This window comes from Bauldia sp., assembly GCF_020442045.1.
Lineage (GTDB): Bacteria > Pseudomonadota > Alphaproteobacteria > Rhizobiales > Kaistiaceae > Bauldia.
In genome coordinates, this window is the sequence record NZ_JAGRLA010000086.1 from 1 (window position 1) to 51,684 (window position 51,684).

Here is a 51,684-nt window from a genome sequence, read left to right on the forward strand (position 1 = left end):
ACTCTCCCAGCGGGAGCGCTTGGAGGATATATGCCGCTTCATGGAGTATGTTTTAGAAAAGAAAAAAATAGAAATTGCGATACCAACAAATAGACTTACCGTTATTGTGACAATCGACGGCGTACCTCGACCACTGTCGAGTCTGGGCACAGGCGTCGAACAGTCTCTGATGATTGGCCTTGCGTCATTCAGTTTTTCCAAAAAGTTCGTCCTAATCGACGAATTGGAACTTCATTTTCACCCTAGAGCACAAAAGCGAATAATTTCCTATCTGAACGAAGTCGACGATACGCACTTTATAGTCGCCACCCACTCGGCGGCTTGTTTAGACGCCGTCGAAAGCGATATCCTTAAAATATCCGAACACGAGGGCGAGAGTGTTGCTTCGAATGTACAAACAAATGGTGAACGCTATCGGGCGGTGCGGGATCTCGGACATTCTCCGAGTGAATTGATTCAAACAAGGTATGCAATTTGGGTTGAGGGTCCATCGGATCGCATTTATTTGAATCATTGGATTAAGATGATCGACTCGGGCTTGAAGGAAGGAATAGATTATTCGATCTTATTTTATGGCGGCAGAATCTTGAGCCATCATGGCTTTGATGATGTCGAGAATGACTTGGTGAAAGCCGTATCCTTCTCTCGAGATTTTGCTGTGTTAATCGATAGTGATCGGGACGCCCCAAAAGGGCGGCTGGGCAAAACAAAACGTCGTGTGGAAGAGGAGATAGTTAACGCCGGCGGATTTTGTTGGATCACACAAGGCAGGGAAATCGAGAATTACATACCGGAGTCTCTTCTGACACAGTTGTCTTGTAGGTTCGCTGGGACTTCCAAGAAATGGACGCGGTATCAACGAATTCTTGAGTCCAAAAAGACGGATAAAGTCGAGTACGCGAGGGTAGCCTGCGAGGGGGAATGGACTGAATGGACGTTGGACCTGAAAACTCAAGTCAATAAGCTTGTTCGCTTTATTCGAGCAGCCCGATAGATAGCCGCTCTTGCGGTTGAGGAAGCACGTAGTCAGACTGGCGAAGCCTAATCCTCCGACTTATCGATAAGGGGGCCAATCCGCCCGCCGCTATTTCCAAACGCTCAATAGCGCGTAGGGCGGATTAGCGGAGCGTAATCCGCCGCTAACCGGCAATCGGGCCAATCCGGCTTCCGCTATTTTCGACGGCCAATGGCGGGTTACGCCTTCGGCTAACCCGCCCTACTTCCCCTCGACCGCCTCGGCCCAGCTCGTCGCGCCGCTCCTGCCGTCGAGAAACGGCAGCGTCGTATGGGCCAGCGCCGGCGCGGCGAACATCTCGTAGTGGGTGAGGTCGGGCAGGATCGCCAGGCGGTTCTGCGCCATGTTCTCGCGCATCCAGCCGGCGTCGCGGAGGCCGCCGCCGAGCAGGTGGTAGAATTCCACGATATGCTCCGGCCGGATCATGTCGCTGTCGCCGTAGACCAGCATCACCGGCATCTTCAGCGTCTTCACGTCGTCGGCCCAGTCGTAGGGCTGGCGCATGTAGGCGCCCATGGCGTCGAGCAGCCTCGGGAAATCCTCCGGATGCGGCGCCACCGCGATGTACGACTTGTACATCGGCGTCTCCTTCATCATCTCGGCCATGCCGGCGCCGACCGCCGCCTGCTGGGGCAGCATCTCCGGAAAGAACCCGTCCTGCGCGAAAGGCGCCGACACGATCGCCAGCCGCCGGACCGTGTCGGGGTGCTGCACCGCCAGCCGCAGGGCGACGCCGCCGCCGAGCGAATAGCCGAGCACATCCACCTCGCCGTAGCCGAGCGCATCGAGGATGGTCGCCATGTCGTCGCCCATGTCGATCAGGCTGATCGGCCGGTTGCCGAGCTCGGTGCGGCCGTGGCCCTGAAGATCGACGGCGATCACCTGGCGATGGCCGGTGAAGATCGGCATGAGCAACTGGAACATGTCGATCGAACCGAGCCCGCCATGGAGCAGGAGCAGCGGCTCGCCCTGCCCGCGGATCTCGTAATAGTAGCTGATGCCGCCGGCCTCGACATGGCCGGACCTGTCGGGGGCTGTCGCGGCCGGCGTCGGGGTCTGCGTCTCCGTCTTTCCTTCTTCGGCTTGCGTCAGGGCCGGGGCGGCAAGCATTGCCGCGGTCAGGACGATGGCGGTCAGGGCGCTTCGGATCATTCTCGGTCTCCTTCGTCTGCCGGCGTGCGGACTGCCGGGCCTGTGATATCCTCACGACGCGCGACCGGCCGCGCATTCGACAGGGCATGCGGAAAAAAACCGTTGCGCCGCGAAGCAGGGCCGCACACCAAGCATTGACCATCGGCCGCCCTCCGGGTTGCAAGCCGCGGACGAAACGGCCGATAGTCGGGTCTCGCGATTGCCTCGTTCCGTCGATTTTTCCCGCGATGCCGTCGCCCGGACTTGGAGAGACCGATGTACCGAGCCGCCGCGATCGCCGTCTCCCTCGTCGCCACCGTGGCGACAGCCCGCGCCGCCGACAATACGCCCCTCGACACCGCCGCCGGCGGCGATCGCTACGTCTTCTCGATGAGCGCGGCGTCGGGCACGTTCTCGGGCGAGACGCTGACCCTGAAGACCGTGCCCGTCGTGGTCTATTTCGCCGAGCGCCCGCAACGGACCTCCGGCCAGATGGACCTGAAGGCGTTTGTCGACCTGTGGAGCAAGGGGGCCGACAGCTTCAAGGACGATCCGCCGAATGCCGAACTCTCCATCTATCGCGCCGGCGGCAACACCCATTCGGTCCTGATCGTCGAGTCGCCGACGGTCGAGGGCGATGCCATCTCCTTCAACGTCGTCATTCTCGACGACGCGATCCCCAGGCTGTTCAAGAACGCGACGCTGTTCATCGACGGACTGGGAATGATAGAGCCGTCGGGCCAGAACTGACCCGCGCGGTTCACTGACAGAGGTCGTCGACATGAAGCCGGTTTCATTGCTCTTCACGGCCATTGGCGTGAGCGCCGCCTGCCTCGTCCTTCCGGCCCCCGGCGCGCTGGCGGCCGAGATGTCGCTCGCCGATGCCTATGCGGTGATCGCGACGAAGCCCAAGGTCGACCTCACCCACAGCTTCGGGGTCGACACCCCGGTCTGGGAGGGCTTCGGCCAGGCGACGATGTCGGCGGCTTCCGATCCGGTCACCCACCGGCCCTACACGATCGCTGAGGACGGCTTCCGCACCATCTTCTATTCGCTGGTCGGCCAGTACGGGACGCATGTCGATCCGCCGGCGCATTTCGATCCCGACGGGACCACCATGGACAACATCCCGCTCGACCAGATGATCCTGCCGCTCGTCGTGCTCGACGACACGAAGTACCTCGCGGACGATCCCGCCCACGCCTTTTCGGTCGCCGACCTGGCGGCCTGGGAGAAGGAGCACGGGCCGGTGCCGGCCGGGGCCTTCGCGGCGCTTCGTACCGACATGTACAAGGACTGGGACACGAACCCGGAGCGGTTCAAGCGCCATCCCTTCCCGGCCTGGTCGCTCGACGTCATCAAGCTCCTGTTCGAGGAGCGCCACGTGACCGCGATCGGACACGAGGCCCTCGACACCGACATCACCGACACGATGGAGTCGGAGACCTGGCTTCTCAGGAACGGCCACTACCAGATCGAGGTGATGGCCAATCTCGATCAAGTGCCGGAGACCGGCGCGGTCATCGTCGTCACCTGGCCGAAGGTCGAGAATGGTTTCGGCTTCCCGGCGCGGGCCTTCGCCATCCTGCCCTGAGCCTTGCCCGCCCATTGAACAACCCTGCCGAACCATGGAGTATCCGGGTGGCCGCCTCCTCCCGGCCCTGACCACACGCCCGATCGTCCCCGACCGAATAACCGGACCTCTCTCCCCATGCCACCATCGACCATCCTCGTGATCTCCAAACCGGGGGCCGGCTTCCTCCGCCTCCTCGACCGGCTCCCCCCGGAGGCCGAGTGCGTTGTCGGCATCCGGCCGGAGGATTTCGCGGGCCGCGCGACCGAGGCCGGCGTCCTGCTCAACTGCATGGAGCCGCTCGAGATCTTCCGCGAGGTCTTCCTCATGGCGCCGAACCTCAAGTGGGTGCACTCGATGTCGGCCGGCGTCGAGAATTCCCTCTTCCCCGAGCTGATCGAGAGCCCGGTGCCGCTCACCAATGGGCGCGGCGTGTTCAGCCGATCGCTCGGCGAATTCGCCATCCTCGGCGCGCTGTTCTTCGCCAAGAAGGTCGGCGACATGCGGGCCCAGCAGGTCGCGCATCGCTGGGGCGACATGGAGGTCGAGGAACTCCACGGCAAGACCATGGGGATCGTCAGCTACGGCAGCATCGGCCAGGCAACGGCGGCACTCGCCAACGCCTTCGGCATGACGGTCTGGGCCCATCGCCGCCGCCCCGAGCTCTGCGCCGGGGATCCGCTGGTCGCGCGCGCCTTCGGGCCGGACGGCCTTCGCGACCTGCTTGCCGGGTCGGATTATGTCGTGGTCTGCTCCCCGTTGACACCCGAGACCCGGGGCTTCCTCGGCAAGGCCGAGATCGCCGCCATGAAACCTTCCGCGGTCTTCATCAATGTCGGTCGCGGCGCGGTGGTCGACGAGGCGGCGCTGGCCGAAGCGCTCGCGGAAAAACGGATTCGCGGTGCCGCCCTCGACGTCTTCGCAACCGAGCCGCTTCCAGCCGAAAGCCCGCTCTGGGATCTCGACAACGTCCTCGTCTCGCCGCACAGCGCCGACCACACGCCGGGCTGGATCGACGCGGCGATGCTGAAATTCGTCGAGAATTTCGAGCGCTACGCCGCCGGCGAGCCGTTGCTCAACCTGGTCGACAAGCGGGCCGGCTACTGAGCGCCAGTGCCGAATCACGCCTGCTTTGCGCAACCTCTGCGAGAATGATAGATTCCCCTACCTCGCAGACAGCGAATGGGGGCAGATGATGCGTGGATACGCCATGTCGTCGGAGCGGCCGCTTCCGTCCCGCAAGGGTGACGATACGCCCGTCGAAGAAACGCTCCGGACAGCTATCGAGAAGGCGACCGGGGTCAGCGCGGCCATCAAGAGCATCCAGCTCTACTACATCCGCCAGACCAACGGCGACGTCGACGGCCACAAGGTCGTCTACTACTTCGAGCCCGAGTTCATCTACGCGATCGACATCGGAAAGCCGAGACTGGCGCTGGTGACGCTTCCCTATCAGGTGCCGACGATCAAGGAAGGCTGGGACTACCGGACGATCGGGCGCGGCGACGGCGAATTCCCGGAATTCAGCGAAGCGGCCGTCTTCAGCGGTGCCGGCTACAAGGAGGTCGATATCCTTTATGGCGCGGCGCCGGGCGAGCTGCTGATCGGCGCCGAGGAAGGCGTGTCCGAGGACAAGCTCAGGGCCGCGCTCGCCGGCTATGTCACCGATCTCACCAACGAAGGCATCTACTACCGCTGCAAGGTGAAGCCATTCGACGAACCGGCCGTCGCCGCGGCGATCATGGCGGAAGTCGACGCCGTCCGTTACGCGGAACTGAACGGGCAGATCCGCGACGTCAGCGGCCCGTGGTGGGTCGACCGGGTCTTATAGGCGTCGGCGATCTCGGAGCTGACCCGCCTGTCGGGCCGACCGGCGGGTCAGAGATGCCCCATCATTCGCAGCAGCCGTTCGGCGGCGAAGATCAGGCCGAAGACGACGACGATGATTCCGGCCCATTTCTTGGCCGACTGGCCGCGCGGCGGCCTGGCCGGCTTGTCGCGCCGGGTGGCCATCCAGTCGTCGACATCCTGCCGCTCGACCCAGCTCCGCGCCGCGGCGAGCTTGTCCTTGTGCCAGCGCCGCAGCACAAGCTCGTTGCGCACCCGGGCAATCCCCAGCTTGCGGAATTCGTCGCGGTATCTGTCGGCGGATGGATCGGTCACGGCGCGGACACTACACCCGGCCTCGCCCGTCCGGCGAGGGCCAAAGGGTCGCGGATTGCGATGTCAGGACACCGGGCCGTGGTCCGGCGGCGTTCGGTCGGCGACGACGGACCCGTGGGCGCGCGCAGGCCCCTGGCGAAGCGGCCCGCCTCAGCGGCCGCCGCGGCCGCCCGCGCCCATGACGCGCTTCTTCGGCGCCGGGAGAAGGCCTTCGCGCTGGGCCTGCTTGCGGACCAGCTTGCGGGCCCGGCGGATCGCCTCGCCCTTTTCGCGCGCCCGCTTTTCGGACGGCTTTTCGTAGAATCGCTTCCGCTTCAGCTCGCGAAAAACGCCCTCGCGCTGCATCTTCTTCTTGAGGACCTTCATCGCCTGGTCGACATTGTTGTCGCGCACGAATATCTGCAACAGACGTTCCTTTCGGTCGGCCGCGCCTGGCGGCCAGTGATTGATTTGACCTCTTGATGCCCGGTTTGCCGCAGGTACAGCAAACCGCCGCGGAGTGGCTTTCTGGCCGCCGCCCCGCTTCGGACACCGTTTTCTGGCGCCGTATGTAACCGGATCGCGGTGATTTTGCCAGTACCGGCCGAAGAAAATTTGGGGCCCGTACCGGCGCGCACTATATGTTTTGTCGCGTGACTGGAACGCGGCGGAACGGACCTCCGCCCGCCCACGTGCCATCAGCCTGATCGAAAGGAATCGGACCATGCATGCCGATGACGATCGAAAGAACGAGAGAGACCCCTCCCCGCCCGCCGGCAAGCGCCCCGACGAGGAAGTCGTTCCGCCGCCACCGGTCCGGCCCGCGGGTCCGGATTCGATGCGCGATCCACCGAAGGAATGGGACGAGGTCGACGAGGATTCCGACGAATCCTTCCCGGCCAGCGACCCTTCGGCGAAGTATTGATCCGAACCGCCCGGTAAGCGGCGGTTAACCGAGAACCGACTTCAGCCGGCCATTCGGGCCGCCGTTGGCGGCTTGGCAACTTCCGGCGGCTAGCCTCCGCCACGATATCCGACAGGAGGAAGGGCCAATGTTGCTGCGTTCCCTTTTCGTCGCCGCGATCCTGGCGCTTGGCGTCGCCCCCGAGACCGCGCAGGCGTGGTCGAGCAATACCAGGACGAACCTGATCATCCGCAACGGTCCCGGCACCGGCTACGGGCGGCTGACCGTCATTCCGGCCGGCGACACGGTCGAGGTCTATCGCTGCGCCGGCTGGTGCGAGGTCTATTACAAGGGCCATCGCGGCTGGGTGTTCGGCGAATATCTCGGTTACGCGCCGCTGACCCAGACCCTGAACGTATCGCCTGTCGGCACCCGCCACGGCACCAGGCTGAAACCGGTCTATGTCCCGCCGCAGGCCGCCTATCTCGCCTCCGCCCCGATCCGCTCGCCGAGCGAGGAGCGGGTCGACTGGTATGCCGGGCGCGCCATGTATTTCAACGGCCGGTATGTCGACAGGCCCGACGTCTTCTTCGTCTACGGCCGGTAGGACCGGACCGGGCGGACCGCGATGAGGCTCCTGGCCCCCTTGCTCTTCGCCCTGGCGGCCGGCCCGATGGCCGCCGCCGCGGCCGACGGCCCGGAAGGCATCGGCTTCGCGCAGGCCGAGGAAGGCACCTGGTGGTGCCGAGGCGGCGACGCCGGTGAGACCCTCGCCTGCGCGCGATCCAAATGCACCGACGAGTCGGGCGGTCAGGAATGCTTCCCGACGCGCTGGTGCTTCCCGGCCGGCTGGTCGGGGCTGATGGTCGCCTGGCTGCCGGAATTCCATTCAACCCACGTTGTCTGCGGCATGCCGGGCGAGGCGGCGACGCGGGCGGCACTCAGGGCGATCTGCGAAAATACGCCCGAATTCACCCGTTGCGACCTGATGCGCCTCATCGATCCGGAGGGGACCGAGCAGGAGATCGACGAATCGATCGAGCCGCGTCGGCCGACCGAGTGATCGGTCGATACAAGCTTCCGGAATCCCGGCGGCGGTGTGACAAAGGTCACAATGGCCGATCCTCCAAAGCCCGCAAACACTTGGTTTAACGGGAAACTTGTCGGTGAAGGCGAGCGGTTTCCGGCCTTGCCCTTGCCACTAACTCCGGCGAATATGCCGGCCGATCGGCGCCCGGTGGCATTTCTGGACTGGCGCCTGCCTTTTGTCCCCCCAAGGAGGTGTCAATGTCCCTCAAACTGTCTTCCCTCGCCCTCGGTGGCGCCGCGCTCTGCTTCGCGCTTGGCGCGACCCAGGCTTTCGCGGCCGATGCGACGGCCATCGCCGATGCCCTCGTTGCCGCCATGCAGTCGGGCGACAACACGACCGCCAAATATGAAGGCGCCACCGCGATCGGCGACGACGTGACGGTCACCGGCTTTACCGCCACCAACCCGAATGGCGGCGTCATCACCATCCCGACCATCACCATCGCCAATGCCCAGCCGCGCGATCCGGGCGGCTTCACCGCCAGCGCCATGACCTTCGACAACGGCAAGGTCGTCGACAGCGACACCAACGTCACCTGGCAGATGGGCTCGCTCAAGGACGCAACCGTCCCGTCGCCCGCCGAGATCAAGGCCAAGGCCCATATCCGTCCCTTCAGCGAAGTCACGCTCACCGGGTTGTCGATTTTGGGCAGCGACATGCCCGCCGCGCTCGACATCGGATCGCTCGGCGTCGCCATCGACATCGACGACAAGGGCAATCCGCGCGACTTCGACATGAAGGTCGCGTCGATCAGCATTCCCCCGGAGGTCTTCGCCGCGGACCCGCAGCAGAAGGCGATCCTTGACGAACTCGGCTATACCGACGGCTTCACGGTCAACCTCAATGTCGCCGGCGCCTATGAGACCGAAGGCGATGTCCTGACGCTGCGCGGATTCACGCTTGATACCGTCGACGTTGGCAAGCTGGCGATCGCCGGCAAGTTCAACGGCGTCTCGCTCGGCGACATCATGCAGGGCAAGGATCCCGGTGACGCCGGCAAGGACGGCGCCCTTGAGAACCTGAGCATCCGCTTCGACAATGCCGGTGTCGTCGAGCGTGTCCTCGACATGCAGGCCAAGATGATGGGCGTCCAGCGCCAGGATGTCGTCACCCAGTTCGCCGGTGCCCTGCCGTTCATGCTGAACTTCATCGGCAATCCGGCCTTCCAGGACAAGGTGGCCAAGGCCGGCGCAGCGTTCCTCAACGACCCCAAGTCGATCTCCATCACCGTGTCGCCGGCGCAGCCGGTCAAGTTCGTGGAGATCATGGGCACCGCCAACCAGGCGCCGCAGACCCTTCCCGACATGCTTGCGGTCGACGTGGTTGCCAATAACTGATGCTGACGCGGTCCCGGTCTCCGAAGGAGGCCGGGACCTTTCTGCCAAGGGGGTGCCGCTACCCCTTCAGAGAGTGATTCGATGATGTCGCGATACCGCCTCGCCCTTGCCGGGGCTCTTCTGCTTCTTCCCCAGATCGCGGTCGCGGAGGAACCGGTCGAGACCGCGCTGCGCGAAAAGGTGGCGGCCATCGATGCCCTGCCCGACTGGTCGGCCAGCTACGGCTGGCTGAACTACGATCCGTCGACCGACACGGCGACCCTGATCGATTTCGTCGCCCGCACCGAGACCCTCGGCACCGAAATCTCGATCGCCAAGCTGACGGTCGACGGCTATTCGGCGTCGCCCGACGGCAGCTTCACGGTCAAGTCGGTGCTCGCCGACGGGGGCGTGGTGAAGCTTGGCTTCGCCACCATCGAAATCGGCGACCTCGGCATCGAAAACCTCTTCGTCCCGTTGATGGATGAGGTGGCCTTCGTGCCGAGCAAGCCCCTCACCTCGATGGTCAAGCTCTACGGCGAAGCCCTCAAGGCGCGGTTCGATCGCGCCCGCGTCGGCTCGGTCGCCGTGGTCGAGACGCTCGACGGCGTCGAGACCCGCATCACCTACGACCACCTTCGCCTCGACGGTTTCGGGGACGGCAAGCTGGCGTCGATGCGCGCCGGCCCGATCCGCATGGAATCCCCGTCCCCCCAGGGCCTGGTCAACACCACGATCGGCAGTATCGAGGGCAGCGACATGGACCTCGCCGCCTTTGTCCGGGTCTACGATCCCGATCTCTACGCGGGTGGCGTCGGCGACATGGTCTGGCACCAGGGTATCGGTGTCGCTTCCTACAACGACGTCGAAATGGACATGACCGGTATCCGGCTGCTGATCGACAGCGTCGTCGTCGAGGATACCCGTGTCCGCCAGCCGCCGGTCCCCTTCGGTTTCTTCCTCGATTCGGTGATGGTCGCGCCGGACATGCCGGATGCGCTGGCGCAACAGCTCGCGCTCCGGCACCTGCCCGGCCTCCTCGGCTCGTGGTCATTCGGGCGGATCGGCGTCAACGGCTTCACCATCGATGCCACCGGCATCGACCGGTTCTCTTTCGACCATTTCTCGCTGACCGACGCTTCGGTCGACGGCCTCGGGGAAATCGCGATCGAAGGGCTCGAGGCCGCGATCCGCGGCCAGTTCGCGATGCGACTCGGCCGTTTCGCGATCGGCGACATGCCCTTCGGCGGAATCGATGGCCTGACGCGGCTGGTCGAGACGATCGGCAGGGGCCAGGATCCCGACCCCGAATCCTTCGCCCCAAAGGTCGGAAGCGTCGAGCTCGCGGGTCTCGAAGTCCAGACCCCGGACATCGACCGGATGAGCCTCGACCGGTTCTCCGTCGTGTCGTCGGACTATGTCGGCTACATCCCGTCCCGAACGAGGGCCGAGCTGGCCGGGCTCAAGATGCCCACCTCGGCCGTCGAAGACCGCCAGGCGCGCCAGCTCCTCGAGCGCTTCGGCTACGAGGAGCTTGATTTCAACCTCTTCGCCGACACCGAATGGGACCCGAACAGCGACGTATTAACCGTCAAGGATCTCAGCTTCGGCCTCAAGCAGGTCGGCAATGTCGCGCTTCATTTCGCTCTCGGCGGCCTGCCGATCGCCGCGTTTTCCGACGAAAAGGCGCTCGAGCAGGCCCTGCCGAACCTGACCCTTCTCAATGGCGAGGTGACCTTCACCGACGAGACCATCGTCGGCAACGCGCTGGTGCTCGCCGGAGAGCAGCTTGGCATGTCCGTGCCGCTCGAGATGTTTCGCAAGCAGTTTGCCGGCGCGATACCCTTCCTGATGTCGATCGCCACGGCCAGCGATCCGGCACTGGCGGCGCTGGTCCGGCAGTCCGGCCTGATGAAGGACCTGACGCCCGCGGTGGTCGAGCTGGTCGCGGCACCCGGCGGCTCGATCACCTTCACCGTCGACCCGCCGTCGCCCGTGAAGGTGATGAGCATTCCGGACGTGGTTTCGAAGACGCCGGAGAAGCTCGTCGATCTCCTCGGCCTCACCATCACCGGCAAGGCAGGCGAGCCGCCGGCTCCGCCGCCCGGACCTGAACCGGCAAACCCGGCTCCCGCCCCGGCACCGGGGGTCGAGGAAACGCCGGCGCCCGAGTCTCCGCCACCCGGCGCCTCGGAGCCTCCGGCGGCGACGCAGCAGCCGCCCAACTGATCGGGTGGAGACCGGCCGCCTGCCCTATTCGGGCAGGTTGAGCCGGATATGCAATTCGCCGAGCTGGCGGGCGCCAACCTCGGACGGCGCCCGCATCATCAGGTCCTCCGCCCGCTGGTTCATCGGGAAGAGCGTGACCTCGCGCAGGTTCTCCTCGCCGCAGAGCAGCATGACGATGCGGTCGATTCCCGGCGCGATGCCGCCATGCGGCGGCGCTCCATACTGAAGCGCGTTCAGCATCCCGCCGAACTTGTCGGTCAGCACCGACTCGTCGTGACCGGCGATGGCGAAGGCCTTCCTCATGATCTCCGGCTTGTGGTTCCGGATCGCGCCCGAGGAAAGCTCGATGCCGTTGCAGACGATGTCATACTGGATCGCCTTGATCGACAGGATGGTGTCGGTGTCGGACGGATCGAGCGCGAGGAAGGCCTCGTGGTCATAGTTCGGCATCGAGAAAGGATTGTGCGAGAACTCGACCTGCTTGAGGTCGTCATTCCACTCGTACATCGGAAAGTCGACGATCCAGCAGAAGGCGAAGGCATTCTCGTCGATCAGCTTGAGCTCCCGGCCGATCCGCTGCCGTGCCGTGCCGGCGAAGACATGGTGCTTGGCCGGATGGCCGCAGACGAAGAAGACCGCGTCGTTGTCGCCGAGGCGCAGCCTGTCGCGGATCGCCTCGGTCCGCTCCGGGCCGATATTCTTGGCGATCGGGCCGGCGCCCTCGCCGTCGTCGCGGAAGAAGATATAGCCGAGCCCCGGCTGGCCCTCTCCTTGCGCCCAGGAATTCATCCGGTCGCAGAAGGCCCGGCTGCCGCCGGTCGGCGCGGGGATCGCCCAGACCTCGACCGTCGGATCGGCGGCGATCTGGCTGGCGAAGACCTTGAATCCGGAATCGCGGAAATGCTCGGTGACGTCCGCCATTTCGATCGGGTTGCGGAGATCGGGCTTGTCCGAGCCGTATTTGGCGATCGCCTCGGCATAGGGGATGCGCGGAAAGCTCCCGCTGACCGTCCGCCCCTCGGCGAATTCGACGAAGAGGTCGCGCATCACCGGCTCGACCGCGTTGAAGACGTCCTCCTGCTCGACGAAGCTCATCTCGATATCGAGCTGGTAGAATTCGCCCGGCGAGCGGTCGGCGCGCGCATCCTCGTCCCGGAAACAGGGCGCGATCTGGAAGTAGCGGTCGAAGCCCGCGATCATGGTCAGCTGCTTGAACTGCTGGGGTGCCTGGGGCAGCGCGTAGAACTTGCCCGGATGGAGGCGAGACGGCACGAGGAAGTCGCGCGCGCCTTCCGGAGACGAGGCGGTCAGGATCGGTGTCTGGAACTCGAAGAAGCCCGCGTCGCGCATCCGGCGGCGGATCGATGAGATGATCTCCGACCGCTTCATGATGTTCTGGTGGAGCTTTTCGCGCCGGAGGTCGAGGAAGCGGTATTTGAGCCGCGTCTCCTCGGGATATTCCTGGTCGCCGAAGACCGGCAGCGGCAGCTCGCCCGCCTGTGACAGGACCTCGATCTCGCGGATGAAGACCTCGACCTCGCCGGTCGGCAGGTTGGGATTGATCGTCTCGGCGGTGCGCGCCTTCACCTCGCCGTCGATGCGGATCACCCATTCCGCGCGTACCATCTCGGCGAGCTTGAAGGCGGCGGAGTCAGGATCGGCGACGCATTGCGTCAGGCCATAGTGGTCCCTGAGGTCGATGAACAGCAGCCCGCCATGGTCGCGCACCCGGTGCACCCAGCCCGACACACGGACGGTTTCGCCGACATTGGCGGTGCGGAGATCGCCGCAGGTATGGGTCCGATAGCGGTGCATGGGGGTCCGTCGGTTTTGTTGAGAGAGACAGGCGGCCCGGCATTGCCGGCCGGCGCGAGAAAACGCATGCGCGCCCCGCGTTTGTCAAGCGTCGCACGACGAGGGAGGACACCCGCCGGCGGTTCGCCACCCGGTTCCAATGCCCCGCGACACGGAGACCGGGCGGAATCCCGTGACGAGGTCCTCACCGGCGACCTTGCCAACCGAATTCGGACCGACGGACATCGATATCGGAATCCCTAGCTATTCCTGATAGATCGCGCCGACAGCTCATGTCGTTTCTTGCCGACCGGCGAATTTGTCCCGGAATTGGTCGAAAGCACCGCGCGATTGGCGACAATCCCGGTCCGCTGGGTTATAGGAGTTCCATGTCAATCATCACCAAAACCGCCGATCTGGCGGCAGTCTGCAAGCGTTTGGCCAGGTTCGACTTCGTCACCGTCGACACCGAATTCATGCGGGAAACGACCTATTGGCCGAAACTCTGCGTCATCCAGATGGCGAGCCCCGAAGAAGCGGTCATCATTGACGCGCTGTCGCCGGATCTCGACCTTCTGCCATTCTTCGAGCTGATGAAGAATGAGGAAGTGATCAAAGTCTTTCATGCCGCGCGACAGGACATCGAGATCGTCTTCCACCTCGGCGGCCTGGTGCCTCACCCGGTCTTCGATACCCAGGTGGCGGCCATGGTCTGCGGCTTCGGCGATTCGATCAGCTACGACCAGCTCGTCCAGCGGGTGACCGGCGCCAGGCTGGACAAGTCCTCGCGGTTCACCGACTGGAGCCGGCGCCCGTTGACCGCGCGGCAGCAGGAATACGCCCTCGCCGACGTCACCCATCTCCGCGACGTGTTCAAGTCGCTTGCCGCGCGGCTTGAAAAGCAGGGCCGGACCGAATGGGTTCGGGAGGAAATGGAAATCCTGACCTCGCCGACAACCTACCAGATGGATCCGGGATCAGCCTGGAAACGGCTGAAGATGCGGGTAAGGAAGCCGATCGAGCTGGCGGTCCTGCAGGAGGTGGCGGCCTGGCGGGAACGGGAAGCCCAGTCGCGCGACGTACCCCGCGGCCGCGTCATCAAGGACGACGCCATCTACGAGATCGCCCAGCAACAGCCGGCTACCGCCGCGGCCCTCGGCCAGTTGCGGACAATTCCGAAAGGCTTCGAGCGATCGCGCGCGGCGGAGGACATTCTTGCCGCGGTCGACCGCGCCATGGCGACCCCGAAGGATGCCCTGCCCCGCGTGCCGAAGGCACGGCCGGCGACCAACGGCAGTGGCGCGGCGGTCGACCTGCTCAAGGTCCTGCTCAAGATGACCAGCGAGAACCACGGCGTCGCCGCCAAGGTCATCGCCACCGTCGACGATCTCGAGGCGATCGCATCCGACGACCAGGCCGACGTCCCGGCATTGCAGGGCTGGCGGCGGGAACTGTTCGGCGACAAGGCGCTCAAGCTCAAACGGGGCGACATGGCCCTGGCCGTCAGGCGCAACCAGGTCATCGCGATCGACGAATCGGGCGGCAACCGGGGCTCGCCGCGCTAGCCGACGGGGACCGCCCATGTCGCTACGCCTCATCCTGGCGATCTTCCCCGACCCGCTGGCCGAGCGGATTCGATCGGCGGCCGAGGGCTGCGAGCCGATCGACCTCAAGATCGAGGAAGGCGGCGACGACGGACTGCACACCGCCGAGATCGTCGTCTCGGCCGACAATTCGCAGAAGGTGCTCGATGCCCTGCAATCCTCGCTCGAAGGCGAGGACGGGTGGCGGATCAACGTGCTGCCGGTCGAGGCAACGTTGCCGCGCCTGTCGGAGGAGGAGGTCAAGCGGCAGGAGTCGAACCGATCGACTGCCGCGCGCGAGGAGCTCTACGAGGATGTCGCAAGCGGAGCGCGCGTCGACGAGAACTACATCGTCCTGACGTTGATTTCCGCGGTGGTCGCCGCCATCGGCCTCAACGAGGACAACGTCGCCGTGATCATCGGCGCCATGGTGATCGCGCCCCTGCTCGGCCCGAATCTCGCATTTTCGCTTGGCGCCGCCCTCGGCGATCTCACCCTGATGCGCCGGGCCGCCGTAACCTCGATCACCGGCGTCGCGATCACGCTTGCCCTGTCCGTGCTGGTCGGCCTCGTGGTGCCGGCGAACATGGAGAGCGCGGAACTGCTGAGGCGGACGCATGTCTGGTACGGCGACGTCGTCCTCGCTTTCGCCTCCGGCGTCGCCGCCTCCCTGTCGATCACCTCGCGGCTGGCGAGCACGCTGGTCGGCGTCATGGTCGCCGTTGCGCTGATGCCTCCGGCGGTCGCGGCCGGCTTCCTTGCCGGCGGCGGCAACTTCGCCAGTGCCTTCAGCGCCCTGATCCTGCTCGCCACCAACGTCGTCTGCCTCAACCTCAGCAGTCAGCTCGTCTTCATCTGGAAGGGCATACGGCCGCGGCGGTGGCTTGAGCGGCGTGCCGCGAAGAATGCCGTCCGCACCAATCTGGTCGTGCTGGGCGTCCTCGTGATCGTGCTGATAGCGATCATCTACGTGTGGACGCGCCTGTTTGAATAGGCTCGGCGGGCGGCCTGGTCCGCCTCATCTTGTCTCGCCCGGATGCTGGGGGTTGCCAGCGGACAAATCATACGACAATTTGTCCCTATCAATCGGAACCGGACCGACCCGATTCAAAAAGACGTTCCGAGAAAAGACGTTCCGAGAAGACGCTTACCAACCGGAGGAAACGAAAATGTCTGGAGATTTCGAGCTCGATTCGCAATCACGGCGCGAGTTTTTCAAGAAAGCCGGCGGTTCGGCCGCCGCCCTCGCCGCGCTTGCCGGCATGGGCGTGTCGCCCGCCATGGCCGAAGCCATGGTCGTCGGCATGTCCGAAAAGCCGCTGAAGGCGGCATTTTCCAACGCCGGCCTGCAAGCAACCTGGTGTGCCCAGGGCAAGGCCGCGGCCGAGTATTGGGGCAAGCTCTTCAACGTCGAGGTCACCTGGTTCGACGGTCAGCTTGACGCCGTGAAGCAGCGCGCCGCCATCGACAACATGGCCTCGCAGGACTGGGACTTCGTCGCCATCCAGGCCTTCGGCATCGGTACCCTTACCGCCCCGGTCAACAAGATGATCGAAAAGGGCATCCCGGTGATCGACCTCGACACGCTGATCGCGCCGCTCGACACGATCAACGTCCACACCTTCCTCGCCCCGGACAACGAGTTCATGGGTGCCTCGATGACCCAGGCTCTGGTCACCGCGATGGGCGGCAAGGGCACCATGGTCATGACCCAGGGCGCCCTCGGACATACCGGTGCGCAGGGCCGTGCCAAGGGCTTCGAGTCGGTGGTCAGCCAGTATCCGGACATCGAGGTCCTCGACACCCAGCCGGCCGACTGGGACGTATCCAAGGTCGCCCGCATCTGGGAGACGCTGCTCACCAAGTATCCGGTGATCAACGGCGCCTTCTTCCACAATGACGACATGGCGCTCGCCGCCTATGAGGTCATGAAGCGTCACAACCGGACCGAGACGCTGATCGGCGGCGTCGACGCCATGCCCCCGGCGATCGAGGCGGTGCTCGACGGCCGCATGCTCGGCACCGTCCGCAACCCGTCCTGCCGTATCCACGGCGGCGCGATCGTGGCCGGCGTGTCGGCGGTTGCCGGCGAGAAGACCGGCGACGGCATCCCGAAGAACATCGTCACCGACGGTCCGGTCGTCACCAAGGCGAATGGCGAAGGCATGCTGTGGATGGAAAGCCACTACCTCATCTAGGATATCCTCGGCATTTGAAGTCGTACGATGACTGAAAGCAGCGACACACCGCTGCTCGAAATGATCGACATCTCGAAGTCGTTTGGCGGCGTCCAGGCGCTTCGGGGTGTCGATTTTTCACTTCGGGCGGGCGAGATCCACGGCCTTGTCGGCGAGAATGGTGCCGGCAAATCGACGTTGATGAAAATCATCGCCGGCGTGCACCACGACTTCCAGGGCACGATGAAGCTCGACGGCAAGCCCGTCCGTTTCCGGTCCGCGCGCGATGCCCTCGACGCCGGCGTCGGCATGGTCCATCAGGAACTGAGCATCGTCCCGGACCTGACGGTCGCCGAGAACGTCTTTCTCGGCACGCAGCCGAAGACGCGCCTCGGCACGATCGACTGGCGGCGCATGGTCCGCGAATCCCGCGAGCACCTCGCCGGCCTCGGCATCCACGTCGACCCGACGACGATCATCGGCGAGTTGCCGATCGGCCTGCAGCAATTGATCGAGCTCGCCCGCGTCCTGTTTTCCGGCGCCCGCATCATCATTCTCGACGAGCCGACATCGGCGCTCTCGCCGCCCGAGGTCGAGCTCCTCTTCACCACCCTGCGACGTCTGCGCGACAGCGGCCGCAGCATGGTGTTCATCTCGCATTTCCTCGACGACATCCTCAGCATTTCGGACACCGTCACCATCTTCCGCAACGGTCAGAAAGTGATCACCTCGCCGGTCGCCGAGATCGACAAGCGCCAGGTGATCGAGCAGATGATCGGCATCGGCCATCGCGAGCTCGAGGAGAGCTATACCGGCGAGATCACGCTCGACACCCAGTTCGACGCACCCGTTATCATGGAGACCAGGGGCCTCAGCCACGAGCGGACCTTCCAGGACGTCTCGATGCAGGTGCGCGCCGGAGAGGTGCTCGGCATCTACGGCTTCATGGGCTGTGGCCAGATCGAGCTCGCGCGGGCGCTGTTCGGCAAGATCCGCGCCCAGGGCGTGCTGACCCTCGACGGCAAGCCGATCAAGCTGACCCGGACCTCGATCGCCCGGCAGGAGGGCATCGCCTACGTGCCGGAAAGCCGGCGCTCGATGCTCTTCCATCACGAGCCGCTCTACAAGAACATGTCGATCAGCATCCTGGAGCGGATTTCGCGGATGCTGCTCAAGCCGTCGTCGGAGCGCGAGATCGCCCGCGGCCATATCGACAACCTGCGCATCCGCACGCCCGGTCCGGACCAGCTGCTCGGCAACCTCTCCGGCGGCAACCAGCAGAAGGTGGCGCTCGCCAAGTGGCTGACCCATGCGCCCAAGGTCCTGATCCTGAGCGAGCCGACGCGCGGCATGGACGTCGGCGCGAAAGAGGATGTCGTGCGGATCGTCCGCGGCCTGCGCGACAAGGGAATCGCGGTAATCGTGGTTTCGACCGAGCCGGAGACGGTTCTGTCGCTGGCCGACCGGATCCTGGTGATGAAGAAGGGCGAGATCGTCCGCGAATTCGCCGGCGACACGGTCAGCAAGGACCGGCTGCTGGAAGCGGCCTGAGGGGGGAACTGGAATGTCGGATACGGGGACAGCAACGGCGCGGGCCGGCGGAGTCGGAGGCTGGGTACGCGGTCAGTTGCGCAACATCGCGCCCTTCGCGACGCTCCTCTTCCTGGTGATCTTCTTCAGCTTTGCCAGCGAATCCTTCTTCACCGTCGTCAACTTCGCCAACATCCTCAACCAGGTGTCGATCACCGCGATCATCGCGGTCGGCCTGACCTTCGTCATCCTGTGCGCCGAGATCGATCTTTCGGTCGCCGCGATCGCCAACGTCACCGGCATCGTCGTCGCCTTCTTCACGCTGCAGGAAAGCTACGTGAACATCGCCAACCTGCCGCTCCCCGGCCTGGTGGCGGTCCTGATCGCCCTCCTCATCTGCTTCGCGCTCGGAATGGTCACCGCCTTCGGCGTCACCTTCATCGGCATCCCATCCTTCATCATGACCCTCGCCATGATGCAGATCGCGGACGGCATGTCGGCGCTCTTCGTCCGCGGCCAGATCGCCTATGCGGTGCCGGATATCGTGCTGACCCTCGGCTCAGGCAGCATCTTCGGCGTCCCGTGGATCGTCATCGTCGCCGGGCTGTTCCTGCTCGTCGCCCATCTGGTGCTGACCTACACGCGCTTCGGCCGCTACGTCTACATGGTCGGCGGCAACCGCGAGGCGGCCGAATATTCCGGCGTCAACGTCAAGTTCATCATCGGCGCGGTGCTGGTGATCGGCGCGGTCTGCTCGGGCGTCGCCGGCATGCTCGGCGTCGCCTATTTCGGCAGCGCCCAGCAGAACGAGTTCACCACCTACCTGCTCGACGCGATCGCCGCGGTGGTGGTCGGCGGCACCAGCCTGTTCGGCGGCCGCGGCGGCATTCCCAACACCATCGTCGGGCTGTTCGTCCTCGGCGTCCTGAATAACGGCCTCGATCACGTCCAGATCGATCCGTTCCTCAAGATCCTGATCCGCGGCCTGATCCTGCTCGCCGCACTGGTGATCAATGTCTATGCCCAGCGGCTGAGGTCGCAGGCCGAAAACGCCGGCGACTGACCGGCCGACCACCAGGCGGTCCGGGCACGAGGGCCCGGGCCGGCTATTCGATGCCGATGATCGCTTCGAGGCCGGCGGTCTTGCCAAGCTGGGCGAGCCGGCGCTCGACCCGCGAGCCGCCGAGCGGCGCAAGGTCGTGCGGCAGGACGAGAACGAGCTTCTTCCCGTCACGTTCCAGGCGCGTCCGCGGCACCACGCCCGGCATCGAGCCGGAGATCAGGTTGGCGACCCTGAGCGTCGCCCCGAGCGCCCTCGCCCGCTCCATGTAGCGGGTCGGGGCGAGTTCGCGGATTCGCGGGCTCAGCGCCTCGTCGATCAGCCCCTCGTGGCGGTAGAAGCTCGCCAGGGCCAGATAGGCACGGCCGGGATGATCGACGCCGATGAAGGAGGCGTTGGCAATCAGGTTGAGGCTCTGCTCGCCCCGGTATTCCGGATGGACCCGCCAGCCGATGTCGGCGAGCAGACAGGCGGCATGCCTCAGCCGCGCCTCTTCCTCGGTCTCCTCCAGCCCGATCGCCTCGAAGGCCTGCGCCGCCCACGGCGCCAGTTCCGCGGCGTGACGCGGCGAGCGCGACCGGAGCCAGGCAAGTTCCTCGCAGGCGACGATCAGCGGGTCGCGCGCCTTCTGCTCCGGCGGGAGCAGGTCGTATAGGTGCCCCTCGCGGACGCCGAGCGCCGACATCACGACCCGCCTGGGCTTCATGAGCTTGATGACCTGCTCGAGCACCGCCGCGCCATGCGGAAGCAGCGGCCGGCGATTGCGCGACACCACCTCGATCGAGTCGAGGGAGTCGACGTCGCGGCGCACCACCATCCGGCAGAAGTCCACCGCCTCGCCCGCGTCGATGGAATATTGATGGGTGACATGCAGCGGGTAGCCTTTCTGCCGCATCTGCAGCCGCGCCAGCGAACGCCAGGTGCCGCCGATCGCGTAGAAGTCCCGCTTCTCCCCGTCCGGCAGCACCTTCGATTTCTCGAGCGCCTCGATGATCAGCTTCTCGGCCTTCTTGGTCGACCCTTGCGCGGCTTCCTGCAGGCGGAGACCTCCGAGCGGAAAGGTCTCGCCGGTGCCGACGACCTGATTCCGGACGTCGACCACTTCGAGGCTGCCGCCGCCGAGATCGCCGGCAACGCCGTCGGCCGCGTGGAAGCCCGATATGACGCCATAGGCGGTCAGCCGCGCCTCTTCCTTGCCGGAGAGCATCTGGATCGGCACGCCGGCGATCGCCTCGACCGCGGCGACGAATTCGGTGCCATTCGCCGCCTCACGCGGCGCGGCGGTGGCGAGCACATGAAGCTCGGAAACGCCGATCTGGTCGGCCAGCGCCCGATAGCGGCGCATCGCGGCGAGCGCCGAGGCCATCGCCGCGGGGTCCAGCCGTCCGGTCGCCTCGAGCCCGCGGGCAAGGCCGCAGAGCTCCTTCTCGTTGAAAAGCGGCGTGGCCGAGCGACACAGCCGTTCGTAGACGACAAGTCGCACCGAATTCGACCCGATATCGATGACGGCGATCGGGCCGGAACCGTTCAACCGGCCGGGCGCCCTCTCCAGTTCGTGCTCAGCGCCGCTTCGAGCGCTTTCGGAGCGGCTTCGGGGGGTCGGACTTGAGAGATTTTCCACGGCCGGACAGGCTCGGATTCGTCATAAAGAACTGATGCAGGTTGAAAGGCGATTCGCCTTTCCGGGCCATGATGCGTTCCGACGTTCCATCGGACAAGACAGCCCAGCTTTGCTGGTTGTCGGCGAGGTTGGCGACCATGATCTGGCCGAGAATCTGCTCGTGCACGGTCGGATTGAGGATCGGTGCCATCGCCTCGACGCGGCGGTCGAGATTGCGCGGCATCAGATCCGCCGAGCCGATGTAGACGAGCGCCTGCGGTGACGGCAGCGCATGGCCGTTGCCGAAGCAGAATATCCGCGCATGCTCGAGGAAGCGGCCGACGATCGACTTGACCCGGATATTCTCCGACAGGCCGGGAATGCCCGGCCTCAGGCAGCAAATGCCACGAACCACAAGATCGATCTGAACACCGGCGGCGCTGGCATCGTAGAGCGCGTCGATCACCGTCGGGTCGACAAGCGAGTTCATCTTCATCCAGATCGCCGCCGGCCGGCCGGCCCCGGCGTTCGCAACCTCGCCCCCGATCAGCTCGAGGATGCGGCGACGGAGCATGGTCGGCGAAATGGCGATCCGCTCCAGCTCGTCCGGTTCGGCGTAGCCGGTGATGTAGTTGAAAATCCGCGCCACGTCGCGCGCGATCGGCTGGTCGGCGGTGAAGAAAGACAGGTCGGTATAGATGCGCGCGGTGACCGGATGATAGTTGCCGGTGCCGATGTGGACATAGCTCGCCAGCACGCCGGCCTCGCGGCGCACCACCAGCGACAGCTTGGCATGGGTCTTCAGGTCGATGAAGCCGTAGACGACCTGGACGCCCGCGCGTTCGAGGTCGCGGGCCCAGCGGATATTCGCTTCCTCGTCAAAGCGCGCCTTGAGCTCCACCAGCGCGGTGACCGACTTGCCCGCCTCGGCGGCCTCGGCGAGGGCATTGACGATCGGTGAATCGTTCGACGTCCGATAGAGCGTCTGCTTGATCGCGACGACGTTGGGATCGTCGGCCGCCTGCCGGAGGAACTGGAGGACGACGTCGAAGGACTCGTATGGATGGTGAACCACCAGGTCCTTCTGGCGGATGGCGGCGAAGCAGTCGCCGCCCTTCTCGCGGATGCGCTCCGGGAAGCGGGGTGTATAGGGCTTGAATTTCAGCCTCGGCCGGTCGACGTCGACGAGTTGCGACAGGTCGTTCAGCGCAAGGACGCCGTCGACCAGGAATATCTCGTCGCCGCTTACCCCGAGCGCCTTGGCGACGAGCGAGCGCAGGTCCGCCGGCATCGCCGCGTCGATCTCGAGCCGGATGACGGAGCCCCGGCGCCGGCGTTTCAGCGCGCTCTCGAAGAAGCGCACCAGATCCTCCGCCTCTTCCTCGACCTCGATGTCGGAATCGCGGATGACCCGGAAGGCCCCCTGCCCTTCGACCTGGTAGCCCGGGAAGAGCCTCGCGACGAACAGCGTCACCGCCTGCTCGATGCTGATGAAGCGGTCCTTCGCGGCTTCCGTCGGCGGAAGCCGGACGAAACGCCCGAGCGTCGGCGGCATGCGCATCAGCGCCGTCATCCATCTCCCGCCGGCCTTGCGGCTGAGCTGCAGCGCGACGGTCAGTCCCAGATTCGGGATGAACGGGAACGGATGGGCGGGATCGATGGCAAGCGGCGTCAGGGTCGGAAAGACCGATTCAAGGAAGTGCTCCTCGAGCCACACGCGCTCCTCGTCGATGATCTGGCTCGCCTCGACAAGCACGATCCCCTCGTCGGCAAGGTCGCGCCTGAGATTGGCCCATATCGCCTGCTGGTCCTGCGCGAGCACCGAAACCGCGTGGCCGATCTGCGAGAGCTGCTCGCTCAACGACTGGCCGTCATCGCTGATCATCGACAGGCCGCGCCGCTGCTGGCCGATCAGGCCGGCGACGCGCACCATGAAGAACTCGTCGAGGTTGTTTGCCGAAATCGAAAGGAACCGGAGCCGCTCCAGAAGCGGGTGGTGAAGGTTGTTCGCTTCCTCGAGCACCCGCCGATTGAAGTGGAGCCACGATAATTCACGGTTGATGAACCGTTCCGGCAGGCGACGCAGGTGTGCTCCCTCCGTCCGATCGATCTCCGACAGGTCGACTTCGCTCGGCGTGGCGATATCGGGGTTCTTCTGTTCCATGACGCTCTATTCGACGATTTTATACCGGATCGGCCACCGTAGTCACAAAATGTGACGATTTCGCCAAAGCCCGGCGCTCGCGGACCCTACCCGTCGTCCCAGAACCGGCCCTGGCGAACGGCCAGGCGGTCGAGCGCGGCCGCCGCGAGGCGCTTGGTGATTGCCCGGTTCTCGGCCAGCGCGTCCCGGTCGAGCCGATCGGCGACGATATTCGCCGCCTCCAGTGACCGCTCCATGCGCAGCAGGAGGAAGTCGATGACCCCCTTGTCGACCGTCAGCTGGCGGTCCGCGAAGAGCTTCGTCATTACCCGACGGAGCAGGTCGTCGTCCGGTTCGCCGAGCTCGACGCGCTGCGCGGCGCGGAGCCGCGACCTGAGGTCCGGCAGGCCCAGGGGCAGCGTCCCGGCGCCTTGCCGGCTGGTGAGGAGCAGCGGCACATGCTGTTCGCCGGCGATATTGACGAGATGAAACAGCGCCGCCTCGTCGACCGGTCCGGCATGCAGGTCTTCGACCGCGACGGCGCCGGCCGCGGCGAGCCGGGGCGCGTCACCGCGGCCAAGGTCCGCGGCCTCGATGCGCGCGGCACCGCTCTTGGCGGCCCAGATCGCCGTCAGGTGCGTCTTCCCCGCTCCGGGTGGTCCGACGAGCAGCACCCCGCGTTCGGGCCATGCCGGCCACCGGTCTATCGTCCCGATGGCGGCGGCATTAACCGGGCTGACGACGAAATCCTCCCGCCCGAGGGCCGCCTCGTGAGGCAGGCTCAGGATCAGCTGGCGCGCGGTGGGTCGATCGTCGCCGCTCATGTCTCGGGCGGGGCGGGTTCGCCGGCGCTGCCGCGATAGATCGGGCTCGCGAGATACCGTGCCAGCGCGAAGCGCACCAGGACGCCGACGGCCGCCGCCGCCGGGATAGCGACCAGAAGCCCGACGAACCCGAACAGCAGGCCGAAGGCGAACAGCGCGAACATCAGCCAGACCGGATGCAGGCCGACATTGTTGCCGATGAAGAAGGGTTGCAGCACGTAGCCCTCGAGCAACTGGCCGACGACGAACAGCGCCGCCGCCGCGACCGGCCAGATCCAGTCGGGCCAGAACTGGAGAAGCGCGATACCGACGGAGGCGATGAATCCGAGCGTCGAGCCGAGATAGGGCACGAAGCTGATCAGGCCGGCGACCAGGCCGATCAGGAAGCCGAAGTTGATGCCGAGGATGACCAGCCCCGTTGCATAGAAGACGCCGAGCGTCAGCCCGACGAGCGCCTGGCCCCGGACGAAGCCCGCGATCACCCGGTCCATCTCGCGCGCCAGCCTGCGGATCGTGTCGACGTGATCGCGCGGCAGCCAGCTGTCGACGAGACCGATCATCCGGTCCCAGTCGTAGAGGAGATAGAAGGCGACGACCGGCGCGACGACGACGAGGGCGAGGATGTTGATGAAGGCGACGCCGCCGGACCAGAGCGAGCCGACGAGCGTCCCGGCCCAGCTGACTCCCTGGTTGAGGAAGCCCCCGAGCGAGGACCGCACCGCATCCGGATCGACGCCGATGCTCTCGGCCCAGCTGCTGCGCAGCACCGAGTCGACAAGCGCGTCGAAGCGTTCGACATAGGTCGGCATGTTGGCGAGCAGCAGGCCGACCTGATTGACCACCACCGGCAGGACAAGGACGAACAGCGCGACGATCACGACCAGCGACAGCACCATGATGGTCAGCGTCGCCGCAAGTCGGTTCATACCGCGGCGCTGGAACCAGTCGGCCAGCGGGTCGAGAAGATAGGCCATCGCCATCCCGCCGACGAAGGGCAGCAGGATGGTCCTGAAGATGTAGAGGAATACGAGCGCCGCGAGGAGCGCGGCGACCCAGAACGCGATCTGCCTGTCGATCCTCATTCGGGCAGCCTCTCGTCGAGCACCGACGCGCGGCGGTCATCGACGGAGCGGTCGGTCGCCATGTGGCGCACCCAGTCGACCGCATAGAGGAAGGCCGATGCGATCGTCAGGATCCCGACCGCCACCACCATGATGTGGCGAAACATCGCCAGGTCGACGGGGAATGCCAGATCGGCCAGGACCAGGGCCGCGAGAACGATCTGCGCCACCGTATTCAGCTTGGAGACGATCAGCGGCCGCATCGCGACCGGATGCCCAAGCATCCCGGCCAACACCACCGCGCCGATGATCAGAACGTCGCGGCTGACCACGAGGATGGTCACCCAGGTCGGGATCTCGTTGAGGACCGCGAAGGTCACGTAGATCGAGACCAGCAGCGCCTTGTCGGCGAGGGGATCGAGATAGGCGCCGACCACCGAACGCATGTTGAACTGGCGCGCCAGGAATCCGTCGACACCGTCGCTGACGCCCGCCAGCACGAAGATCCAGAACGCCGTCAGCGGTTCGTCCGAGACGATCAGCCAGATCGTCAGCGGGACCAGGAAAAGCCGGCCGATACTGATGAAATTCGGGATCGTCACCTTTGTGCGGACCTTCTGGTCGCCCTGCCGCCGGATTCTGACTGCCCGGCAGGCAAGAAATGGCATTCTCACCGTGGAAAGCCAAGTCGGCAACCGCCCCGGCGCTTGCATTCGCCGGGCCTTGTGGTTGGATGCGCACCACATCGGCCCGGCCATTTGAAGGCGCATATATGACAATACCGAACCGTCGCGCGACCCCGGCGACCTATGCCGAATCCGGCGTCGATATCGACGCCGGGAACGAGCTGGTCGAAGCGATCAAACCCATCGTCCGGACCACCCGTCGGCCCGGCGCCGATGGTGAAATCGGCGGTTTTGGCGGACTTTTCGACCTCGCCGCCTGCGGCTATCGCGATCCGGTCCTGGTTGCCGCGACCGATGGGGTCGGCACCAAGCTGAGGATCGCGATCGAAACCGGCGTCCGCGACGGAATCGGGGTCGATCTTGTCGCCATGTGTGTCAATGACCTCGTCGCCCAGGGGGCCGAGCCGTTGTTCTTCCTCGATTATTTCGCCACCGGAAAGATCGAGACCGAGGTCGCGATGGACGTCATTGCCGGTATTGCCCGGGGCTGCCGGATTGCCGGCGCGGCGCTGATCGGCGGCGAGACCGCGGAAATGCCGGGAATGTACGCGTCGGAGGATTTCGACCTCGCCGGATTCGCGGTCGGCGCGGTCGAGCGGGACGGTATCCTGCCACGCCGCGACATCGCAGCCGGCGACGTGATCCTCGGGCTTGCCTCCTCGGGCGTTCATTCCAACGGCCTGTCGCTGGTCCGGCTGATCGTCGCCCGGTCGGAGATGCCCTACGATTTCCCCTCGCCCTTCGGCAGCTCGACGCTCGGGCGGTCGCTGCTCACGCCGACCCGCATCTACGTCAAGCCGCTGATCGCCGCGATCCGCGATCCCGGCGGCGTCAAGGCCCTCGCCCATATCACCGGCGGCGGGCTGGTCGACAACGTTCCGCGCGCCCTGCCCGACCACCTCGCGGCGCGGATCGACCTCGGCCTCATCGACGTTCCGCCGGTCTTCCGCTGGCTCGCCGAGACCGGGCCGCTCGAGGAAGCGGAGATGCTGAGGACCTTCAACTGCGGTGTCGGCATGGTGGTGATCGCGGCCGCCGATCGCGCCGACGCCCTCGCGACCGCTCTCGGCGACGCCGGAGAGACCGTCTACCGCCTCGGGACGATCGAGGATCGCGCCGCGGCGCCGGTCGTCTTCGACGGCAAGCTCGATCTCGGGACGGGCTGATGGAGCGCCGCCGGACCGCCATCCTGATTTCGGGGCGCGGCAGCAACATGAGCGCCCTCGCCGCGGCGGCGATGGAGCCGGACTACCCGGCCGAGATATCCCTCGTCGTCTCGAACCGGCCGGATGCAGCGGGGCTGGTGCGCGCCCGCGAGATGGGGATTGCCATCGACGTCGTCGATCACAAGGCCTTTGGCGACAAGGCGGCTTTCGAGGCGGCCCTCACCGCGACGCTCGAGCGTGCCGGCACCGAGATCGTCTGCCTGGCGGGCTTCATGCGGCTCCTTTCCGAGGATTTCGTCCACCGCTGGCATGACCGGCTGATCAACATCCATCCATCGCTCCTGCCCGCCTTTACCGGCCTGAACACCCACGTCCGGGCCCTCGACGCCGGCGTCAAGCTGCATGGCTGCACCGTCCATTACGTCCGCGCCGCGATGGACAACGGCCCGATCATCGGACAGGCCGCCGTCCCGGTGCTGCCGGGCGACACGCCGGAGGCACTGGGAGACCGGGTGCTCGCCGCCGAGCACCAGCTCTACCCGAGGGCCCTCGCCCTTGTCGCCAGGGAGGAAGTCCGGGTCGTCGACGAGCTGGTCCGCTTCTCGACGCCGCCCGCCAAGCCGCCGGGCATGCTGCTGTCGATCGGCTAGCCTGTGGCGGGGCCGGCCACCTCGATCCACACCCGGTTGTCGTGGAAGGCGGCGCCCCCATAGGGGGCGATGGGATCGGCGCCGGTCAGCGTGTTGATGCCGCGGCCGTCGACGAAGGTGGCATTGGCCCACACGCCTTCCGAGATCAACACGCCGCGGCACACCCCGTCGAAATACCGGGCGTGGAGCCTCACCCTGCCCCGCTCGTTGCCGAGACGCACTTCGGAGCCGTCGGCGATCCCGCGCTCGGCCGCGTCGAGCGGGTGGATCATGACCTCGGGCCTGCCTCCCTCCTTGGCGCGGGACGACGGCGTCTCGTTGAAGCTCGAATTGAGGAAGGAGCGCGCCGGCGACGTCGCCAGCCTGAAGGGATGCGCCGCGTCGACCTCCTCGATCGCCGTGAAGTGATCTGGAAAGCTCGGCAGCGTCGGCCATGGTCCCATCGGACCGTTATTCGGCGCATCGACGCTGGTCCAGTCCGGCTTGAAGTGGAACCTGCCGTCAGCATGGCCGAAGCCGTCGAGATAGTGGGACGTCCGGAAATCCGGCTGGCAGTCGATCCATTTCGCGGCTTCGAGCTCGGCCAGCGTTCCCCGCCCTGACTGGCGGAGCATCCAGTCGATATGCTCGCGTTCGCTCATGCCGAAGCCGGGATGGTCCGCGCCGAGCCGTTCGGCGAGCCCGGCGAAGACCTGGTGGTTGGTGCGGCATTCGCCCGGCGGCTCGACCAGCTTGGGGCCGAACAGGATATGCTGGTGGCCACCGCCGCGATAGATGTCGTCATGCTCCATGAACATGGTCGCCGGCAGCACGATATCGGCCATCGCCGCCGTCTCGGTCATCACCTGCTCATGGACGCAGACGAACAGGTCGTCGCGCGCGAAGCCGGCGCGCACTTTCTCCTGATCCGGCGCGACCGACATCGGGTTGGTGTTCTGGATCAGCATCGCCGTGACCGGTGGCCCGTCGAACAGGACCTCCGGCTCGCCGCACAGCACCGCGCCGATCCGCGACTGGTCGAGGCGCCGGGTCGCCGGGTCGCAGAGTTCGTGCGCCTCGATCATCCGCTTGTCGAGGTTGAAGATCGCGCCATTGGTATGGAAGGCGCCCCCGCCCTCGTATTGCCAGGCGCCGGTCACGGCGGCGATCGAGGATGCCGCATGCATGGACACGGCGCCGCTCCGCGAACGCGTGAAGCCGTAGCCGAGCCGGAAAAAGGTCCGCTTGGTGGTGCCGACGGCCCTGGCGAAGGCTTCGATCTCCTCGATACCGAGGCCGGTGATCGCAGCCGCCCATTCCGGCGTCCGCGAGGCGAGATGCGCCTCGAGCTCGTCCGGGAAATCGGTGTAGCGCGCGAGGTAGTCGCGATCGGCGTGGCCGTCGCGGAAGAGAATATGCATGACCGCGCAGGCCAGCGCCGCATCGGTTCCGGGCCGCAGGCAGAGCGCGATATCGGCCTGCTTCATCGTCTCGTTGCGGTAGACGTCGACCACCGCGATCCGGGCGCCCCGCTCCTTTCGGGCGCGGATGGCATGGGTCATCACGTTGACCTGGGTGGCGACCGCGTTGGTGCCCCAGATCACGACGAGGTCGGATTTCGCCATCTCGCGCGGATCGGGGCCGGCGAGCTTGCCGGTTCCGGCGGCGTAGCCGGCATGGGCGGGGTTGGTGCAGATCGTGTCGAACTGCCGCGAGTAGCGTTTGGCGTGGCGGAGGCGATGGATGCCGTCGCGCTGCACCAGGCCCATGGTGCCCGCGTAGAAGTAAGGCCAGACGGTCTGCGAGCCGAACCGCTCCTCCGCCTCCAGGAAGGCCCGGGCGACGGCGTCGAGGGCATCGTCCCAGCCGATCCGCTCCCAGGCATTCGTGTCGCGCCAGTCGGAATTACCCTTTTCTCCTTTCCGACGAAGGGGATAGAGCAATCGGTTCGGATTGTGAATCCGCTCGGCATAGCGTGCCACCTTGGCGCAGATCACGCCCGCCGTGTAGTCGAGATCCGCCGCGCCACGCACCCTGCCGATGCCGCCGTCGATCAGCTCCACCTCGAGCGCGCATGTCGACGGACAGTCATGCGGACAGGCAGTGTGGCCGAGGCGGTTCGGCAATGGGCGGTTCATGGAGGCGGCTCCAGCATCAACGGGGCGACGGTCCATCCCGTTCCTTCGGCTTCGCATCCGAGCGGCGAATGGTCAATCCCGGGTGGTGATCGCGCCCGGCACCTTCCGCCGCCTGATGGTTGATTCCCATGACCCGGACGCATAGGTCTATGCCCTGTCTCCATCCCGCCCCATCTCCCCGACAGACCAGCAGGACGCGCCATGTGCGGCTTCATTTGCCTTTGGAACATCGACGACGAGGCGCTCGCCCGCCGGATGATCGACAAGATCGCCCACCGCGGGCCCGACGAGGTCGGTATCCACCGGTCGCCCAACGTGCCGGCGGTGATGGCCCATTGCCGGCTGTCGATCATCGGCCCCGCGGACGGAAGCCAGCCGATCTACAGCGCCGACAACATCCTCGTCGCCAACGGCGAAATCTACAACTATGCCGACCTGCGGGCGATCCTCGGCGAGAGCGCCTTCGAGACGATGAGCGACAGCGAAACGATCCTGCATCTCTTCCGGTCCGACCGCCTGCGCTGGATCGCCAAGCTCGACGGCATGTTCGCCTTCGTCTTGGCGACGCCGACACGGATCATCGCCGCCCGCGACCCGCTTGGCATCAAGCCGCTCTACATGGCCCGCATCGACGGCGGCCTCGCCTTCGCTTCCGAGCTCAAGGCGTTCGACGGACTCGACCTCGACCCGGCCGACGTCGAGGCCATCGACCCCGGCGGCATGTACGATTCCCGAGACGGTTTCCGCGAATGGTACCGCATGCCCCAGGGCGCCGCCGAACTCGGGGCCGGCGAAGACCCCGAGCCGATCTGGCGGGAATTGCGGCTGGTGCTGGAAGCGGCAGTGCGCAAGTGGATGGTCGCCGACGTCGAGATCGGCTCGTTCCTGTCGGGCGGGCTCGACTCCTCGGTGATCGCGGCGCTTGCCGCCAGCGCCATCGACCGGCCGCTCAAGACCTTTGCGGTCGGGACCGAAGGCAGTCCCGATCTCGCCGCGGCGCGGCGGGTGGCGGAGCATATCGGCTCCGATCATCACGAGCTTGTCTTCACCGCCGAAGACCTGGCCCGGGTGCTGCCCGAGGTCGTCTATCACCTCGAAAGCGCCGACGTGGACCTGGTGCGCAGCGCCATGCCGACGTGGTTCGCCACGACGCTGGCCCGCCGCCACGTCAAGGCGGTGCTGACCGGCGAAGGCGCCGACGAGCTGTTCGCGGGCTACACCTATCACCACGCCTATGCCCGCAAGCCGCGGGCGCTGGCCGACGAGCTCACCCGCGCGCTCGGCACCATGCACAACATCAACCTGCAGCGTGTCGACCGCATCACCATGGCGCGGGGGCTGGAGGCCCGCACGCCTTTCCTCGACCGCGACCTGATCGACTTCGCCCAGTCGATCCCCGCTTCCCTGAAGATGAAGATCACCGAGGGAGCGGGAAGTGGAACGACGGAGAAGTGGATCCTGCGCAAGGCCTGCCAAGACCTGCTGCCGGCCGATCTGGTCTGGCGCCAGAAGGCACAATTTGACGAGGGAAGCGGCACGGTCGATGCGCTGGACCAGGCCCTGTCGCTGATAACCGGCGAACCGACCGTCGGCCGCGAGGCGGAGGGGCGGCTCTACGACGAGCTGCTCCGCGCGCGCTACCGAAACCCCGATCTGATCCTGCGGCATGCCGGGATGTGGACCGCCGAGCGCGTGGCGGTGCCGGAGATAGGGGAAGGCGCCGTCGCCGACGCCGTCCCTGCGAGCTGATCGGGCCGGGAGGACGGCCCGGCCCTTGCGCGTCACATCCGCCCGCTGCGTCAGGCGCGCTTCGGATCGAGCGTCGCCGTGTAGAGCTCGGCGTCGTCGCGATCCATCAGCCGGACGGTAATGGATGCTTCAGACCACCGCCCATGCCGCGAGAGATAGCCGGCCGATGTCGTCGACCGTCAGTCCTTCGAGGCGCAATCCGTCGGCCTGCTCCGCTTTCGGCGACATGACGACCTTCAGTGACGCTATGCGGTCACCCTTGAAGGTGAATGTGTGATTGCCCGAGACTTCGAACCCGCGCTCATCATTGGTGCCGATGATCGTGGTCCAGCCGACGGCGTAGCGATCCGGGTCGTCTGACACGCCCTCGCGATCGAGGCCGCGAATGCGGTTGACGTGTGTTTCCACCATCCCCAACGCCGCGTCCCGCAGGCCCGAGTCGTCGCTCTGGCCATTGAATGCGAGCGGCATGCCGGACGCCTTGAGCCGGTTGCTGTAGAGAGTGCGGATTGCGTTTCGGCCGACGAACGTCCCGACCAAAGGGGGGGCGCCGGCAAATTCGAAGACACCCTCCTCGTCCCATAGTTCAGTCAACTGGTCGACCGCGTTCTCGCTTCCGGATCGCAGATCCCGGATGTAGTTGAAGTACCGGTCGACAATCTCCTCTCTCGACTGCATTGCCATGACTCACCTCTCTCGGCGTTATTGCAGAGCGTCCCTCTGCGGTTCGGGAATCCAGCACCTTGGATCCGTAGCGAACGGATTTCCGGTGTGGGCATATGCAACGGCGCGGCATCCTCCGCACCTCTCGCGCACCGCGCAGGCGTGGCAGGCTCCCTGGAGTTTGCTCCGATCCTGGAACGCCTGGATAAGCGGCGAGCCTGTCCAGATTTCGCGGAAGGGGGCGCGCCGGATATTCCCTATCTTGATGGGCAGGAGCACACAGGGCAGCACCGCGCCGTCTGCCGTGACGCATCCCTGGCCGCGTCCGGCTTGGCACCCGGCGAATGCGGGCATGTTCTCCGCCTCACAGTCCACGAGAACCTCTTGGGCGAGATGCGTCGTGATCTCGAGGCGGCCGGAGAATTGTTCCTTGAGCCGGGCGCACCGCCGGATGATGTTCCGCCAGGCGCCGTCACCAGGATCGAGGCTGTTCCTGCCGCGACCGGTCGCCACGAACCGCGACAGGTTGAGGCGCCGGATGCCGGTACCCGACAGGAATTCGACGAAGGCCTCGAGGGAATGATGGTTGAGCGTCGTTATCGTGCAGCAAACGTGTACTCTCAGGCCGGCGTCACGCCCCGTGCGAATGGTCTTGAGCACGCGGTCAAACAGGCCCGGCCATTGGCGAAGCTCGTCGTGCTGGTCGGCGAATCCGTCAAGGCTCACCTGAATCCGGTCGAGGCCGAGCTCGGCGAGCTTTTGCGCGCGCGCGGGCGTCAGTTTCGCGCCGTTTGTGGCAATGCCGACCGTCATGCCGCGCATTTTCGCGTGGGCGATGATCTCCAGCATGTCGCGCCGAAGAAGCGGTTCGCCGCCGGAGATGCCGAAGTCGATCACTCCGGCGGCGGTGAGTTGATCTATGAGGTTCTTCGCCTCGTCGGTATTCAACTCGTCGGGGGAGCGCCGCGCGGAGTTCGAAGAGCAATGAAGGCACCGTGCGGTGCAAGCGTCGGTGGCAAGCCACACGACGTGGTATGGCGTCTCCGGGATGAACACCTGAGAGGCTTCGCGGACCCTAGCCATGGGTTCTCTCCAGAAGGCCGCGCGTCTCGAGTTCACCGAGGAATTGGAGCAATCTGCCGCGAACCTCGTCCGGTTGCGCCTTGAACGAGGGCGCCAGGTCCTCCGTAATCTCGTCGATGGTCTTGATGCCGTCGCAACGTGAGAAGACGGCGTGGCCGGTTGGCGGGATGAGGTGGAGTTCGTCGGTGTGCGAGTTGTAGAAAAGGTAGTCGCCCTTCTGAGGTCGGATGACGACCCACTTCGCTGCCTCGAAGATCGTTGCCCCGGTGACAACGGACATGGTCACCTCCTCAGATGGGAAGACCCTCGCCTGAAGCGAACAGGGCCGATATGTCAGGCGTGTGGTGCCGGACCCAGCAATGTGGATCGCCGGCAAGGGGATCGCCGCCGCTATATGCATACGCCACGGCGCGACAGCCGCCGCAGGTCGCGATGTGCTCGCAATCCCCGCAGTTTCCGGTGACATGGCCCTTGCGCTCCCGGAACTGGTGGAGGAGCTGGGCGTTGGCCCACATCGCCTTGAACGAGGTATCGGAGACACGTCCGATTTCTGTCGGAAGGAAGACGCAAGGGGTCACGCGCCCATCCGGCAGTATGCGGGCGACCAGTCTTCCCGCACCGCAGCCGACATATTTCCGCTGCTCCTCCTCGGCAACGAGGAGGGCAACCCGGCAATCGTGCCACATGATTTCCATGCGATCCTTGTAATCTTCGCGTGCGTCAATCCATTCCTGGAGGGTCTGCCGGAGCTCGTCGGGGGTCAGGGCGAGATCAATCGTCCCCCGTCCCGCGGGAACGTATTCGGACAGGTTGACGGCGTCGGCACCGAGTTCGCAGGCGAGGTCGATAACGGCGCGGCCATGGCGCCAGTTCAGGCGAGTCGGCGTGAAGCCGACGACCACCCTGATGCCGCGCTCGGCAAGCATCCGCACGGCCCTGACCGCTTTCGCATGCAGGCCCTGAAGCTGGCGGAAGTGGTCGTGGATATCCGGCCGATGGCTGTCGATGCTGATCGTGACGCTCTTGACGCCGAGGCGGCGCAGCGTATCCGCGTTGCGCGCGGTGATACTCGAGCCGTTGCTGCCGACATTGACGTTGAGCCCGCGTTCGACCGCGTGTCCGACCAGCTCTTTCCAATGACGGTGCATCAACGGCTCCCCGCCGGAGAATGCCAGGACGAGCACGCCCGCATCCGCGAGCTGATCGATCAGATCCAGAGCGTCCGCAAGCGGCATCACGGCCGACGGATCCGCCTCGGGACCGGAGCTCGAATAGCAATGGAGGCATTTTGCATTGCACTTGTGCGTGATCTCCCAGGCCACGTAGAGAGGGGCGGAGAACGCGGCGAACGTGCTGTCAGTCCCGGTCATTGGCTCCCCCCGTCCTTGATCTCGGCGGTAAGGTCCAGGTAGCGCTCCACCTCCGGCGGCTCGATCAGCAGATCCCGCCACTGCGCGATAAAGGCTCTCATCTGCGGGTCTTGGGAAAGACGCGCATCGTCGAGCTGGAGCGCGCGCTCGGAGTCATACTCGACGATCTCGATAAAACGCCCAGGCCGATCGAGGCTTTGCAACAGCCTGATCCCGACACCCGGCAGCGACTCGTAGAATGGGGTCGCCTCCCGCAGGAAACGCTTCAGGTCGCGTCCCGTGGCGTCCCTGCAATTCAACCCGAGGTGCAACATGACGGGGCCTCTTGTTGCTGACATGCTTCCCTCTCAACCCATGATAGGTGCTACTGATCGCGGGGCTTTGACATGAATCAACAAATCGGCGGCTTTGATGCCAGATCGTGCCATCGAGGCCTTCGGGCTGCCGGTTGAGCATCCCGCCCTGCCGGGCATTGAGATGACCATCCCGGTGCGCCGCCCAGGAGCGCGCCCCGGCGGGGACAGTCGCGGGGATGCCGTCAGCGCCGCCGAGGGCATGGTCGAGGCAACCCAGCAACCATGTCGGCCCCGGCGTGATCTCAAGGTCGCCTTTCGGAGATGCGCGACGCCCGCCTTGGGAACAGGATCGATCCCCTCCCCGCCATCGGACCAGGTCAGGAACGCATCCATCTCACGTCGAGCGATGCCGCCGCTCCGTCCGTCGACGGCGATCCCCGTCGTCCCGCTCCGCCCGGTCGGGAAGCCCGCGGCATGCCAGCCGAAGAGGCGCCCGTCGGTCAGCGCCGCATCGCCGCGCGATTGATGAAGCGGCCCATTTTTTCTTCCGCGGCGCAGCCGGCGGCAGGTCTGGCCGTCAATTCCGGTCCCGGCGTCGCCATTGAGGCCCGGACATGTTTCGTGTACCCTTTTTGGGATCTAATCCATGCCGCAAGCAGAATCTGGAAACGAAGCTGCCCCTCGACCTGTCTTCGCGTGCCACGCTGCACATGGTGGCAAAGCTGCATTATGAGGCAGACATGGCGCAGGTCGAAATTGCGCGCAAGCTCAACGTGTCGACCTCCACCGTGTCCCGCCTGCTGCACAAGGCCCGTGCGCTCGGCATCGTTCGCATCGAGGTGCTGGATCCGGTCGTCCCCGAAGAAATCACCGAGCGGCTCGCCGAGGCGCTCGGCCTGAAGGCCGCCGCGGTGATCGATACGCCCTCGACCGGCATTCTCGCGGCGCTGACGACGCCGCTGCGCGACCTGCTGCGCCAGGCCGATCTGAAACCCAGCTCGGTGATCGGCATCGGCTGGGGACGGGCAGTGCGCGAAGTGATCCAGGCCGGCCTGCCGCGCATGCCGGACGTCCATGTCGTCGCGCTCAACGGCGGCCACCAGGAATCGGCGCCGCATCTGCAGATAAACGAATTCGTGCGCAACGCTGCCGAGCAGACCGGCGGCAAGGCGCATTTCATGCACGCGCCCTATTTCTCCAGCGCCTCCCTGCGCGACGCCTTTCTCGGTGATCCGGGGATCCGCGAAAAGGTCGATCTGTGGGACCGCATCGACTGCACGATTGTCGGCGTCGGACTGCATCACCGCGATGCCGATCCCGAAAGCCACAGCCTCCTCCGGGATGACAGCCTGTCGGCCGACGCCGTCGGTGACGTCATCCGCCATTATTTCGATGTCCAGGGCAATGTCGTGCCCTGGGACGGCGAAGGCCGCATGATCGCCGCCTCGGTCGACCAGCTGCGCAATGCCCGGCTGTCGATCGGGGTCGCCGTCTCGGTCGAAAAAGCGCCTTCGATCATCGGCGCCGTGCGGTCGCGCATGATCAATGCCCTGGTGACCGACACGTCAACGGCGCTGGCGATTCTCGAACGGACCGGTAGCCACTGACAACGCCGCCTTGCCGCTGCGACCGCGCTCGGCCGGCCGGCGATTTGTTGCGGTTGCAATTCATTGCAGAAATGCGTTACACCCCTCGGCGAGTCGGGACCTTGCGGTCCCGGAACCTCCTGTCGCGCGAACTGTCGGCGCTGCGGGAAGCAGGCGGGAGGGCCGGCTTCGAGGTTCCAAAAAAGTCGTTCGCAAAGCCCGGGGGAGCGCATGGCGACGAAACGTTCACGGTCCGCGGCCCGCCTGATGATTTCGCCGGCGGTCATCCTGCTGCTGGCCTGGATGATCATTCCGCTTGCCCTGACGCTCTATTTTTCCTTCCTCAGGTTCAACCTGATGATGCCGTCCGGCAACGAGATGGTGATCGGCCTGTTCGGCAAGGGCCTGCATGTGCCCAGTCCGCGCGACCTGACCGGTTGGAGCAACTATTACTGGTTCGTCACGGATCCGACCTTCCAGGCGGCGATCATCAACACGCTGCTGCTTGTCGGCGGCGTCCTTGCGATCACGGTTGTCGGCGGCATTGCCTTTTCGCTGCTGCTCGACCTGCCGATGTGGGGCCGCGGCGTCATCCGCATCATGGTGATTGCGCCGTTTTTCGTCATGCCCACCGTGTCGGGCCTTGTCTGGAAGAACATGTTCATGAACCCGGTCAACGGGTTCTTCGGCCATATCGCAAAAGCCCTCGGATTTCAGCCGATCGACTTCTTTTCCGAGATTCCGCTTTTGTCGATCATCTTCATCCTGGCATGGGAATGGCTGCCCTTTGCGACCCTTATCCTGTTCACGGCAATGCAGTCGCTTGACCAGGAACAGTTGGAGGCCGCCGAGATGGACGGCGCCAAATGGCCGTCCCGCTTCATCTTCATCATGCTGCCGCACCTGGCGCGGGCGATCACCGTGGTGATCCTGATCGAGACGATTTTCCTGCTGTCGGTGTTTGCCGAAATTCTCGTGACGACCAACGGGGGGCCGGGCGTTTCGACGACCAACCTGACCTACATGATCTACGTTTCCTCGCTGCTGCAATTTGACGTCAGCATGGGCAGCGCGGGCGGCGTGATCGCGATCATCTTGGCCAATATCGTCGCGATCTTCCTGATGCGGATGATCGGCAAGAATCTCGACGCCTGAGGGAGTGAGCGATGGCACGCGCCGTCTCGAAGAAACGCAAGGCCGCCTACACTGCCCTGGCCGGCATGCTTGGCCTGTGCATGTTCTTTCCGGTGATCTGGATCCTGGTCCTGTCCTTCAAGTCGGAGACCGATGCGGTCCGCACGCCGTACCAGATCCTGACATCGGGCTGGACGCTGGAGAGCTATGCGGCCGTACAGGAGCGCTCGGACTATTTCCTCCATTTCACCAACTCGGTCATCATTGCGCTCGGCTCGACGCTGATCGCCCTGCTTATCGCGGTTCCCGCAGCCTGGGCGATGGCCTTTGTGCCCAAGAAGCACACCAAGGACGTCCTGATGTGGATGTTGTCGACGAAGATGCTGCCGCCCGTCGGGGTCCTGGTGCCGTTCTACCTGATCTTTCGCGATCTCGGGATCCTCGACAGCCGCAGCGGTCTCGTCTTCATGCTGATGATGGTCAACCTGCCGATCGTCATCTGGATGCTCTACACCTATTTTCGCGAGATCCCGGCCGAGATTCTGGAAGCGGCGCGCATGGACGGGGCGCGCCTGCGCCAGGAGGTCCTGTATGTGCTGGCGCCGATGGCGGTTCCGGGCATGGCGTCGACCGTCCTGCTCAACATCATTCTGGCGTGGAACGAGGCCTTCTGGACGCTGAACCTCTCGACCGTGAACGCGGCGCCGTTGACTGCCTTCATCGCCAGCTATTCAAGCCCGGAGGGGCTGTTTTACGCCAAGCTCAGCGCGGCATCGATCATGGCGATCGCGCCGATCCTCGTCATGGGCTGGTTCAGCCAGAAGCAACTTGTGCGCGGCCTCACCTTCGGCGCGGTCAAATAACATCACGGACACCTCACAATGGGCCAACTTGAACTCAACCAGGTCTCGAAGAGCTTCGGCGATGTCGAAGTCATCCGTCCGCTGGACCTGACAATCGATGACGGCGAGTTCGTCGTCTTTGTCGGTCCCTCGGGCTGCGGCAAGTCGACCCTTTTGCGCCTGATCGCCGGCCTTGAGGATGTGACATCCGGCCGGCTGCTGATCGACGGCAAGGATGCCACCGACATTCCGCCGGCGCGGCGCGGCCTGGCCATGGTGTTCCAGAGCTATGCGCTTTATCCGCACATGTCGGTGCGCAAGAATATTGCCTTTCCGCTGCGCATGGCCGGCATGGACAAGGCGGAGCGGGAACAGCGGGTCTCGAAGGCGGCGGCCGTGCTGAACCTGACCGACTATCTCGACCGGCGGCCGGGCCAGTTGTCGGGCGGCCAAAGGCAGCGCGCCGCGATCGGACGGGCGATCGTGCGCGAACCGGCGGCCTTCCTGTTCGACGAACCGCTTTCCAACCTTGACGCCGCCCTGCGCGCCGGCATGCGCCTCGAGATCAGCGAGCTGCACAAGCGCCTCGCCACCACCATGATCTATGTCACCCATGACCAGGTCGAGGCGATGACGATGGCCGACAAGATCGTGGTGCTGCAATCGGGGGTGATCGAACAGGTCGGCTCGCCGCTCGACCTTTACCGCGAGCCGCGCAACACCTTCGTCGCCGGCTTCATCGGCAGCCCGAAAATGAATCTCATCGAGGGACCGCAGGCCGAACAACATGGCGCCCACACGATCGGCATTCGCCCCGAGCATGTCGACGTGTCAGCGGATGAAGGCACATGGAGCGGTACGGTCGGCCTTTCGGAGCATCTGGGCAGCGACACGTTTTTTCACGTTGCCGTCGACTGGCTGCCGACACCGCTGACGGTTCGCGCCGGCGGCGAGGTCAACCTGCATCACAACGACCGGATCTACCTGACGCCGAACCTCAACAACCTGCACCGCTTCGACGCGCAGGGGCAGCGCCTGCCCTGACCCGTCACGCGGCGTCAGGCATCGACATTGGTCGGCAGCACGATCACGTCATGGATCGTCACATTGCGCGGGCGGGTGAGCATGAACATCACCGCCTGCGCCACCTGGTCCGGCTCGATCAGCGCTCCGGCCGCCTTGGCCGCATCCAGCCGGTCCTGCTCCCAGTCGGCAAGAAGGGCGGAAATCACCGGGCCTGGTGACACCTGCGACACGCGAATGCCGTGGCCGTTGACCTGGCGCCGCACGGTCTGCGTAAAACACGTCACGGCCCATTTGGAGGCCGAATAGACCGGTTCGTGCCTGATCGCGCTGTGCCCGGCCAGCGAGCTCGTCACCACGATGTCGCCGGTGCCACGGCCGATCATGTGCGGCAGCACCGCATGCACATTCTTGATGACGGCATTGATGTTGAGATTGAGCATCCGGTCGATGGTCGCCGCATCGGTGTCGACCAGATCACCGCCGATATAGGTGCCGGCATTGCAATGAAGAATATCGATGTGACCGGTCTTTTCCAGAATCTGCGGGACCATCGCCGCGCAGCTTTCCGGATCGAGCAGATCCGTCACCTGGGCGATCATCTTGCCGCCCCATTTGTCCGCAAGCGCCGCAAGCGCCTCTTCGTCACGGTCAACCATGACAACCGTCGCCCCGGCCCCCATCATCGCTTCACTTGACGCCAGCCCGATACCCGAGGCAGCGCCGGTGACCACGGCAATCTTGTCTTGCAATTCGTTCATGACGGTTTCTCCGCTTGCAGGCTGTGCTGGGCAACAAGGGCGTGGGGGCTAGAAGGCGCCGGACCCGCCATCGATCGGCGGCGTCACACCGGTGATCACCGACGCGCCCCCCTACGACACAAGGACGATCGGCGCTCCTCGGTTGCCCGGCGGCCGGGCGAGGCATGTTTCGTCACGGGAAGAGCGCCGCGCGCAGCTGAGGGAGATCACCGGCGCCGGTGATGGGAACGGGACCTCGAAATCGGCGATCGGAACCTACCAGCAGGTGTAGCCGCAATCGACCAGAACCGTTGCGCCGGTCATTGCGCTTGATGCGTCAGACGCCAGAAACAGGATGACGGAAGCGATTTCATCGGGACGCGCCACGCGCCGCATCGGCGTGAAATCCATCCAGATCGGCATCCTTTCGGGATCGTCAAAGCTGGTGTTGGACATGGGCGTGTCGACATAGGTCGGGGCAACGCAATTGATGCGCACGCCCTTTTCGCCCCATTCGGCACCTAGGGACTTTGTCATGTGGTGCACGCCGGCCTTGGCCGCATTGTAATGGACCTGCCGTTGCGGATTGTTGGCAATCACGCCGGACATGGAGCCAACCGTGACGATCGTGCCATTGCCGCGCCCGACCATGGCCCGCCCGAATTCACGGCAGCACCAGAAAACGCCGTTCAGGTTGACATCGATCACACGGTTCCACAGCTCGTCGGAGACGTCTTCGCCGGGCGTGTCGGGCCAGGCAATGCCGGCATTGGCGATCAGGATGTCGACACCGCCATGTTCCGCTTCCATCTCCTTTGCCACGACGCCCACCCTGTCCGGGTCGGTCACGTCGAGAAGCACGGTCGCGGCCGCGTATCCCTTGGCCTTGAGGGCGGCACCGGCCTTGTCCAGCGGTTCTTCGCAGATGTCGGCGATGATGACTTTTGCGCCGGCTTCGCCCAGCGCTTCGGCGGTTGCCACCCCGATGCCGCCGGCGCCGCCGGTGATGAAAGCCGTCTTTCCGTTCAAACGTGATTTTTCAAGATACATGTGGTTCCCCGATGCCATGTCCGGATCATCTGCGACAAGTGGGCCATTGTCGGGCGACGCGGCACATTGCGGCACAAGACTGCATAGCGTTGCACGCGCCGTATGACGAGGCAAAAAAAGCGTCCGGCAGAATGGGAACTGCCGGACGCCCGGGAGGACCCTCCGGCTACTTGATGTAGCCGGCCTGGGTCATGACACGCACGGCATTATTCTGTGCCGATTCAAGTGCCTGTTCCACCGTGGTCTGGCCTGCGAGCGCACCGGCAACCGCCTGGCCGGTGAAGGTGCCGAGACCCTGGTATTCGGGAATGATGGCAAAGGAGATGCCGGTGTAGGGCACCGGCTTTTCGGTCGGATGGGACGGATCGGCCGTCTCGATTGCCTTCAGGGTCATGGCCGCGAAGGGAGCGGCGTCCATGTAGGCCTGGGTGTAGGTCGACTTGCGGGTGCCGGGGGGCGAGGTCACGACGCCGCCGGTCTCCGCGACCAGTTTGACATAGTCCTTGGACGTTGCCCATTTCACGAAGCTCTTGGCCGCATCCTGCTTGGTCGATGTCTGCGGGATCGACAGCGCCCAGGCCCAGAACCAGCCATTGCCGACACTGGTGACTTCACCGGGACCTTTCGCATAGCCGATCTTGTCGACCACCTTGGAGTCTTCGCCATAGAGCCTGCCGGCCGCCGATGTCGCATCCACCCAGACTCCGCAGTGCCCCTCCATGAACAGGGCCTGGTTCTCGTTGAAACCGTTGCTGGTGGCGCCGGGCGGGCCGTATTTGTTCATCAGGTCGACATAGAAGGCGACAGCGTCTTCCCAGGGCTTGGTGGTGTACTGGGGGTTCCAGTCCATGTCGAATAATGTGCCGTCCCAGACATTGGCCATCAGCACAATCAGGGCCATGTTTTCACCCCAGCCCGGCTTGCCGCGCAGGCAGACGCCATATTGCTCCTTGTCCTTGTCGGTGAGTTTTTCGGCAAACTCGCTGATTTGCGACCAGGTCGGCTCTTCCGGCATGGTCAGGCCGGCCTGTTCGAACAGGTCGGTCCGGTACATGGTGAAGGAGCTTTCGGCATAGAAGGGCACCGCATAGAGCTTGCCGTCCACCGACAGGCCGTTGCGCACCGACTCGAAGATGTCGCCATAGTCATAGTCGTCGCCCAGATCGTCGAGCGGCACGAGCCAGCCGGCCTTGCCCCATAGCGGGGTTTCCAATGCGCCGATGGTGATGATGTCGAACTGTCCGCCCTTGGTGGCGATGTCCGTGGTGACGCGCTGGCGCAGGACATTTTCCTCAAGCACGACCCAGTTCAGTTCGTTCCCGGTGTCCTCCTCCCACTGCTTGGACAGTTTCTGCATGACGATCATGTCGCTGTTATTGACGGTTGCGATCGTCAATACCTCGGCATTTGCATACGGCGCTGCAAAGAGCAGGGCGCTGCATGACAGGGCCAGTGCATGTGAAAACTTCATATGTGCTCCTCCTGTTGGCCCTTCCGAGTGGTCCGCGGCGCGCCAGGACCGGTGCGCGCCGGAATTGTTTCGCCGGTTCAATACGCCGGCGCGCGTCCCGGCTCGGGATTGGCGGCCTGACCAAGGTCACGCAAAAACGATGATGGCATTGCCTCCCCCCGCCGTAGGTTTCCTGGGAACATGCCGCAGGCCTTCCCCCTCCCCGTGAGCTCGATCGGCTTGGCCGATAGCCCTGCCCGGAGCCGCTCCACCGCCCCGGACTGCATGTTCTTTCAGTTACGAATTGCTACGAAACACATTTCTGCACAAAATTGCAATCATTTTTGGATCATGCCTGGATGAGAGGTTTTTCCCGGAGGGCCTGATCCAGAATTGGGCACCCTCCAAAAGCCTCGCTTGTCCGGGGGCCTTGGCAATTGCGGTCGGGGATATGGGCGGATCGGCGCATGAAACGCCGCGGCGTTGGTGCGGACGGCCGGGATCGAACCGGCATGGAGTTGCCTCCGAGGGATTTTAAGTCCCTTGCGTCTACCAATTCCGCCACGTCCGCTGCCATGCCCTCGGTAAGCCGCGGGACGTGCCTTGGCAAGCCGGGGCGCTGCTCGACGGCAGATCCGTCATAGCGTACGACTTATCGTAAGTTATATCTTGAATGACGATCGCCGACTCATTACGCTATGTCTCACGATATAACGTACGGAGAAACGAAATGCATATGTGTCATCACTCCCGCCATCACGCATTGCGCGCCGCCGCCCGCCATGGCTTCGGCGGCATGGGACACCGCGGCGGGCCGTTCGGCGGCCGCTTGCGCGGGCCGCCCGATCCCTTCCGCGGCGGCAAGATGATCGCCGACGGCGACCTGCGGCTCGTCGTCCTCGCCCTCCTCGCCGAGCGGCCGCGCCATGGCTATGACGTGATCAAGGCGCTGGAGGAGCGCTCCCATGGCGCCTACAGCCCGAGCCCGGGCGTCGTCTACCCGACCCTCACCTACCTCGAGGAGGCTGGCTATGCGACGGCGCAGGCGGAAGGAAACAAGAAGGTCTACGCGATCACCGACGCGGGCCGTGGGCATCTCGACGAGAACCGGGGCGTCGCCGAAGGCATCCTTTCGGAGATGGCGGCGTTCGGCGAACGGATGGCCCAGGCGCGCGCCTGGTATTACCACCGCGAGGACGGCGCGGCCAACGACATCCCCGGCGTGATCCCGGAGGTCAACGAGGCGCGCCGGACGCTGAAGGCCGCGATCGCTGGCAAGCTCGACGCACCGGAAGAGGAACAGCGGAGGGTGGCCAGGATCCTCAACGATGCGGCGGCCGCGATCCGCGGTCCGGACCTCTAGGATCCGGCCGCAGGCATCGGAAGTGACGGGGCCGGCGCTTGTCGCCGGCCTCCGTTTCAGGCACCCGCCTCAGCCATAGACGATGTCCGCATGGGCATCGAACTGGCCGGCGACGTTCTCGACCAGGATCGTCTGGGATCCCTTGTAGTCGACCACGATCGTGACGTCGGTCGCGCCTTCGACAATCGTCACGTCCTTCTTGTGGAAGCCCTCGAGGACGATCTGGTCGTAGCCGATCTCGTAGTCGGTGATGATGTCGTCGCCGAATTTGCCGCTGAAGAAGAAGGCATCGAACCCGCCGTCCGGGGTCGGCGTCCCGGAGACGTTGCCGGAAAGGATGTCGTTGCCCTTGCCGCCGGTCAGGAAGTCCGAGGAGGCGCCGCCCTGGAGCACGTCGTTCCCGTTGCCGCCAAACAGCTGGTCGGTTGCGTCGCCGCCGAAGATCATGTCGGCGCCCTGGTCGCCGTAGAGATTGTCGACACCGTCGCCACCCTCGATCGTGTCGCCGCCCTTGCCGCCATAGATCGTGTCGCCAGCCAGGCCGCCGTAGAGCATGTCGACGCCGTTGCCGCCGTACATCATGTCGGCGCCGGCGCCGCCTTCGATATGGTCGTTGCCGTTGCCGCCATCGATCGTGTCGCCACCCTCGTCGCCGAAGAGCATGTCGAGACCGGAACTGCCGAGGATGGTATCGACGCCTTCGTCGCCGTGAATGGTGTCGGCGCCCTTCTGGCCTTTCAGGCTGTCGTCGCCGGTGCCGCCGTTGAGGATGTCGTCGCCGCTGCCGCCCTTGACCGCGTCGTTGCCCTCGTCGCCGTTCAGCGTGTCGTTGCCGCTGCCACCCTTGAAGATGTCGTCGCCGCCGAGCCCCTGGAAGGTATCGTCGCCGCCGTTGCCCCTGAAGATGTCCTGGAAGGGACCACCGAGGAAATTGTCGTCATACTGGCTGCCGATGTATTTCCACTCGACCGGCGAAACCAGCAGCCCGACGAAGCTTACCGCCGTGGCATTGGTGTTCACCACGTCCAGCGGGGTGTTGTAGCCGGTCACCGTCCAGGACGTGTTGGACTGGCTGTTGTCGACCGCGTCGAAGCCCTCGACGATGCCGGTGAAGCGACCGTTGCTGTCCACCCCGAAGCCCTTGCCGTGCAGGGTCATCGTGTAGGTGATGCTGGGATCCATTCCCCCGACGAAGGTATGGAGCACCGCCTTCTTGGAGTTGATGACCTGGTAGTCGTGGGTCTGCTTGCTCAGGCCATCGACAAAATTCGGACCGTCGAACGGGCCGGATACAACGATCTTCGCCATGGGGTTCTTCCTCCGCCTTCGGAATCGTCAGGGGGCCAGTCGCCACTCGAAATCCCTCGAATCCGCCTCATGCCTCACGAGCCGAATCCATCGGGCGACCTTTGCTAGGCCACAAAAATCCAGTGTTCAACTGACGTTAGGTGGATGACCTTAACCGGAAGTTGATGCCGGCGGGCCCGTCCCGCCGCCGCCGGTGTGATCTACGTCACAGCCGGAATCGGCGGGCGAAGGTAGATGGTTGCGGAGATTCCTTGCCGGCTTCCGGCATTCCCCTGGAGCATGGACACGAATGGCGAAATATCGCGCCAGCCTTCCCCAGATCAGTGGAGACGACGTCTTCCTGACCGACGGCGGCATCGAAACCTTTCTGATCTTCCAGCAAGGGATCGACCTTCCCTATTTCGCGGCCTTCGACCTGCTGCGCGACGCCGCCGGGCGCGACGTGCTGCGAAACTATTACCGGCCCTTCGCTGAGACGGCCGCCGAGGCCGGGCTCGGCTGCGTGCTCGAATCGCCAACCTGGCGGGCCAATCCCGACTGGGCCGCGAAACTCGGCTACAGCGACCGGGCCACCGTCGCGATGAATCACGAAGCCATCGCCCTGATGCAGGAGCTCCGGCGCGATTTCGAGACGCCGCGCTCGCCGATGGTGATCAGCGGCTGCGTCGGGCCCCGCGGCGACGGCTATGTCGCCGGCGAAGCGATGACCCCGGAACAGGCCGAACGCTACCACGCGCCCCAGATCAACGCCTTCCGCCGCGCCGATGCCGACATGGTCACGGCAATCACGATGACCTACCCCAAAGAGGCGATCGGCATCGCCCGCGCGGCGGCGAAGGCCGAGATGCCCGTCGTCATCTCATTCACCGTCGAGACCGATGGCCGGCTGCCCAGCGGCCACTCGCTCAAGGAGGCGATCGCCATGGTCGACCTCGCGACCGGCGCCGCGCCGACCTACTACATGATCAACTGCGCCCACCCGACCCATTTCGATCATCTCTTCGACAGCGACGAGATCTGGGTCCAGCGCATCCAGGGGCTCCGCGCCAACGCGTCGTCCCTGAGCCATGCCGAACTCGACGAGGCGACCGAGCTCGACGACGGTGACCCGGTCGATCTCGGCAGGCGCTACGCGGAGCTGCGCCGGCGCCAGCCCCAGCTGACGGTGATGGGCGGCTGTTGCGGCACCGACCACCGCCACGTCAGGGAAATCTGCCTCGCCTGCATGGAAGTCGCCTGAGCGACACGCCCGTCAGGCTCGGCGACCAACAGGGCGATCAGCTCTTGAGGAACGCGGCGAAAGCCTCGTCATAGCCTCCGTGCCAGCGCGACAAGGGCGGACGGTTCTCGGCGATGTCGCCGGCCGCCCACAGCATCCGCCTGGCATCCATCTCGCGGGTCACGTCGTTGTCCGGGCAGATGATGTAGAAATCGCCCTTCCCCGTCGCCTCGAACAGCAGGTCGACGACCTGGTCCGGCCACCAGGCGCCGGCCGGCTTTTCCGTGGCGCCGCCGGCGGTCATCGTGGTGAAGGTCCAGCCGGGCACCAGGAGATGGGCGGTCACCCTGCAGTCCTCGATGTTGCGCAGGCTGTGCTGGAGCCCCTCGGTAATCACCTTCACCCCCGCCTTCGAGACATTATAGGCGGTGTCGCCGGGCGGACAGGTGATGCCCTGCTTGGAACCGGTATTGACGATCATCGCCGCATTGCCCTGGCCGATCATCGCCGGGCTGAAGGCGTGGACGCCGTTGATCACGCCCCACAGATTGACGCCGATCACCCGCTGCCAGCGGTCGTAGTGGTCGAAGGGGCCGCCGCCGGGCGCCGTCCCGGCATTGTTCATCAGCACGGCGACGTCGCCGAACGCATCGTAGACCCGCTCGCGCAGCGCCTGCACCTCCTCCATCCGGCTGACGTCGCAGGGCACGGTGATCACCCGGGTGCCGCCGCCCGGCACGGAGTCGTCGATCGCCGCCGCGGCCGCCTCCAGCGCCGACGGGTCGAGATCGGCGATCGCGATCTTCATGCCGAAGCCGGCGAACCGCTTGGCGGCCGCGAGACCGATGCCCGACGCCCCGCCTGTGATGACCGCGGCGCGGCCGGCCTCGATCGCTGGGTGGTTTGGCATGGGGTCCTCCTCGTCTTTCGATGTCCGTCTTGCGCCGGTGCTTACACCATGACCGCGTCGAGCATGGCGCGATAATCCGCGGCCGCCGCCTCGCGCGGGTTCGTCGCGTGGCTGTGGTCGGCGAGCGCCCGCTCGATCACCCAACCGAGCGCGTCCTCCTGCAATCCCAGCGTCCTGAGCCCGGCCGGGATGCCGATCCGCGCGTTGAGCGCCTCGCATTCGGCGGCGAGATCGGCGGATTCGTCGAGGCCGATCGCTGCCTTCAGGCGGGCAAGCTTCTCCCCGCAAACCGGTTCATTGAAACGGATCACCGGCGGCAGGAGGATCGCGTTCAGCGTCCCGTGGTGGAGGTTCGGCTCCTTCAGGCCGCCGAGCGCATGCGACAGGGCGTGGATGGCGCCGAGGCCCTTCTGGAAGGTCATGCCGCCTTCGAGCGCCCCCATCATCATCTCGGTGCGGACCGCGATGTCGTTGCCATCAACGACGGCGCGCTCGAGGTTCCGCCAGATACGGCCAGCGCCATCCAGCGCGATCGCCTCGGCCGGCGGGTTGAAGCGCGGCGAGAGCAGCGTCTCGACGCAATGGCTGAAACCGTCGAGGCCGGTCGCCGCGGTCAGGCCGGGCGGCAGGCCGAGGGTCAGCTCGGGATCGCAGATCGCGCGGCGCGGGATGAGATGCGGGCTGATGAAGCCGAGCTTGCGCCCGTCATCGAGCGTGATCAGCGCCGCCCGCCCGACTTCGGAGCCGGTGCCGGCGGTGGTCGGGATGGCGATCAGCGGCGAGACGGCGGCGATCCGCGCCACGCCGCCATAGATCGCCGCGTATTCCTCGAGCGGTCCGGCATGGGTGGCGAGCAGCGCCACCCCCTTGGCAAGGTCGATCGGCGAGCCACCACCCACCGCGACGAGCCCGTCACATCCCTCGCTCCGATAGACCCGAAGCGCCGCCTTCGCCGCGGCCTCGGTCGGGTTGGTCGGCACGTCGAGAAAGACCGGCGCCCCGGCGGGACAGAGTTCGGCGATCCGCCCGACCAGTCCGGTCTGTTCCAGTCCGCGATCACTGACGATCAGCGGACGGTCGACGGCCACCGCATCAAGTTGCTCCGGCAGTCCGGCCAGCACGCCGGCCCCGAATTCGACGGTGGTCAGATAGGTGATCGTCGCCATGCCGCGTCTCGCCCCCAAAGCTCGGTCGTTGCCATTGGCCCGTCACGGACCGTCCCTTTCCGGCGATCCTAGCAGGGTCGTCGTCGGGAAGCCCACACGACAGGTCGCCGTCCTGTCGCTGGAGGATCGCCGCCTATCCCTGTTCGCCCTGTGCGATCGGCGGCTGGAAGGCGTAGCCCATGTCCCAGGGGAAGTAGATCCAGGTGTCCTGGCTGACCTCGGTGATGAAGGTGTCGACCAGCGGCCGCCCGGCCGGCTTGGCGTAGACCGTCGCATAGTGGCACTTCGGCACCATGTCGCGCACCATCCTGGCGGTCTTGCCGGTATCGACAAGGTCGTCGATCACCAGCACCGCGGAACCGTCACCCTCGGCGAGATCGACGAAGTCCTGGCCGACCGGCTTCAGCACGTCCAGCCCGCCCTGCTCCTTGTAGTCATGGTAGGAGGCGACGCACACCGTCTCGATCAGGCGGATCCCCAGCTCGCGGGCGATGATCGCCGCCGGCACCAGCCCGCCACGGGTGACGCAGACGACCGCCTGCCACGATCCCTTGTCGGAAAGCCGCCAGGCCAACGCGCGCGCATCTCGGTGAAACTGGTCCCAGGAAACCGGGAATGCCTTGTCGGCCCTCGGATCGGCCATGTCCGTCCTTTCGAGTTGTCATTGGTCCCGAACCATCGGCCGCGCCAACCGGCGTGCCAAGCTGGACCGCGCGACGGTCCACAGGAAAATCAGGTATCGACAAGCCGGCCGGAGCGAAGCTCCGCCAGCATCGCCTCGACCACGGTCGCGGCGGCCCCGAGCCGCGCCTCGTCGCGCGACCGCAGGACCAGCGTCGTGGTGAAGCCGACGCCTTCCTCGAAGCCCGGATAGCTCCCCATCGAGACGTCCGGAAAGTCCTTCTGGATATCTCCCAGCGGTGCGGCGATGTCGCCCTCCTTCAGTCCGGTCGGGATCGAGCGGGACAGCATCTTCCTGCCGGTTGCGAGGCTTGGTGCGACCGCGTCGAGCATCGCCTGCATGATCGTCGGCACGCCCGCCATGACATGGACGTTGCCGATGGTGAAGCCGGGCGCCTTCGAGACGCTGTTCTCGATCAGCTCGGCACCTTCGGGAATCCGCGCCATGCGCAGCCGCGCCGCGTTGAGCTGGTCCTCGGGGATGCGTTCCAGCAGCAACGCCCGGGCCCGCGGATCGACGTCGATCGGAACGCCGAAGGCCCTGGCGACGGAATCGGCCGTTATGTCGTCGTGGGTCGGGCCGATGCCGCCGGTGGTGAAGACATGGTCGTAGCGGTCGCGGAGCGCGTTGAGTGCCGCGACGATCTCATCCTCGACATCCGGAACGACCCGGACCTCGTGGACGTCGATGCCGACATTGGTCAGGTATTCGGCGATATAGCCGATATTCTTGTCCTTGGTTCGTCCGGAGAGGATTTCGTCGCCGATCACCAGGATCGCCGCCGTGACGACCCCTGAATCATCTGCCTCGGCCATGCTTCCACCATTTCCTTTCGCGAAGGGGTCATGATTCCGGTTCCCGTATCTTTGCGCTAGCGCAAAGTCGCGTCGGCCGCGATGGGCTTGATTGGCGATGGTTATCTGAACGGATTCGCCCGACCATGCGCCCGGACCTTGCCGCACGCTACGCCGACGAGCGGCTCCCCCGCTACACCAGCTACCCGACCGCGCCGCAATTCAGCGCCGCCGTGGGGCCATCCCGCTACGCCGAATGGCTCGGCGAGGTTCCCGCTGACGCCCGCGGATCGCTCTACGTCCACATCCCCTTCTGCCGGCGGATGTGCTGGTATTGCGGCTGCAACACATCGGTGGCCACCCGGCAACAGCCGGTCACCGATTATCTGGCGTCCCTTGGCGCGGAGATCGGCATGGTCGCAGGGCGCCTGCCGGGGCATCTCGCGGTCACCCATCTCCATTTCGGCGGCGGCACGCCGACCATCGTCCAGCCGGCCGAGCTTATCGCTGTCATGGCCCGGCTCCGCGGCGCCTTCGACATTCGCTCCGGGGCCGAGGTCGCCATCGAGATCGACCCGCGTGTTCTTACCGCTGAAATGGCGGCCGCGCTGGGGAAAGCCGGCTTCACCAGGGCGAGCCTCGGCGTCCAGAGCCTCGATCCGGCGGTCCAGGCGGCGATCAGCCGGCGACAGAGCTTCGCCGAGACCGCCGCCGCCGTGGAAAAGCTCCGCGGGGCGGGCATCGAGGGAATCAACCTCGACCTCATCTACGGCCTCCCTCACCAGACCGTCACATCCTGCCTCGAGACCGTCCGCGCCTGCCTCGCGCTTCGGCCCGACCGCTTCTCGGTCTTCGGTTATGCGCATGTCCCTGACTTCAAGCGCCACCAGCGCAGGATCGACGCGGCGGCGCTTCCCGGCGGTCACCAGCGGAACGACCAGGCCGAGGCGATCGCCGCCGAGATCGAAGCGGCCGGCTATGATCGCATCGGGCTCGACCACTTCGCCCTGCCCGCCGACGCCATGGCGGAAGCCGCCGGCACCGGCGCCCTCCATCGCAACTTCCAGGGTTACACCACGGACGCCGCCGACCTGCTGATCGGCCTTGGTGCCTCGGCGATCGGCCGCCTGCCCCAGGGCTACGTCCAGAACGCCGCGGTCACCCGCGACTACCTCGCCGCGATCGCGCGGGGCGAGCTCGCCGCGGTGCGCGGCTTCTCGCTTCGCGACGACGACCGCCTCCGCGCAGACCTGATCGAGCGCCTGATGTGCGACTTCCGCGTCGACATCGCCGACGTCTGCGGCCGGCATGGCGTGCCTGTCGACGCGGTTGCCGACGCCCTTCCCATTCTCGACCGGCTGGCCGCCGACGGGGTGCTCCGCCGCGACGGCGCGATGGTCGAGATGGCCGGGGATGCCCGCACGCTTGTCCGTGTCGCGGCGGCGGCCTTCGACGCCTATCGCGC

48 protein-coding genes and 1 tRNA gene are annotated in these 51,684 nt (G+C 65.4%); 25 read left to right on the top strand and 24 right to left on the bottom strand.

Going from position 1 to position 51,684, the window contains the following annotated elements:
• Positions 1-994 (top strand): ATP-dependent nuclease (locus KDJ86_RS09695; protein ID WP_291745073.1); only part of this gene is annotated, 994 nt, incomplete at its 5' end.
• A gap of 222 nt (positions 995-1,216) precedes the next feature.
• Here KDJ86_RS09695 and KDJ86_RS09700 read toward each other — a convergent pair.
• Entirely contained in the window at positions 1,217-2,167 is a 951-nt protein-coding gene (locus KDJ86_RS09700; protein WP_291745075.1) for an alpha/beta fold hydrolase, read from the bottom strand.
• A 255-nt stretch (positions 2,168-2,422) separates the two neighbouring features.
• Here KDJ86_RS09700 and KDJ86_RS09705 point away from each other — a divergent pair, with 255 nt between their 5' ends.
• The 4 genes from KDJ86_RS09705 (at position 2,423) to KDJ86_RS09720 (ending at position 5,550) form a co-directional block, all read left to right on the top strand.
• Positions 2,423-2,896: a hypothetical protein gene (locus KDJ86_RS09705; RefSeq protein ID WP_291745078.1), complete on the top strand. Its 474-nt coding sequence runs from the start codon at positions 2,423-2,425 to the stop codon at positions 2,894-2,896.
• Positions 2,897-2,927: 31 nt separating this feature from the next.
• Positions 2,928-3,740: a cyclase family protein gene (locus KDJ86_RS09710; protein WP_291745080.1), complete on the top strand. Its 813-nt coding sequence runs from the start codon at positions 2,928-2,930 to the stop codon at positions 3,738-3,740.
• A 117-nt stretch (positions 3,741-3,857) separates the two neighbouring features.
• Complete coding sequence (locus tag KDJ86_RS09715; protein ID WP_291745081.1) at positions 3,858-4,826, top strand: D-2-hydroxyacid dehydrogenase; 969 nt, start codon at positions 3,858-3,860, stop codon at positions 4,824-4,826.
• 88 nt (positions 4,827-4,914) lie between these two features.
• Entirely contained in the window at positions 4,915-5,550 is a 636-nt protein-coding gene (locus tag KDJ86_RS09720) for a hypothetical protein (protein WP_291745082.1), read from the top strand.
• Between the two features lie 47 nt (positions 5,551-5,597).
• Here KDJ86_RS09720 and KDJ86_RS09725 read toward each other — a convergent pair whose 3' ends face one another.
• On the bottom strand, positions 5,598-5,882 hold the full coding sequence (locus KDJ86_RS09725) for a hypothetical protein (protein WP_291745083.1): 285 nt from the start codon (positions 5,880-5,882) through the stop codon (positions 5,598-5,600).
• A 150-nt stretch (positions 5,883-6,032) separates the two neighbouring features.
• Positions 6,033-6,287, bottom strand: a complete 255-nt coding sequence (gene rpsU / locus KDJ86_RS09730; protein WP_291745084.1) for a 30S ribosomal protein S21 — start codon at positions 6,285-6,287, stop codon at positions 6,033-6,035.
• 298 nt (positions 6,288-6,585) lie between these two features.
• Between rpsU and KDJ86_RS09735 the strand changes: the two genes are divergently transcribed.
• The 5 genes from KDJ86_RS09735 (at position 6,586) to KDJ86_RS09755 (ending at position 11,400) form a co-directional block, all read left to right on the top strand.
• Positions 6,586-6,786 (top strand): hypothetical protein, encoded by a 201-nt coding sequence (locus KDJ86_RS09735; protein WP_291745086.1) that lies wholly within the window; start codon positions 6,586-6,588, stop codon positions 6,784-6,786.
• Between the two features lie 127 nt (positions 6,787-6,913).
• Positions 6,914-7,372 carry an SH3 domain-containing protein gene (locus KDJ86_RS09740; protein ID WP_291745087.1) on the top strand — a complete coding sequence of 153 codons (459 nt, stop codon included), beginning with the start codon at positions 6,914-6,916 and terminating at the stop codon, positions 7,370-7,372.
• 21 nt (positions 7,373-7,393) lie between these two features.
• A complete protein-coding gene (locus KDJ86_RS09745) occupies positions 7,394-7,828 on the top strand; it encodes a hypothetical protein (RefSeq protein WP_291745089.1) in 435 nt (144 codons plus the stop codon).
• A gap of 224 nt (positions 7,829-8,052) precedes the next feature.
• Positions 8,053-9,192, top strand: coding sequence for an aq_1923 C-terminal domain (locus KDJ86_RS09750; RefSeq protein WP_291745091.1), 1,140 nt, complete (start codon positions 8,053-8,055; stop codon positions 9,190-9,192).
• A gap of 84 nt (positions 9,193-9,276) precedes the next feature.
• Positions 9,277-11,400: an aq_1923 C-terminal domain gene (locus KDJ86_RS09755; protein WP_291745093.1), complete on the top strand. Its 2,124-nt coding sequence runs from the start codon at positions 9,277-9,279 to the stop codon at positions 11,398-11,400.
• Positions 11,401-11,424: 24 nt separating this feature from the next.
• Here KDJ86_RS09755 and aspS read toward each other — a convergent pair whose 3' ends face one another.
• Positions 11,425-13,215, bottom strand: coding sequence for an aspartate--tRNA ligase (aspS, locus tag KDJ86_RS09760; RefSeq protein ID WP_291745095.1), 1,791 nt, complete (start codon positions 13,213-13,215; stop codon positions 11,425-11,427).
• Between the two features lie 368 nt (positions 13,216-13,583).
• Between aspS and rnd the strand changes: the two genes are divergently transcribed.
• From rnd to KDJ86_RS09785, 5 genes are all read left to right on the top strand, one after another.
• Complete coding sequence (gene rnd / locus KDJ86_RS09765; protein ID WP_291745096.1) at positions 13,584-14,759, top strand: ribonuclease D; 1,176 nt, start codon at positions 13,584-13,586, stop codon at positions 14,757-14,759.
• 16 nt (positions 14,760-14,775) lie between these two features.
• Positions 14,776-15,771, top strand: coding sequence for a TIGR00341 family protein (locus KDJ86_RS09770; RefSeq protein ID WP_291745098.1), 996 nt, complete (start codon positions 14,776-14,778; stop codon positions 15,769-15,771).
• 175 nt (positions 15,772-15,946) lie between these two features.
• Positions 15,947-16,975, top strand: a complete 1,029-nt coding sequence (locus KDJ86_RS09775; protein WP_291745100.1) for a sugar ABC transporter substrate-binding protein — start codon at positions 15,947-15,949, stop codon at positions 16,973-16,975.
• A gap of 27 nt (positions 16,976-17,002) precedes the next feature.
• On the top strand, positions 17,003-18,505 hold the full coding sequence (locus KDJ86_RS09780; protein ID WP_291745101.1) for a sugar ABC transporter ATP-binding protein: 1,503 nt from the start codon (positions 17,003-17,005) through the stop codon (positions 18,503-18,505).
• A gap of 13 nt (positions 18,506-18,518) precedes the next feature.
• Entirely contained in the window at positions 18,519-19,547 is a 1,029-nt protein-coding gene (locus tag KDJ86_RS09785; RefSeq protein ID WP_291745103.1) for an ABC transporter permease, read from the top strand.
• Between the two features lie 43 nt (positions 19,548-19,590).
• Here KDJ86_RS09785 and ppx read toward each other — a convergent pair whose 3' ends face one another.
• From ppx to KDJ86_RS09810, 5 genes are all read right to left on the bottom strand, one after another.
• On the bottom strand, positions 19,591-21,075 hold the full coding sequence (ppx, locus tag KDJ86_RS09790) for an exopolyphosphatase (RefSeq protein ID WP_291745105.1): 1,485 nt from the start codon (positions 21,073-21,075) through the stop codon (positions 19,591-19,593).
• A gap of 28 nt (positions 21,076-21,103) precedes the next feature.
• Positions 21,104-23,287, bottom strand: a complete 2,184-nt coding sequence (locus KDJ86_RS09795) for an RNA degradosome polyphosphate kinase (protein WP_521085276.1) — start codon at positions 23,285-23,287, stop codon at positions 21,104-21,106.
• 107 nt (positions 23,288-23,394) lie between these two features.
• Positions 23,395-24,111 carry a P-loop NTPase family protein gene (locus KDJ86_RS09800; RefSeq protein WP_291745108.1) on the bottom strand — a complete coding sequence of 239 codons (717 nt, stop codon included), beginning with the start codon at positions 24,109-24,111 and terminating at the stop codon, positions 23,395-23,397.
• Positions 24,108-25,193, bottom strand: a complete 1,086-nt coding sequence (locus KDJ86_RS09805) for an AI-2E family transporter (protein ID WP_291745110.1) — start codon at positions 25,191-25,193, stop codon at positions 24,108-24,110. Before KDJ86_RS09805 ends, KDJ86_RS09800 begins: the two co-directional genes overlap by 4 nt.
• On the bottom strand, positions 25,190-25,774 hold the full coding sequence (locus KDJ86_RS09810) for a CDP-alcohol phosphatidyltransferase family protein (protein WP_291745111.1): 585 nt from the start codon (positions 25,772-25,774) through the stop codon (positions 25,190-25,192). Before KDJ86_RS09810 ends, KDJ86_RS09805 begins: the two co-directional genes overlap by 4 nt.
• Before the next feature lie 170 nt (positions 25,775-25,944).
• Between KDJ86_RS09810 and purM the strand changes: the two genes are divergently transcribed.
• Positions 25,945-27,024, top strand: a complete 1,080-nt coding sequence (gene purM / locus KDJ86_RS09815) for a phosphoribosylformylglycinamidine cyclo-ligase (RefSeq protein ID WP_291745112.1) — start codon at positions 25,945-25,947, stop codon at positions 27,022-27,024.
• Positions 27,024-27,674 carry a phosphoribosylglycinamide formyltransferase gene (gene purN, locus KDJ86_RS09820; protein WP_291745114.1) on the top strand — a complete coding sequence of 217 codons (651 nt, stop codon included), beginning with the start codon at positions 27,024-27,026 and terminating at the stop codon, positions 27,672-27,674. Before purM ends, purN begins: the two co-directional genes overlap by 1 nt.
• On the opposite strand, the gene KDJ86_RS09825 is transcribed toward purN, so the two are convergent.
• Positions 27,671-29,791, bottom strand: a complete 2,121-nt coding sequence (locus tag KDJ86_RS09825) for a molybdopterin-containing oxidoreductase family protein (RefSeq protein ID WP_291745115.1) — start codon at positions 29,789-29,791, stop codon at positions 27,671-27,673. The genes purN and KDJ86_RS09825 overlap by 4 nt on opposite strands.
• Positions 29,792-29,992: 201 nt before the next feature.
• Between KDJ86_RS09825 and asnB the strand changes: the two genes are divergently transcribed.
• Entirely contained in the window at positions 29,993-31,540 is a 1,548-nt protein-coding gene (gene asnB / locus KDJ86_RS09830) for an asparagine synthase (glutamine-hydrolyzing) (RefSeq protein ID WP_291745116.1), read from the top strand.
• A 129-nt stretch (positions 31,541-31,669) separates the two neighbouring features.
• On the opposite strand, the gene KDJ86_RS09835 is transcribed toward asnB, so the two are convergent.
• The 5 genes from KDJ86_RS09835 to KDJ86_RS09855 are packed head-to-tail and all read right to left on the bottom strand — an operon-like array spanning position 31,670 to position 34,970.
• Positions 31,670-32,218 (bottom strand): nuclear transport factor 2-like protein, encoded by a 549-nt coding sequence (locus tag KDJ86_RS09835; protein WP_291745117.1) that lies wholly within the window; start codon positions 32,216-32,218, stop codon positions 31,670-31,672.
• Positions 32,219-32,242: 24 nt separating this feature from the next.
• Complete coding sequence (locus KDJ86_RS09840) at positions 32,243-33,286, bottom strand: radical SAM/SPASM domain-containing protein (RefSeq protein WP_291745118.1); 1,044 nt, start codon at positions 33,284-33,286, stop codon at positions 32,243-32,245.
• On the bottom strand, positions 33,279-33,566 hold the full coding sequence (locus KDJ86_RS09845) for a PqqD family protein (protein WP_291745119.1): 288 nt from the start codon (positions 33,564-33,566) through the stop codon (positions 33,279-33,281). The genes KDJ86_RS09840 and KDJ86_RS09845 overlap by 8 nt, the downstream gene beginning before the upstream one ends.
• Before the next feature lie 10 nt (positions 33,567-33,576).
• Entirely contained in the window at positions 33,577-34,656 is a 1,080-nt protein-coding gene (locus KDJ86_RS09850) for a radical SAM/SPASM domain-containing protein (RefSeq protein ID WP_291745120.1), read from the bottom strand.
• Positions 34,653-34,970, bottom strand: a complete 318-nt coding sequence (locus tag KDJ86_RS09855) for a putative quinol monooxygenase (RefSeq protein WP_291745121.1) — start codon at positions 34,968-34,970, stop codon at positions 34,653-34,655. Before KDJ86_RS09855 ends, KDJ86_RS09850 begins: the two co-directional genes overlap by 4 nt.
• Positions 34,971-35,662: 692 nt before the next feature.
• Here KDJ86_RS09855 and KDJ86_RS09860 point away from each other — a divergent pair.
• From KDJ86_RS09860 to KDJ86_RS09875, 4 genes are all read left to right on the top strand, one after another.
• Complete coding sequence (locus KDJ86_RS09860; RefSeq protein ID WP_521085277.1) at positions 35,663-36,559, top strand: sugar-binding transcriptional regulator; 897 nt, start codon at positions 35,663-35,665, stop codon at positions 36,557-36,559.
• Positions 36,560-36,769: 210 nt separating this feature from the next.
• Positions 36,770-37,693, top strand: coding sequence for a carbohydrate ABC transporter permease (locus tag KDJ86_RS09865; RefSeq protein WP_291745123.1), 924 nt, complete (start codon positions 36,770-36,772; stop codon positions 37,691-37,693).
• Between the two features lie 11 nt (positions 37,694-37,704).
• On the top strand, positions 37,705-38,535 hold the full coding sequence (locus KDJ86_RS09870; RefSeq protein WP_291745124.1) for a carbohydrate ABC transporter permease: 831 nt from the start codon (positions 37,705-37,707) through the stop codon (positions 38,533-38,535).
• 18 nt (positions 38,536-38,553) lie between these two features.
• A complete protein-coding gene (locus KDJ86_RS09875; protein WP_291745126.1) occupies positions 38,554-39,558 on the top strand; it encodes an ABC transporter ATP-binding protein in 1,005 nt (334 codons plus the stop codon).
• Between the two features lie 14 nt (positions 39,559-39,572).
• Here KDJ86_RS09875 and KDJ86_RS09880 read toward each other — a convergent pair whose 3' ends face one another.
• From KDJ86_RS09880 to KDJ86_RS09895, 4 genes are all read right to left on the bottom strand, one after another.
• On the bottom strand, positions 39,573-40,298 hold the full coding sequence (locus tag KDJ86_RS09880) for an SDR family oxidoreductase (RefSeq protein ID WP_291745128.1): 726 nt from the start codon (positions 40,296-40,298) through the stop codon (positions 39,573-39,575).
• A gap of 255 nt (positions 40,299-40,553) precedes the next feature.
• Complete coding sequence (locus KDJ86_RS09885; RefSeq protein WP_291745142.1) at positions 40,554-41,327, bottom strand: SDR family NAD(P)-dependent oxidoreductase; 774 nt, start codon at positions 41,325-41,327, stop codon at positions 40,554-40,556.
• Positions 41,328-41,493: 166 nt separating this feature from the next.
• Positions 41,494-42,798: an ABC transporter substrate-binding protein gene (locus KDJ86_RS09890; RefSeq protein WP_291745130.1), complete on the bottom strand. Its 1,305-nt coding sequence runs from the start codon at positions 42,796-42,798 to the stop codon at positions 41,494-41,496.
• Positions 42,799-43,261: 463 nt separating this feature from the next.
• Positions 43,262-43,348: transfer RNA gene (locus tag KDJ86_RS09895), tRNA-Leu, on the bottom strand.
• Positions 43,349-43,507: 159 nt separating this feature from the next.
• Between KDJ86_RS09895 and KDJ86_RS09900 the strand changes: the two genes are divergently transcribed.
• Positions 43,508-44,140 (top strand): PadR family transcriptional regulator, encoded by a 633-nt coding sequence (locus KDJ86_RS09900; RefSeq protein WP_291745132.1) that lies wholly within the window; start codon positions 43,508-43,510, stop codon positions 44,138-44,140.
• 69 nt (positions 44,141-44,209) lie between these two features.
• On the opposite strand, the gene KDJ86_RS09905 is transcribed toward KDJ86_RS09900, so the two are convergent.
• A complete protein-coding gene (locus KDJ86_RS09905) occupies positions 44,210-45,448 on the bottom strand; it encodes a calcium-binding protein (RefSeq protein ID WP_291745133.1) in 1,239 nt (412 codons plus the stop codon).
• A gap of 289 nt (positions 45,449-45,737) precedes the next feature.
• Here KDJ86_RS09905 and KDJ86_RS09910 point away from each other — a divergent pair, with 289 nt between their 5' ends.
• A complete protein-coding gene (locus KDJ86_RS09910; protein WP_291745134.1) occupies positions 45,738-46,688 on the top strand; it encodes a homocysteine S-methyltransferase family protein in 951 nt (316 codons plus the stop codon).
• Positions 46,689-46,725: 37 nt separating this feature from the next.
• Here the strand turns inward: KDJ86_RS09910 and KDJ86_RS09915 are convergent, their stop codons facing one another.
• The 4 genes from KDJ86_RS09915 to KDJ86_RS09930 form a co-directional block, all read right to left on the bottom strand.
• Positions 46,726-47,577: an SDR family NAD(P)-dependent oxidoreductase gene (locus tag KDJ86_RS09915; protein WP_291745135.1), complete on the bottom strand. Its 852-nt coding sequence runs from the start codon at positions 47,575-47,577 to the stop codon at positions 46,726-46,728.
• Positions 47,578-47,618: 41 nt separating this feature from the next.
• Positions 47,619-48,743 carry a 4-hydroxybutyrate dehydrogenase gene (gene gbd, locus KDJ86_RS09920; RefSeq protein ID WP_291745137.1) on the bottom strand — a complete coding sequence of 375 codons (1,125 nt, stop codon included), beginning with the start codon at positions 48,741-48,743 and terminating at the stop codon, positions 47,619-47,621.
• A 133-nt stretch (positions 48,744-48,876) separates the two neighbouring features.
• The gene (gene gpt / locus KDJ86_RS09925) at positions 48,877-49,386 is read right to left on the bottom strand and encodes a xanthine phosphoribosyltransferase (protein ID WP_291745138.1); all 510 of its coding nucleotides are present in this window, start codon (positions 49,384-49,386) and stop codon (positions 48,877-48,879) included.
• An 89-nt stretch (positions 49,387-49,475) separates the two neighbouring features.
• Entirely contained in the window at positions 49,476-50,240 is a 765-nt protein-coding gene (locus KDJ86_RS09930) for a competence/damage-inducible protein A (RefSeq protein ID WP_291745139.1), read from the bottom strand.
• A 125-nt stretch (positions 50,241-50,365) separates the two neighbouring features.
• Here KDJ86_RS09930 and hemN point away from each other — a divergent pair.
• On the top strand, positions 50,366-51,684 hold a 1,319-nt coding region (hemN, locus tag KDJ86_RS09935), incomplete at its 3' end, for an oxygen-independent coproporphyrinogen III oxidase (protein ID WP_291745141.1).

Excerpts from the sequence above, each read along its gene's own strand:
- KDJ86_RS09915 (WP_291745135.1), bottom strand. The coding sequence starts at position 47,577 with ATGCCAAACCACCCAGCGATCGAGGCCGGCCGCGCCGCGGTCATCACA.
- gbd (WP_291745137.1), bottom strand. The coding sequence starts at position 48,743 with ATGGCGACGATCACCTATCTGACCACCGTCGAATTCGGGGCCGGCGTG.
- KDJ86_RS09865 (WP_291745123.1), top strand. The coding sequence starts at position 36,770 with ATGGCGACGAAACGTTCACGGTCCGCGGCCCGCCTGATGATTTCGCCG.
- KDJ86_RS09700 (WP_291745075.1), bottom strand. The coding sequence starts at position 2,167 with ATGATCCGAAGCGCCCTGACCGCCATCGTCCTGACCGCGGCAATGCTT.
- KDJ86_RS09735 (WP_291745086.1), top strand. The coding sequence starts at position 6,586 with ATGCATGCCGATGACGATCGAAAGAACGAGAGAGACCCCTCCCCGCCC.
- KDJ86_RS09825 (WP_291745115.1), bottom strand. The coding sequence starts at position 29,791 with ATGAACCGCCCATTGCCGAACCGCCTCGGCCACACTGCCTGTCCGCAT.
- KDJ86_RS09750 (WP_291745091.1), top strand. The coding sequence starts at position 8,053 with ATGTCCCTCAAACTGTCTTCCCTCGCCCTCGGTGGCGCCGCGCTCTGC.
- KDJ86_RS09715 (WP_291745081.1), top strand. The coding sequence starts at position 3,858 with ATGCCACCATCGACCATCCTCGTGATCTCCAAACCGGGGGCCGGCTTC.
- KDJ86_RS09740 (WP_291745087.1), top strand. The coding sequence starts at position 6,914 with ATGTTGCTGCGTTCCCTTTTCGTCGCCGCGATCCTGGCGCTTGGCGTC.
- KDJ86_RS09785 (WP_291745103.1), top strand. The coding sequence starts at position 18,519 with ATGTCGGATACGGGGACAGCAACGGCGCGGGCCGGCGGAGTCGGAGGC.
- KDJ86_RS09890 (WP_291745130.1), bottom strand. The coding sequence starts at position 42,798 with ATGAAGTTTTCACATGCACTGGCCCTGTCATGCAGCGCCCTGCTCTTT.
- KDJ86_RS09855 (WP_291745121.1), bottom strand. The coding sequence starts at position 34,970 with ATGTTGCACCTCGGGTTGAATTGCAGGGACGCCACGGGACGCGACCTG.
- KDJ86_RS09805 (WP_291745110.1), bottom strand. The coding sequence starts at position 25,193 with ATGAGGATCGACAGGCAGATCGCGTTCTGGGTCGCCGCGCTCCTCGCG.
- KDJ86_RS09875 (WP_291745126.1), top strand. The coding sequence starts at position 38,554 with ATGGGCCAACTTGAACTCAACCAGGTCTCGAAGAGCTTCGGCGATGTC.
- KDJ86_RS09745 (WP_291745089.1), top strand. The coding sequence starts at position 7,394 with ATGAGGCTCCTGGCCCCCTTGCTCTTCGCCCTGGCGGCCGGCCCGATG.
- gpt (WP_291745138.1), bottom strand. The coding sequence starts at position 49,386 with ATGGCCGATCCGAGGGCCGACAAGGCATTCCCGGTTTCCTGGGACCAG.
- KDJ86_RS09885 (WP_291745142.1), bottom strand. The coding sequence starts at position 41,327 with ATGTATCTTGAAAAATCACGTTTGAACGGAAAGACGGCTTTCATCACC.
- KDJ86_RS09910 (WP_291745134.1), top strand. The coding sequence starts at position 45,738 with ATGGCGAAATATCGCGCCAGCCTTCCCCAGATCAGTGGAGACGACGTC.
- purN (WP_291745114.1), top strand. The coding sequence starts at position 27,024 with ATGGAGCGCCGCCGGACCGCCATCCTGATTTCGGGGCGCGGCAGCAAC.
- KDJ86_RS09835 (WP_291745117.1), bottom strand. The coding sequence starts at position 32,218 with ATGCAGTCGAGAGAGGAGATTGTCGACCGGTACTTCAACTACATCCGG.
- KDJ86_RS09860 (WP_521085277.1), top strand. The coding sequence starts at position 35,663 with ATGGTGGCAAAGCTGCATTATGAGGCAGACATGGCGCAGGTCGAAATT.
- KDJ86_RS09850 (WP_291745120.1), bottom strand. The coding sequence starts at position 34,656 with ATGACCGGGACTGACAGCACGTTCGCCGCGTTCTCCGCCCCTCTCTAC.
- aspS (WP_291745095.1), bottom strand. The coding sequence starts at position 13,215 with ATGCACCGCTATCGGACCCATACCTGCGGCGATCTCCGCACCGCCAAT.
- purM (WP_291745112.1), top strand. The coding sequence starts at position 25,945 with ATGACAATACCGAACCGTCGCGCGACCCCGGCGACCTATGCCGAATCC.
- rnd (WP_291745096.1), top strand. The coding sequence starts at position 13,584 with ATGTCAATCATCACCAAAACCGCCGATCTGGCGGCAGTCTGCAAGCGT.
- KDJ86_RS09930 (WP_291745139.1), bottom strand. The coding sequence starts at position 50,240 with ATGGCCGAGGCAGATGATTCAGGGGTCGTCACGGCGGCGATCCTGGTG.
- KDJ86_RS09840 (WP_291745118.1), bottom strand. The coding sequence starts at position 33,286 with ATGGCTAGGGTCCGCGAAGCCTCTCAGGTGTTCATCCCGGAGACGCCA.
- KDJ86_RS09900 (WP_291745132.1), top strand. The coding sequence starts at position 43,508 with ATGCATATGTGTCATCACTCCCGCCATCACGCATTGCGCGCCGCCGCC.
- KDJ86_RS09710 (WP_291745080.1), top strand. The coding sequence starts at position 2,928 with ATGAAGCCGGTTTCATTGCTCTTCACGGCCATTGGCGTGAGCGCCGCC.
- KDJ86_RS09845 (WP_291745119.1), bottom strand. The coding sequence starts at position 33,566 with ATGTCCGTTGTCACCGGGGCAACGATCTTCGAGGCAGCGAAGTGGGTC.
- KDJ86_RS09720 (WP_291745082.1), top strand. The coding sequence starts at position 4,915 with ATGCGTGGATACGCCATGTCGTCGGAGCGGCCGCTTCCGTCCCGCAAG.
- KDJ86_RS09780 (WP_291745101.1), top strand. The coding sequence starts at position 17,003 with ATGACTGAAAGCAGCGACACACCGCTGCTCGAAATGATCGACATCTCG.
- KDJ86_RS09770 (WP_291745098.1), top strand. The coding sequence starts at position 14,776 with ATGTCGCTACGCCTCATCCTGGCGATCTTCCCCGACCCGCTGGCCGAG.
- KDJ86_RS09775 (WP_291745100.1), top strand. The coding sequence starts at position 15,947 with ATGTCTGGAGATTTCGAGCTCGATTCGCAATCACGGCGCGAGTTTTTC.
- KDJ86_RS09870 (WP_291745124.1), top strand. The coding sequence starts at position 37,705 with ATGGCACGCGCCGTCTCGAAGAAACGCAAGGCCGCCTACACTGCCCTG.
- KDJ86_RS09755 (WP_291745093.1), top strand. The coding sequence starts at position 9,277 with ATGTCGCGATACCGCCTCGCCCTTGCCGGGGCTCTTCTGCTTCTTCCC.
- KDJ86_RS09905 (WP_291745133.1), bottom strand. The coding sequence starts at position 45,448 with ATGGCGAAGATCGTTGTATCCGGCCCGTTCGACGGTCCGAATTTTGTC.
- KDJ86_RS09705 (WP_291745078.1), top strand. The coding sequence starts at position 2,423 with ATGTACCGAGCCGCCGCGATCGCCGTCTCCCTCGTCGCCACCGTGGCG.
- KDJ86_RS09800 (WP_291745108.1), bottom strand. The coding sequence starts at position 24,111 with ATGAGCGGCGACGATCGACCCACCGCGCGCCAGCTGATCCTGAGCCTG.
- asnB (WP_291745116.1), top strand. The coding sequence starts at position 29,993 with ATGTGCGGCTTCATTTGCCTTTGGAACATCGACGACGAGGCGCTCGCC.
- KDJ86_RS09880 (WP_291745128.1), bottom strand. The coding sequence starts at position 40,298 with ATGAACGAATTGCAAGACAAGATTGCCGTGGTCACCGGCGCTGCCTCG.